Below are 57,671 nucleotides of genomic sequence, written 5' to 3' on the forward strand. Positions count from 1 at the left end.
GAGCGCTTGACTGGCAGTCAAGAGGTCGTCGGTTCGAGCCCGATCTTCTCCACATTAATAAGGAAGGCCTTCAACAATTTTGAGGGTCTTTTTTTAGTTTATGACATAATCGGACGAGAAACCAGCCTTTAGATTGACAGGTTTATACGAGTTTAGCCGAAGGGAGCGCGATTTTCTCCAAAGTATTAAACCTGAACACAACCTCAGGTGTTTTCGTTAGTAAGGTGAAATATTTATGAGAACGTGTATTAATTTTAGTTATGAAAGGTGTGATTATATTCAAAAACCAAAATAAATCATACACTTTAACGATTTTTTTAGTAGTTTCACAGACGAAATAGTTCGTTTAATCGAAAATAGCGCCTTTTAAAAAACCTACTATAGGCCTAAATTCGTTTATATTTGAACTAACCCCAAATATCATGAAACACTTTAGTAACCTACTTTTTGTGTGTTTTTCTGTTTTTGCAATTGGTCAAACAACCAATTTTAAAACCACACAACCATTCAGCAATCTATATCGGCATGCATTATTTGCTAATGCTGGCAATGAAAGTTTGCAGCTTGAAAATCTTGATAATGCTGCCTTAAAGTTTGAAACACTAACTTCCGAAAACCATAGTGTTGGTTTTACAACGGATTTTTATTGGGTCAAATTCAATATCGAAAACAATCAAAACGAAAAACAAATCTTTTATCTTGAAACAGCGCGACCTATTACTGATCTGGTAGAGCTTTATATTGTTGCTAAAAACGACACAATAATCCACCGAACTGGGGATCAAATTTCTTACAGTCAACGAAAAGTTAAACACCGTTCCTCTATTTTTAAAATCGAGCTAGAACCAAGCACAACGCAGCAGTATTTTATTCATTATAAGAGTGATGGCGAAACTTTAAACTTGCCATTAAATTTATATAGTGAAGACGATTTTTGGCAAATGAATTATAGTCAACAACTGTTTTTAGGGTTATTTTATGGTTTACTTTTTTTAGCTGGAATTATTTATTTGTTTTTCTTCACAAGCTTAAAAGAGAAAACATTTTTATACTATGGTATTTACGTGTTTTCTATTGCATTATTGCAAGGCGCATTAGACGGTTTTATTTTTCAGTATTTCTTCCCAAGTGGCGGATTTATAAACGATAGGGCAGTAATGATTGCAGCTTTGTTATCTAATTTCTTCCTATTAAAGTATTGTGAGTACTTTTTAAAGGTAGACCAAAAAGCTAAATTTTTTCGAAAGGCATATAAGGTTATTTATTGGGTTTTAGGAATTTTGGCTTTAATTGTCATGATGGGAGATCATATACGTTCAATCGCTTATCCTTTGAGTAATATAAACGGATTGATGAGTCTTATATTAATTCTCACCACTTTGGTTTATATGAGATACAAAAAGATAAAGGTAGATAAGTTTTTCTCTGTGGGTATTTTCTTTTTAGTAATTGGTTTACTAGGATTTGTAATGAATAATTTAAGTTTACTACCAAACAATTTTTATGTTCTTAACAGCGCTAAATTCGGTATTGGCTTAGAGGTGATATTTTTATCCCTGTCGATGACTAACTTAATAAGAGATCTAAGGCTAAAGAAAGAAGAGTCTCAAGCTATTGCTTTAAGGAAATCTCAGGAAATAAGCGATTTAAAAAGTTACTTCATGTCTAATATGAGCCATGAATTGCGCACTCCAATTAATGCTATAATGGGAATTGCTGAATCACAATTAATCGAAGAAAATCAAAACGAGAACACGAAAAACTTCGAAATCATAAAACATGCTTCTATAAGTTTACTAAGTAGTATCAATGATATTTTAGACTTTGAAAAAATTGAAAAGAAACAACTAAAACTGCGTCCCGACAATTTTGAGTTACCCTTGGCATTGCGACAAATTAGTGATAATTGGAAGGTTATGGCCGAGAATAAAGGTCTTAAATACCAATATGTTTCTAATTCTCGAAGCCTGCCGCATAAAGTTTATGGCGATTATGAACGATTTATTCAAATTGCAAACAATGTATTGAGCAATGCCGTAAAGTTTACACAAGCTGGAACTATTGAATTTAAAGCTGAAAGCATTATTGAATCTAACAATGTTTGTAAGTTAATTTTAAAGATTAAAGATACTGGTGTCGGAATGACACTCGATAAAAAAGATGGATTATTCGATAGTTTTAGCCAAATGAAACTAGACGACAAAAGAAGTTTTGGCGGTATTGGTCTAGGATTAACCATCGTAAAGCATTTGGTTGAACTTTTTGATGGTTCACTTATCATTGACAGTGAACATGGAAAAGGTACCGAGACAACTATTATTATTCCTTTAAAGGTTGTAGAATTCAACAACCCCGAAAAGGTTACAAACGTATCAAAACAGTTTCAAAACAAAAATGAGGTTAAAATTTTAATAGTTGAAGATAATGTTATGAACCAATTAATCATCAAAAAAATTGTTGGTGCCGTACCTAACTTTGAATGTAAAATCGCGGCTAATGGTAAGGAAGCAATAGGATTGCTGATGGAAGAATCCTTCGATATGGTCTTGATGGATTTACAGATGCCTGTTATGGATGGCTACGAAGCGACTACAATTATAAGAAAAGGGAATTTGGGCAATAACCTTAAGGACATCCCTATAATAGCTGTAACGGCCGACGCAACTGAGAAAGCCAGACAAAAAGTATTCGACTGTGGAATGTCTGATTACATGACAAAACCAGTCAAGAAAGAACTGCTTATTGAAAAGATAACTAAATTAAGCGATGCCAATTTAAAAATTGCCTAAGTTTCTTTTTCTACAAAGTCGACACTCGGATTAAAGATTTCAAGTATTAATTCTTGAAGTGAATTGAAATAATGATCTAAGGTATCTTCGGTTATCATTATATCTTTATTTGCGTAACCACCATTTTTATCCTTTTTGGAAAAATTTAAAACATAATCACCTTGTAAGTTTTTAAATGAAATAATGCCAGCAGTTATCGGAGGCCTAATTTGTTTGTTTTGATGGAGCATGAAAGCGTAAGTTAAAAGCTGAAATGACTTGCTGTATTTTTTGTAATCAGAAGTTAAATCCTCCCAGTTGACGATTTCGACATCGCGTTGTTCAACTTTTCCGCTTTTGTAGTCAATTATTCTTAGTGTATCATCGTAAATATCTATTCTATCTACGATTCCATTAAGAAAAACAGGAAAGTCTAATTCGGGGATGTCTATTTTAACACGCACTTTTTGTTCTAATGCAATAATTTTTATGGTATGATTACTTTTTAAGGTTTCTAGTTCTTTTTTCAAAAAGTTAAATACATAGCGTTTAGCGACTTCAAATATTATGAGATTTTTACCTTTAGTGAAATCACCTAAACGGTAGTAGTATTTAAAATGGCTATAAACAGCATCATCTACCTTTTTAATCATGTTTTTTATGTGTAGCGCTTCAAGTTGCATCCCAACGTATGGTAGGTAAAAATCTTCTAAGGTTTTATGAATTACGTTGCCAAGCGTGTTAGCCGCCACCGTTTCTTCAACCTCTTCAGTTTCTTTAATATTTAAAACTTTTGAATAATAAAAGTCAATCGGATTTCGAATATAATTGGTCAATGACGAAGGCGAAAATCCTTTTTCCGCTAATAATTTTAAATCAGTTATCAAACTGGCCGATTTTTTAACTCTTTTAAGTTCACGAACATCAAGGTCCGTTTTAGGAATGGACACTAGATTTTCAATATTGTGTATATTTTCTATTTGAAGTTGCTTAATAAACCTACTCGGCTCGCCGCCTATAAGTACATCGGCTTCAGTGTTATAAAGTATATAAACTTTTTTAGCGCGCTGTAGTAATCGGTAGAAGTGATAGGCATAAATCGCATCTTTTTCCTTGTAGGTTGGTAATCCATTTTCAATTTTAACATCAAAGGGAATAAATGAGTTATGCTGCTTCCCGGCTGGTAATATACCTTCATTTACCCCAGAAATAATGACATTTTCAAAGTCTAATAGTCTTGATTCTAACACGCCCATAATTTGTAAACCCCGAAGAGGTTCGCCACGGAAATCGATGGTCTCACTTTTTAATAGTTCTTTATACAAACCAAAAAGCGTTTGTATGTTAGTTACATAGTCGTTCTTACTAATAAGTTTTTTGAGTTCGTTAAATAAGGTGTAAAACTTATAAGCATTAGATATATCTAAGAGGTGTTGATTTCTATTGGTACTTAAACTGTTTTTAAGTTCAATGATGAGTTGAATACAATTATTAAGCGCTGTACTAGCTTTATCTTCCCATGACGAAAATAAGTTATTTACGAGTCTTTGGCTCTCGATCAAACCATTCTTTAAATGTTCAAAATCAATAAAAGTAATGTTATTTGTATTGATTTCTTGAATGTAAAGGTTCTTCTCTATCATGGCACTTTTTGAATAAAGTGATATAATTGCGGTATGGTTTAATAGCGCAATAATTTCCTTGTAATAGTATTTTTTTGATTTGGTTTGATGCAAGTTGAATAGAAGTTCAAAAAATGAACTTATGCTCACACTTTTTAGAGGCAAGCCCATTGTTATATTAATGTGCTCAATATTAGCGGGAATGGAATTAAGAATAGGCGTTAACTGATTTTCATCGCCTAGTACAACGGCAGTATTACTTAAATCACCATTATTAATTTTAAATTCATCTTTTAGAATGGCTCCAATTTGTTTTATTTGTCCAACATTTTTAATGGCACCAATAATTTTTATGTTCTTCTTCTTGGTATAATGGTCAGAAATCCAATTAAATGAATTTGATTTATAAAAGGGCCATTTTTGATGATATTCTCGCAAAAATAAACCCACATCATGAAGCGTATTGTTAAAAAAATACGCATCGACGTCCCAGAATATTTCAGCCCGATTTTGGATAGCAAGCTCTTGAAACACCACTTCCTCAGCCTTATTTAAGGCGTTAAAACCAACAAATATATGTGTCTTGTTGTTCGACGCTAAATAGCCTTCCAAATTGTTTATGGCTTCTCTGTATTGCAATCCTTGGTGGCCTTTGTTGTCTCTCAGTAATCTAGAATTGAAATTATTGTAATATGTAATTAATCGTTTCCAAAAGGATAGGTATTTGGTTGTGTTTTCAGTTTGATTGTGGTCTAATGACCAATGATCAATATCTTTTATAGCACTCAAATAGTCAAAAATGTGAGATGGCTCAATTAAATATCTATCAATCTCGATGAAATCATTGATAAGAAGTTGTGCCCAAGATGAAAACATATCAAATGATTCAATTTGGTCCTTGGGAGTTAACTTTAAATAAACCTCATAAAAAATGAATAGTGCTTCGATGTTATCTACAGTGTGAAGTTGTGAAAGTTCGCCAAAAAATGCTTCTGAAGATAGAATGTCAGGTGCAAAAAAAGTTTTATTGAGTTGAAGAGACAGTTCCTTTTTAAGAAAAAGGCCAGCGCGTTTGTTGGGTAGAATAAAAATTATGTCGTTGAAATCAACATCTTTTTTAATAAGGTGAGCTACAACTTCTGCAATGAATGTCTTCATTGTATAAAAATAAAAAACGCTCCGACAATCGGAGCGTTTTTTTCTTTATTATTTACTAATAATATTTATTCTTATTAGTTCGTCAAATTAATTTCAACACGTCTGTTAACCGCTCTTCCATCTTTTGTTTTATTTGAAGCTATTGGCTTATCTTCACCAAATCCTTCTGAGCTCAATCTGCTTGAGCCAACACCATTCTCAATTAAATATTTCATAACTGAAGCAGCTCTTTCTTTTGATAATTTAAGATTATTGGCATTACTACCAACACTGTCAGTATGACCTTCTACTCTAAATTTAGCAGTTGGATATTCGTTAAGAATAGCTATAATATCTTTAAGTACTTTTTCAGATTCAGGTTGAATAGAGGATTTACCAGTGTCAAAAAGAATTGTTTTAGCGTACTCATTAAGTGTTTTCTTAACATCTTCAGTCACCTCTGGGCAACCATTGTTAGAAGCAGGGCCAGCAACATCTGGGCATTGGTCGTCTTTATCAAGAACACCATCCCCGTCTCTATCTGGCCAAGGACATCCATTATTTTCTTTTGGACCAGCTTCGTTTGGACAGTCGTCATCACCGTCAGCAATGCCGTCGCCGTCAGCATCTGGACAACCATTTAAAGATTTTAATCCAGCAACAGTAGGACATTTATCATCTTTATCTGGAACACCATCACCGTCAGTATCTGGACAACCGTTAAATTCAGCTAGACCAGCTTCGTAAGGACAATCGTCTTCAGCATCTGGAATTCCATCACCATCTGAATCTGGACAACCATTAAACTGAACTAAACCAGGAACTTCTGGACAAGCATCTTCGTGATCGTAGATACCGTCACCATCTGTGTCTTTTCCTCCGAATTTGATAATAATTCCTGCTGTATGTTGAAAATGATTTAACAAATAATCTTCGAATGCATGTTTGTAAGTAGATTGAACATTCACACCGAAATTATCATTAAACCAGTATTTAATTCCAAGTCCACCATTCAAGGTGCCAGCACCAATTTCATCAACCCAAGTGTAACCACCACCTACGCCTAAATATGGATCTACCTTTGACCATTTTAAGGCCTCACCAAAACTGTATGAAACTAAACCATCAACAGCGAAGTATGTTAAATTATCTACTCTGTTAACTGATTCAAAACCATTCATGTCAACATTTGATCCAATTCGTGTAATTGTGTTCAACGAACCTCCAGCGGTGAAACTAAACCCATCACCTAAATAACGACCAACTGTTATAACGGTTGGCGCAGGTAAAATATTCCAATGGTCGTTGGCATTGAAGTATTCGTCAAAAAAGGCTCCTTGAGGAGCTGATTCACCGACAGGGTAAAAATCAACAGCGTTTGTTCCAATTCCGAAAGCCCATGGGTTGTTTTTATCCTGAGCATTAGCTATGCTGAAGCTCAATAAAAATAACATAGCGAACAATAATTTGCTAAGATGTTTCATATTCAAATAATTTAATTTTTAAGTGTTAATTGTAAGCAAAAGTAAGATGTTAAAATATATTAACAAAGACAAATATATAAAAATATTGAATAAACACTACAAAATAAGGAGTTTGTAGTGTTTTTATATAATTTCTAGTGCCTTTCCTACCTTAATAAACGCACTTATTGCCTTGTCTAAGTGGTCTTTTGTGTGTGCGGCAGAAAGTTGAACACGTATTCTAGCTTTGTCCTTTGGAACTACAGGAAAAAAGAATCCTATGACATAAACACCTTCATTAAGTAACATATTGGCCATGGTTTGTGAAAGTTTAGCATCGTAAAGCATCACGGGAACAATAGCCGAATCGCCATCGATAATGTCGAAACCGGCAGACTTTAATCCTTTTTTGAAATAATTTGTGTTCCACTCTAATTGGTCTCTTAAATCAGTATTTTCAGCAAGCATTTCGAACACTTTAATTGAAGCTCCAACAATTGCCGGTGCCAGTGAATTTGAAAACAAATATGGTCTTGAACGTTGACGTAAAATTTCAATAATTTCTTTTTTAGCCGTTGTGTAGCCACCCATTGCACCACCCATAGCTTTACCTAATGTACCAGTAATAATATCTACCCTATCCATGACCCCTTTTTCCTCAAGCGTACCACGACCGGTTTTGCCTATAAATCCAGTTGCATGACATTCGTCAATCATTACTAAAGCATCATACTTATCGGCTAAATCGCATATTTTGTCTAAGGGCGCTACCAAGCCATCCATAGAAAACACACCGTCGGTAACTATTAATTTAAACCTTGCGTTGCTAGCGTTGGCAGCAATTAGTTGTGCTTCCAAATCCGCCATATCGCTATTTTTATAACGAAATCTGGCAGCTTTACACAACCTTACACCATCAATAATCGAGGCGTGATTTAAAGAGTCAGAAATTATTGCATCTTCTGGACCTAAAAGCGGTTCAAAAACACCACCGTTGGCATCAAAGGCCGCTGCATATAAAATAGTGTCTTCTGTTCCGTAAAATTCGGCTATTTTTTGTTCCAAAGTTTTATGAATGTCTTGTGTACCACAGATAAATCTCACAGATGACATCCCAAAACCATGGGTGTCCATAACATCTTTTGCGGCTTGAATAACTTCAGGATGAGAAGATAAACCAAGGTAATTATTTGAACAAAAATTCAGAACTGTTTGTCCTGTGCTTAAAGTTATTTCAGCACCTTGTGCCGAAGTAATAATGCGTTCTTGTTTGTATAAACCGTCATTTTTTATGGTTTTTAATTCGTCTTGTAAATGCTGTTGTAGGCTTCCGTACATATGAATTTATTAAATTATTTTAGGGATTTAAAATAGACGACAAAGATAATAATACTATATAAAACCTTTACAAGGCTTAGTGCTTAATTTTAAATTAAAACTCAATTATTTCAACTTCCTCGTTCACATAAATTAGTAGTTTTGATGTAATTTCTATTCCAATATCTTTTAATGCCAAGCTATAATCATCTAATTGATTTTTATGCCTATCGCTTTTAATTCCAGTTTTGTAATCTATAAGAACGGCTTCGTTATTTGGTAAAATTACAATTCTGTCTGGTCTTAGTATTTTAGCATCGGCCGTAATTATTTCCTTTTCGTTGAATATGATGTTATTAACATGAAAATAGCGATGTAACTGTTGGTGAAAAACTATAGAATCTATGGTTTGTTTTAAAACTTCAATTTGACTGGATTCGATTGAACCAGAGTTTTCAAATGCTTCTAAAACCGTATCAATATCTTCTGAGGTTATAATATTCGACATTAATTCGTGAATTAGGTTTCCCTTTTCAATCGCATTTTTAATTGTGGTATCCCACAAAAATGAAGCATTATCAACGATACTTAGATTAAGTTCGTTTCGGCTAGTACTTATGAATTCCGGTTGTAGATTGGTGGTTGTAGATTTCTTCTGATTTTTCGGACTGGGATGTGTTCCGAATGAATAGCTTAATTTACTGTCTTGCCATAAACCTTCAGATTCCAAATAACCCATAAAATAACCGGCATAATTGGCAGTGCCTTTACTTAATTTTGAAATGATATATAATTTCCCAACAGCACGAGTTAATGCTACATAAAGAACATTAAGGCCATCTAAAGCCTGTTGATCTCGATGCTGATTGTATAAAACTTCACCAATGTCACCAAAGTCTTTTAATTCTGAATTTAAGTTCAGATAAGCAAAGTTAAAACCATTAAATTCTTCAGGGTTTATCGGAAACCAAACTTTTTCGCCCATGGTTTTATGAACATCGTTGTCGGCAAATGGATAAATCACAATTTCAAATTCTAAACCCTTAGCTTTATGAACGGTCATGACCTTAACAGCCTCTTGACCTTCGGGTGAAGCGATGGATAATTTGTCTTTTTTAGCTTCAAAATATTCTAAAAATTTCGACATATGAGCATTTTGCTTCTGCGAAAAAGTTAAAATTTCATCTAACAGAAACTGCAAATAAGCATTAGAACCTTTTATTAATGTGAATGTTTTAATCAATAGCTCAACTAATTCGTAAAGTGGAAGATGTATAAAATCGGCACTGTTAATCTGAAAACCGAAGTCACTTAACCCTTTCATAAATGCTTCCTGTGATTTTGATAGAAATAATTTATAAAAAGGATGTGGATCATCTATTTTTAAAGTATTTCCAAGATATTCTAAAACCTCAATTTTAGCTTCATGATTATCTGGATTAGTTATATAGGTTATGAAGTTAATCACGAAGCAAACTTCATGAGAGTTTTTTAATAATAAGCTTTCTGATGACACCACGGGAATGCCTTGCAGGTTTAAATATTCCGAAACCATAACGGCTTCTTTATTTTTTCTAACCAAAACACAAATGTCCGACAAGCGGTGTTTTCTTTCAATACAATCTTGAATTTTCACGTAGGTGTGTTGGACATACAATTCATTTACATCTTCATCATTATTAGAATCTATGAATGAAATTTCTACATAACCATCATTATCCGAATGACTTTTTTGATACGAATTCTTGAATAGTTTTGCATATACTGGATCGGCCAAAGCATTTACAGAAAGACCTTTAAAAAATGAGTTATTAAAATCAACTACGGTTTTATGACTTCTATAATTTACAGGAAGTTGCTCAACATTAGCAGCCAATTGAAATGGACTGACGCTTTTGTTATACAAGTCAATAAACTGTTCTGCCTTGCTGCCGCGCCAACGATAAATAGCTTGTTTTGCGTCACCGACCAAAAGAAGCGATCCCTTTTCTCCTGTTTTTTCTTGCGATAATGCATTGTCTATTAATGGAGTTAAGTTTTCCCATTGCAAAACCGAGGTGTCTTGAAATTCGTCAATACAATAATGTAGAAATTTCTCACCTAAACGTTCGTAGATATAAGGTGTTGGTTGGTTTTTTACTTCTTTGTGAATGACGCCGTTAAATTCAGAAATCAGCATTTTATTTTGAACTTCTTTTAAGCTATTAAGTTCGTTATTAATAGCATTTAGAACCGATAGTGGCGTAATATTTTTGTAAATGGCATTTAAAAATTTATAAACTATTATTTTTTCTTTGGAATCGTTAAATAATTGTACAATTGCAGGTTGAAGGCTGTCAAGAACAGACTTAATATTGTTATCTGTTTTTTGTGGATACAAGGAATCGGTTGCAATTTTGGCCTGCCATTGAGTGTCAAAGCTAGCAGGAAAGTCACTTTTCGATATTTTTTCAAAGTATTTCGGAATACTGCTTCTTGTAAAACTATTAGTGGGAATATTGTTGTTTTCAATGAAAGCAAAAAAGGAATCGGCAATAGCCACAATCGATTTTTCTAAGGATTTTTTTTGTTGAATAAGTTGTGTTTTTAGATTGCTAAAATCTAAGAGCGTTTTGTCCGCAATATGCTCAATATATGGAATGTCGTTTTCCGTTGTGAGTAACTCTGCAATGCGATAAAAGTCTAGAGAAACGTCGTAGCTTTTGTCTTCATCAGCTTTTTCAAGCGCAAAATTCACCAATGTTTTTGTTAGCAAATCGTTATCGCCAGCTTTTGCAATAAGACTATCAACAGCTTCAATAAGCATGGATTTTTGATCTAATTCAACTTCAAAATTCACCGACAATTTTAAATCATGTGCAAAGGTCCTTATAATTCTATGGTTAAACTTATCTATGGTTGATACTTCAAAAGCTGCATAGTTATGTATTATTTGTTGCAACAGTAATTTTGATTTTGTGTGAAGTGACTCTATGGACATATTGAGTTCCTCGCACAATACAGCACTCATATCATTAGGTGTTTTTAATATTTCTGAATCTCCAAACTCTATAAGATGTTTAAAAATTCGTTCTTTCATTTCACCAACCGCCTTATTAGTGAAGGTAAGGGCCAAAATATGTTTAAAAGGAAGCGGTTTTTGAGACAGAAATAATAATTTTAAATAGTGCTTAACCAAAGTGAAGGTTTTGCCACTTCCAGCAGAAGCATTATATATATAAAACCTAGACTTTTGATCCATCTATTTTTTTGCTACAATATAAAAACAATCAATGATTTGATAACTATTTATTATTTTTAATTGCCATTGGTATTAAGTAAATTTGTAACTTATCAAATATTAATTTAAAACAAATATATTATGTCATTTGAATTACCAAAATTAAAATATGCATACGACGCATTAGAACCACATATCGATGCCCGTACTATGGAAATACACCATTCTAAGCATCACGCAGGTTATGCCAATAATTTGAATAATGCTATTTCTGGAACCAATCTTGAAGGAAAATCTATTGAAGATATTCTAACCAATTTAGATATGTCAAACAGTGCTGTTAGAAATAATGGCGGCGGATTTTACAATCATTCCCTATTCTGGGAAATTATGAATCCTGAAGGAAAAGGCAGATTGTCTGGCGAACTTAAAGATGGAATTGAAGCTGCTTTCGGCTTATTTGATGATTTTAAAAGTAAATTTTCAAAAGCAGCAGCTACTCAATTTGGTTCAGGTTGGGCTTGGTTATGCGTGCACAAAGGCGGAAAAGTTGAGGTGTGTTCATCACCAAATCAAGATAACCCATTAATGCCCGGCGTTGGTTGTGGCGGAACTCCTATTCTTGGATTAGATGTATGGGAACATGCATACTACTTAAATTATCAAAACAGAAGACCAGATTACATTGAAGCATTTTTTAATGTAATTAATTGGAATGAAGTTGAAAGACGCTACGCTGCAGCTAAATAGTTGAAGTGTAATTTAAAAAATTTTAAGAGCGGACTTTATTGGTTCGCTTTTTTTATGCTGTAATGTATTGTAAATAATATGTTTTATTGGTTTTGTGCAGAGCTTCCCTCTTTCGCCGGAATTATATAATGACATAACTGCTTTCGCAGGTATTTAAATGAAAAAAGGTGAACGGATGTTCACCTTTTTTGCCCCAAATCTACCATAAACTTAACCTACTTATGTTATGGTGAGTCAAATATAGGTGGATGATTTTTTAATACTTAAAAATTTTGGATGAACTGCTTAGAAATTAGTCCAAAAGGGAAATATGTTAAAAAAATAAGTTAATCGGTAGATTATCAAGAGAATTATTTAGAGTCATCTTCTAAGGGTGGTAAATAAAAAAAGGTGAACGAGTGTTCACCTTTTTTTGCCCCAAATCTACCATGAACTTAACCTACTTATGTTATGGTGATGCTAAAATAATTTTAATTTAAGAAGAAGTATTAAATATTAGACGAAATGCATTTTTTTAAGTTAAAAGACACATTTTTTCGGATAAAGTACGCAATTTAAGTATTTTAGCTAGTAAGCTCGTTCTTTATTTCCTTCGTAAAAATTAATAAATGCTTTGTTTACTACTCGATTTCCGCCTACTGTAGGGTAATTACCTGTAAAATACCAATCGCCTAAGTTGTTTGGACAAGCTAAATGTAAATTTTCAACCGATTGAAATATTGTTTTCACTTCTGCTTTTATATCGTCATCGCAAATAAGTTCTGAGATTTTATCAGAAATTTCTTCGTCAGAAAATTCACTGTATAAATCTTTTACGAAGTTTTTGACGACGCTATCTTCTAGTTCGGTTTGAGCCTTACACTTGTGATATATTTCGTCTATAAGATGGTATTTGTCGTTTTCTTTAAGAAGTTCAAGCATGGCTCTAAAAGCAATTAAGCCTTCAAGATTGGCCATATCAATGCCATAACAATCAGGATATCTAATTTGCGGGGCAGACGAAACCACTACAATTTTTTTGGGATGCAGCCTGTCTAGCATTTTAATGATACTTTTTTTAAGCGTAGTACCTCTTACAATACTATCATCAATAATAACCAAATTGTCGGTTGGTTTGATAACGCCGTAAGTAACATCATATACGTGGGCAACCAAATCGTCACGACTGCTATCTTCCGTTATAAAGGTGCGCAGTTTGGCATCCTTGATGGCAATTTTTTCAATACGAGGCCTTTCGCTCAAAATTGAAGTTACTTTTTCTTCCGAAAGCGCTCGTTTTCCTTTAAGGATTGCTTTTGTTTTTTGGGCATTCAGAAAATCTTCAACCGATTCTATCATACCATAAAAAGATGTTTCAGCCGTATTCGGTATATAAGAAAACACAGTGTTTTTTGTGTCGTCATTAATGGCTTCAAGCACTTTTGGCATTAAAAGGCTTCCTAGTTTTTTACGTTCTTGATAAATTTCAGCATCACTTCCACGGGAAAAATAGATGCGTTCAAACGAACAAGCTTTGCGCTCTAATGGTTTGAGGACTTGATGAATTTTTGTCTTACCCGATTTTTTGGTAATTATTGCATGACCAGAAGGTAATTCGTGCACATCTTCAAAAGGCACATTAAATACGGTTTGAATAACTGGACGCTCAGAAGCTACCACAACAATTTCATCATCTTGATAATAAAATGCAGGTCTAATTCCGGCGGGATCTCGAAGCACAAAAGAATCACCATGACCAATTAAACCAGCCATGGCATAGCCGCCATCCCAGTTTTTAGAAGACCTTTTTAGAATTTTTGCGATATTCAGTCTCTTGGCAATCAGTGGCGAACATTCGTTTTTACTGTAACCTTCATTTTTGAGGTCTTTATAAATTTTAGCAACGGCATCATCTAAAAAATGCCCTATTTTTTCCATAATTGTAATGGTATCTGCCTTTTCTTTGGGATGCTGACCTAAATCCACTAGATTATTGAACAACTCAGTTACATTAGTCATATTAAAATTGCCAGCCACAATTAAATTACGATGCATCCAATTGTTTTGTCTTATAAAAGGATGCACGCTTTCCACGCTATTTTTACCAAAAGTACCATAACGCACATGTCCCAAAAGCACTTCGCCCACGTAAGGTATATAGCGTTTTTGGGCTGTTACATCATCCAAATACTCAGGATGATTTAGAAATTCTTGACTAATGCGCTGGTTAATTTGTGAAAACACATCTTGAATGGGTTGTTGCGCCACAGACCGTACGCGACTTATGTAACGTTCGCCAGGTCTTGTATTTAATTTAATGCTTGCAAAACCAGCGCCATCTTGACCACGATTGTGCTGCTTTTCCATCATTAAATACATTTTGTTTACACCATAAAATGCACTACCGTATTTTTGTTTGTAGAATTCTAAAGGTTTTAAAAGTCTTATAAGAGCAATGCCACATTCGTGTTTTAATTCGTCACTCATGATGTGAATAAATAATTGTTAGGTTTCGCAAAATCATTATCAATAAAAAACGCGCTTTAAAATGAGCGCGCATGTGTTTATGTTAATGCAATGTCAAATTGCGTTAAGTTTTTGAATTGCTTTAATCGTTTATAAATTTCATCTTGAGAAAGATGAATCATTCGCTCTGTGCCAAATTTTTCCACACAAAAAGATGCGAGTGTGGATCCATAGATAATGGCATTTTTCATGTTCTCAAATGAAATATCATCAGTATTGGCTAAATAACCGATAAAACCACCGGCAAAAGTATCGCCCGCGCCCGTTGGATCAAAAACTTCCTCTAATGGTAATGCTGGTGCGAAAAACACATGTCCCTTATGAAACAATAAAGCACCGTGTTCTCCTTTTTTAATGACCACGTATTTCGGCCCCATTTCGTGAATTTTTCTCGCTGCTACCACTAACGAATATTCTCCACTTAGTTGTCTCGCCTCTTCGTCGTTGATGGTGATGACATCTACTTTAGAAATCACTTTTTTTAAATCTTCTAAAGCGCAATCCATCCAAAAGTTCATAGTATCTAAAACTACTAATTTCGGTTTTTGTTGCATTTGCTCCAACACACTTAATTGCACCAATGGGTGTAAGTTGCCTAAAATCACGAATTCAGCATTCTTGAAACTATCAGGAACCACAGGATTAAAATCGGCCAAGACATTTAATTCGGTGGCAAGAGTGTCACGGGAATTCATATCATTGTGGTATTTACCACTCCAGAAAAAGGTTTTTCCCTCTTTAACAATTTCAAGACCGTCAATATTGATGTTTCTGCTCGAAAGTAAGTCTAAATATTCTTGTGGAAAATCGCCTCCAACCACTGATACAGCGGCTACGTCAATATTAAATTGAGAAGCGGCTAATCCTATAAAAGTAGCAGCGCCACCAAGTATTTTATCTGTTTTCCCGAAAGGGGTTTCAATGGCGTCGAATGCAACCGTGCCAACAATTACTAGTTTACTCAAAGTCTTTTAAATTTGTTGCAAAATTACATAAAAAATACGCCTTAAAAAAGTGAATAATTTTTGAAGTTAGGTCGCTGCTATTTCCTCCCAAAATCCGCTGGAATTTCTCCCCAAGCTTTAGTTTCCCATTTGGCAATAGAGTTATTGTAAGTGTTCGTTTTTAACCAATTTACTGCACGTTCAATCAAATCAAAAAGTTTTTCGTTTTTAGGATTGCGTTCTAACTTGGTGTTACAGGTCTTCTTTTTTACCCAACTAATAGCGGTCCTAGAATCGGTGTAAATAATGCGATCACTATTATGCTGTTTTAAATAGGCCAAGCCATGCACAATAGCTAAAAATTCTCCTATGTTGTTGGTGCCTTCTTCAAAAGGTCCTTGAATAAATAGCTGTTTCTTGGTTTTTGTATCCACACCGCGATATTCCATCACGCCTGGATTACCGCTTGAAGCAGCATCTACCGAAATAGAATTAAAATTTGGTTGCCCAATTCTGTCAAGTTGCAATTGGTTTAACCCGCTTTTAAATGCACCTTTTTTAGAAATGAAATCGTAGTAATTTCCTTTAAGCGCTTGTTTGGCAGTCTCAAACGCATCGAATGATTTATACTGTGCACCTTCAAAATTTTTAATTTGTGCCTTGCAATCATCCCAGGTTTCGAATACCCCAGTGTGATGACCCTTCCAAACGGTGTAATATTTTTTCTTTTTTTTGGACACGAATTGGCTAAATTTATGATGATTAATTTTTAGTTAGAGGCACATTTATGTTTCAAATATCAATTATAACTAGCTTTTATGAAATTCTGAATTTGAAACCACAGAATCTAATAATTGCTCCACCACCTTTGGGAAATGTAGCATTTCTAATTTGTGAATTTTAGCGGCAACATCTTCAGGTGTGTCGCTTGAATTCACAGCGCACTTCGCTTGAAAAATAATAGCACCTTCATCGTAATGTTCGTTTACGTAATGAGTCGTGATACCCGTTTCAGTTTCTTTATTTGCAACCACAGCTTGATGAACATGCATGCCATACATGCCTTTGCCGCCATATTTTGGCAAAAGCGCGGGATGTATATTTATAATTTTATTTGGAAAAAACGCAATTAAATTATCTGGAAATTTCCATAAAAATCCAGCCAACACAATAAGATCTGGGTTAAGGGAGATTAATAAACTTTCAACGTGAGTAGTATCGTAAAAACTTGTTCTATTAAACGATAACCCACTCACATTTAAATTTTTACATCTATCTAGAACTTTGGCATGTGGATTATTAGTTAGCACTGCAACAACACGTATATTTTGGGTGTTTTTGAAATATGTAATTAAATTTTCAGCATTAGAACCAGAACCAGATGCAAAAATTACAATTTGTTTCATGAGCACTTAAGAAATTATGAATTTGTTAAACAAAAAAAAGAATAATTATTAACAAATAGAGGGTAATTTGTAAATACTTAAATTTAATTTGATTAAATTACACTTACATTTTTAAAGCAAAAGTGATTAATACAAATAAGTTTTTTATTTTTGCGCTCTAATTAAACCTTAAAAAAATTAAAAGTTATGTCAGACATTGCATCAAGAGTAAAAGCGATTATCGTAGACAAATTAGGCGTTGACGAAAACGAAGTAGTAACAGAAGCTAGTTTCACCAACGACTTAGGTGCGGATTCATTGGACACTGTAGAGCTAATAATGGAATTTGAAAAAGAATTTGATATCCAAATCCCAGACGATCAGGCCGAAAATATCGCAACAGTAGGTCAGGCTATCTCCTATATAGAAGCAGCAAAATAAGAATTATTTCATGGAATTAAGGCGAGTTGTAGTAACAGGATTAGGCGCTTTAACACCCATTGGCAATACAATTCCTGAATACTGGGAAGCGCTCGTCAGTGGAAAAAGTGGCGCAGCTCCTATCACCTATTTTGATACTGAAAAGTTCAAAACCAAATTCGCTTGTGAACTTAAAAATTTCGAAGCTACCGATTTTCTAGACAGAAAAGAGGCTCGAAAAATGGATAGGTTTACGCAGTATGCTATGGTAGCTTCAGACGAAGCAATCGCAGATTCTAAACTTGATCTAGAGTTCATAAACAAATTGCGCGTTGGCGTTATTTGGGGTGCAGGTATTGGCGGACTTGAAACTTTTCAAGATGAGGTTTTAAACTTTGCAGCTGGTGACGGCACTCCAAGATTTAACCCTTTTTTCATTCCAAAAATGATAGCGGATATTGCGCCAGGAAACATTTCCATCAAACATGGCTTTATGGGTCCAAATTACACCACTGTTTCTGCTTGCGCATCTTCTGCAAATGCTATGATTGATGCTCTCAACTATATACGTTTAGGACATTGTGACGTAATAGTCACTGGAGGTAGTGAAGCGGCAGTAACCATTGCTGGTATGGGCGGTTTTAACGCTATGCATGCGTTATCCACTAGAAATGAATCTCCAGAAACAGCATCGAGACCATTTGACGCCACAAGAGATGGTTTTGTTTTGGGAGAAGGCGCTGGTGCTATAATTTTGGAGGACTATGAACACGCCAAAGCTAGAGGTGCTAAAATTTATGCGGAAGTGCTTGGTGGCGGAATGTCCTCAGACGCTTATCATATGACAGCACCCCATCCAGAAGGAATTGGTGTAATTGCTGTAATGCGCAATTGCTTAGAAAATGCAAACTTAAAGCCCGAAGATGTAGATCATATTAATACACACGGAACTTCAACGCCTTTAGGCGATGTAGCCGAATTAAAAGCTATTAAACAAGTTTTTGGTAGCCATGCAAAAAATATTAATATAAATTCTACCAAGTCCATGACTGGGCATTTACTTGGTGCGGCAGGTGCTATCGAAGCGATTGCCTCTATATTGGCAATGGAATACGGCATCGTACCACCAACCATAAATCATGAGGTGGTTGATGAAAATATCGATTCTGAACTCAACCTTACTTTAAACAAAGCTCAAAAGCGAGATGTTAAAGTTGCAATGAGCAATACTTTTGGCTTCGGAGGTCATAACGCTTGTGTACTTTTCAAAAAATTAGACTAAATTATTGAATGAACTTCATTCGTAACATATTAAATTCCCGTTCCAAAGGCAACGGGAATTTTTTTTTACAACTCGAAAAAGTTATAGGATTTAAAATCAATGATAAAACCTTATACGTAAAAGCGTTTACGCACCGCTCCATGAATTTAAAGGATGAAAAGGGCAATGCGATAAATTATGAGCGTTTAGAATTTGTTGGAGATGCCATGCTCGGTGCCGTTATTGCCTCGTATCTCTTTAGCGAAGCACCACAAGGAGATGAAGGCTATCTCACCAAAATGAGGTCAAAAATTGTGAGTCGCGAACATTTAAACGAGCTAGGCAAGGAGCTAAATCTTATTGACTTTGTTGAAAGTAAAATACCAAAATCAAATTTTGGAAATAACATTCACGGCAATTTGTTTGAATCGCTGGTCGGAGCTATTTTTTTAGACCGCGGTTATCGGTATTGCGAAAGATTTGTTTATGATAAGGTTATAAATCCACATGTAGATATTGAAACCTTAGAAGGTCGCGTTATTAGTTACAAAAGCTTACTTATTGAATGGTGCCAAAAGGAAAAGAAGACTTTTGATTACGATGTGTACGAAGATACAGGCAACGACAATCTAAAACACTTTTCAGTTAAACTATCCGTTAACGGTAAAGTAGTGACCAAAGCTAGAGCAACTTCAAAAAAGAAAGCAGAAGAAAAGGCTTCCAAAAGAGCGTTTTTCGTATTTCAAAATCAAATGTCGCGTGCATAACGTTTTGTCGTCATTAGCACTTTGACTATAACGTTTTCGTAGAAAAAGCTTGTTAACAATTCGATATATTTACATTAGTATAACCCTATTATACTATCTTTACGATGCTTAATGATGATATTATGGCATTGCACAAACTCATTGTTGATGACTTTTACGACACAGACTTCTCACTTATAGCGATTCATTGTCAAGTTGAGGATTATAGAATATCCTATTTACTTAACAAACATCTTGACATTAATTTAAAGCGAAAAGAAAAGGATCTTGACTTTAACTATTTTATGGCTTCATATCCAATTTTTGAATATGATTGCAAAGAGAGTTGCATCAAATGGCATTTAATCAGTAATGTATGTGTAACAGAAGTTGAAGGTTTACAAAGTTCAGGTTCGTTATTTGAACTTGAGCAAAAAACTATAAAAACACATTATTTAGTACCAGAAAAAAAGAAAGTCAATTATTTTTTAAAAATTGAAAATGACAATCAAGATTTTAATGAGCAATTAATCATTCAAGATTTACTAAAAATACCACAAGTTATAGCTTCTTATTCAGTGAATGCCGACGAACTTAAATCAAAAAACCACCTAATTTTTTAATTAATGTTACAACAGAAAAAAACCAAAATAGTTGCCACGCTAGGACCTGCAACCAGCACAAAAGAAGTACTTAAAGCAATGTTAGATGCAGGAACCAATGTTTTTAGAATTAATTTTTCGCATGCCGATTACAGCGATGTTCTTGAGAGAATAACGATGATTAGAGAACTCAATGATGAGTTTGGTTATAATGCCGCGATTTTAGCCGATTTACAAGGCCCAAAATTACGTGTCGGCGTTATGAAGGAAGATGTAGTTGTGAATGAAGGCGATGAAATTATATTCGCTACAGGCGAACGATTTGAAGGCACTAAAGACCGAGTTTACATGACCTACGCCACGTTCCCTCAGGATTGCAAACCAGGTGAGCGCGTATTACTAGATGATGGTAAACTAATTTTTGAAGTAGTGTCATCAGATAATAAAACGGAAGTTCTAGCTAGAGTAATTCAAGGTGGTCCTTTAAAATCCAAAAAAGGAGTTAACCTTCCTAATACCAATATATCACAGCCAGCTTTAACCGAAAAGGATGTTGAAGATGCGCTGTTCGCCATAAAACATAAAGTTGACTGGATTGCACTTTCTTTTGTGCGTCATGCGGAAGATTTAATGCAACTGGAAGAATTGATTAGAAATAACAGCGAATATAAAATTCCCATCATTGCAAAAATTGAAAAGCCAGAAGCAGTTGCTAATATCGATAAAATTGTGGCTTACTGCGACGGCTTGATGGTAGCTCGTGGTGATTTAGGTGTTGAAGTGCCTGCAGAAGAAGTGCCACTAATTCAGAAGCAATTAGTTTTGAGAGCCAAGCGCGCAAGAATACCTGTCATTATTGCGACCCAAATGATGGAAACTATGATAAGTAGTTTAACCCCAACCAGAGCAGAAGTAAATGACGTTGCCAACTCCGTTATGGATGGTGCCGATGCCGTGATGCTTTCTGGGGAAACTTCAGTAGGAAGTTATCCTGTGCAGGTCATTAAACAAATGGCAAATATTATAAGAAGTGTTGAAGATTCTACCTTAATTCAGGTACCTCAATCACCACCACACATAAGAACGAAGCGTTATATTACAAAATCCATCTGTTACCACGCTGCTAATATGGCAAACGAAATCAAGGCAAAAGCCATTTCAACATTGACCAATAGTGGTTATACGGCTTTTCAAATTTCGGCTTGGCGCCCTACAGCACATATCTTAGTATTTACGTCAAATAAGCGTATTCTAACACAGTTAAGTTTACTTTGGGGTGTTCACGCCTTTTATTATGATAAGTTCGTTAGCACCGATGAAACTATTGAAGATGTAAATGCAATTGCTTGTAAAAAAGGTTATCTTGAAGTTGGAGATATGCTAATAAGTCTTGCCGCTATGCCAATTCAAGATAAAGGAATGGTAAATACTTTGCGCGTTAGTGAAATTACTAGTTGTAGTTTTTAGAAGTATTAAAATTCTAGACTTAGTTGCGCGCTAACAGTTTCATCAGTTGGGTTGCTTGTAATTAGTGTATTGAGATTAGATACAGAAATACCCAGTAACCGTACCGAATTATTGATGTCATCGGCAAGTAATAAGTCCTCAACTATTGAAAAGATATGGGAGGCACTATTGATAAATTCAGTTGTGGTTTTACTTCTGGTTTGAACTGTAAAATCGCTGTATTTTATTTTAAGGGTGATGGTTCTACCAGAAAGCTTGCTTTTAGTCAAACGTTGAGACACTTCATTTGAAATAGACTTCAGTTTATCTAACATAAAGATTTCTGAAGTTAAGTTTTGCGAAAATGTGTGTTCTGCTGCTAAAGACTTCCTGAGTCTGTTTGGTTTAACTTCGCTGTAATCAATGCCTCTTGATAGTTCGAAAAAGCGCTTGCCTGATTTTCCGAAGTGTTCTTCTAAAAAAGTGAGCGACTGACGCTTTAAATCTTTACCTGTAAAAACACCTAGTTGGTACATGCGCTCCGCTGTTACCTTTCCGATGCCGTGAAATTTTCTTATATCTAAATTTTCGATAAATAAAGCCACCTCTTCTGGATTCACCGTTTTTTGACCGTTAGGCTTGTTGTAATCGCTGGCAATTTTAGCGACAAATTTATTGATTGAAATTCCTGCCGAAGCTGTAAGTTGCAAACTGTCGAATATTTGTTTTCTTATCTCGGTCGCAATGAGTGTCGCACTTGGGTTGCCTTTTTTGTTTTCGGTTACATCGAGATAAGCTTCGTCTAAGGACAAGGGTTCTATCAAATCGGTAAATTGATAAAAAATCGACTGTATATTTTTAGATATGGTTTTATACCTATCAAATCGCGGTTTAACAAAAATCAAACTAGGACAAAGCCTTTTGGCTTGAACGCCGCTCATGGCGCTTCTTACGCCAAATTTCCTCGCTTCATAGCTAGCAGCGGCAACAACACCGCGCTGCTCACTTCCGCCAACGGCAATTGGTTTATGTTTGAGTTCGGGAAAATCTAGTTGCTCTACCGACGCATAAAAGGCATCCATATCAATGTGAATAATTTTTCTGTGCAAACTAGCATCCGTCATTGCACAAATTTATAATATCTTTAGACTAATTATTTGACTTTATGAATAAAACAGCAATCATTTTAGGGGCAACAGGTTTAACAGGAAGTTTACTTCTTGACAATTTATTGAACAATGACGCATATGCAAAAGTGATTGTCTTTTCCAGATCAAAAATTGAAATTAGCCACCCTAAATTAGAAATCCTAATCATAGATTTGTTCAAGATTTCCGAGCATCAAGATGATTTTAAAGCGCAGGTAGTGTTTTGCTGTATTGGATCAACTAAAGCAAAAACACCAGACGAAAGTGTGTACAAAAGTATTGATTATGGCATTCCTGTTTCAGCTGCTAAATTGTGTAAGTTGAATAATATTCCAACATTTATTGTGGTGTCTTCGTTGGGAGCAAATCCAAAAAGCAATATGTTTTACAATAGAATAAAAGGTGAAATGGAACGGGATGTTTTAAACTTAAATATTGAAAACACTTTCATTTTACAACCATCATTAATCGATGGAAGAAGAGATGAACTTCGGATTTTTGAATGGCTATGGCAAAAAGCAATGCGTTTAATTAATGGTTTGTTGATTGGGAAGTTGAGAAAATATCGGTCAATTAAGGCTGAGACAATTTCCGATGCGATGGTTATTTTAGATTTAAACGGCTACAAAAATCAAATTATTGAAAGTCATCAGATAAAAGAATTAGTTAAAAATGCTTGAAATAGAACGCAAATTTTTAGTAAACTCTTTAGATTTTCTATTTGAAGCATCAAATTCCATGCGTATTGTTCAAGGTTTTTTGAATACGCATCCCGAGCGAACGGTTAGAATACGAATAAAGGGCGACAAAGGTTTTATTACAATTAAGGGAATCTCAAATAGCTCTGGAACCACACGAACTGAATGGGAGAAGGAAATTACCATTGAAGAGGCGGAAATACTATTAAAACTATGCGAACCAGGAATTATTGCTAAAATAAGACACGAGGTAACTATTGGAAATCACATCTTCGAGATAGATGTATTTGAAGAAGATAATAAAGGCCTGGTCATTGCTGAGATTGAATTAGGCTCAGAAGATGAGAATTTTGAAAAGCCAAAATGGCTGGGACAAGAAGTAACGGGAAACATAAAATATTATAATTCACAACTAAGTAAGAAACCTTATAACCAATGGTAAGAAAAATATTAATAGGCTTAATAATGATGCTATTGTTATTCACATCGTGCATGGATAATTATAACACAAGAACCATATAAATTTCAAGATGAGGAGCTGACTGCTACAGAAACCTCTCTACAAGGATTGAAAGTGGGACTTGATTCGTTAGGCTACCAAACCTTTAATTATGTTAGTCCCAAAACAAGTGACACAGTATTAATGCAACAGTATTTTATAGCCTTTTTAAAAACTGGACCTAATCGATCACAAAATAAATTAGAAGCTGATACTTTACAAATGTTACATCTTGAGCATTTACAACAAATGTACGATCTTGGCAATGCTGATATCTCTGGCCCTTTCGGAGATAATGGAGATATTAGAGGTGTTACGATTTACAATGTGCCAACGCTTCAAATGGCAGATAGTTTAGCGAATTCAGATCCAATGGTTAAGGCAGGATGGTTATCCATTGAAGTTCACCCATGGTGGGCAGGAAAAGGGTTCCTACTAAGATAAAAAAACCGCTGTCTATTGGGGAGTGCGACAGCGGTTTCTGACTAAATCTAAATTGACAACGTAGATTATAGCTTAATGAATTTATAATTTTGGGTGACGGAACCTATTGAAACTTTCATAAGGTAAGCACCGGAAGCTAAACTTGAAACGTCAATGGTATTGTTGGATAGATTGACCTTTGCATTCGTGACTGTTTTTCCTAATATATTGAAAATAATTATATTGTCTACACTTTGATTCGCATTAAACTCAATTCTATCTCTAGTTGGGTTTGGATAAAATGTAAAGGAGTTTAAATTATTATCAGAAACACTTAAAGTTCTATTTACCGAAAAGTTCCATTGGGTGCCTTCAGCGGTTAAGCAACTAATAGCCTCGTTAGAATCTATTTTAATAAACATTTTGTTAGCCGTGCCTGTAAACTGCAATCCTGCCAAATCACCATCGTTATTTCCTTGGTATATGACAGGAGCATTAACATTTTCACCATCATAAATAGTAATTGTATCGCAACAACTTTCTATTGTTCCTTGGTTAAAATTTACACTTAATGGAGTCCCATCAACCGAGTTAATCACCCAGCAAGTATTATCCAAATTGTCGTAGCAGTGGGTAATGGTTTCACTGCTGTTGGTATTATCAATGATTATAATTTGTCTGTTTTGAGTTATGGAAATATTATCTAGATAAACATAATAATCGCCACTTTCCCATGTTATGAAATAGCGTAGCATGAAGTTTGAACCTTCAGGAACCAACGCCCCATCCAACGTATAAATTTTTGTTGCACATTGTGTGGAAGGTACGTGGTTGCCATCATCAATAGAAGCGATGTCATTCCATGAATTACCATTATTAGTAGAAAATTGAATACTAATATTTCCCCAACCAGGCTGAGTAGCATTTAAAAATCCCCAGTTTATAACTTTATAGTCAAAACTGATTCTAATGTCCGTTCCGTCAGACTGTCCTACAAAATTGGGTGAAACCAATTCGCCTGTTGTTGAAATATTAGCCAAATTATCCCTAATGGAAGTACCATCGCAAGGTCTGCTAAAAGAGTCAAAAAAGAATCCGTTAGTACTCCATTCTACTTGGGAAATATTTGTGTAACCTTCAAAGTCTTCGAAATGCGAAATTTGGGCATTAAGTTGATGTATACCTATAAGCATAGATAGTAGTAGTGTAATTTTTTTCATCAGATTTGGGTTTTAATGAATTTTTACAATGCTAAAGTATTAAAAAAAACATACCGAATCCGCAAAAGACACAAAAAATCGATGAAATGCGCATATAATTTTGTTCGTAAAAGTATATAAAACGGATATAATATTATATATATTGTTTTATATCAATTAAATAAAGCCTTAATAGAAAGCAAGGCTAAAGTAATGTCCGATTATTGACTATAGGAAAAATCTGTCATAAACAGATTGAAGTTATTGGGTATTACAAATTTTCTGATTAATTTGACTGTTATAAAAAAGCCACCTCATTTCTGAAGTGGCATTTCTATAATCGAACAATATAAAAATATTCTTAATCCTTTGGATTGCCGTTAGTAATATTAAATTCAGATCTACGGTTGGCTTGATGGTCTTCTTCAGAACAATTGGCTCCACATTTAATTTTTAAGTCGCTTTCACCTTTACCAGTTCCTGAAATTCTATCTTCAGCTATACCTTTTGAAATCACATATTGAACTGTGGATTGAGCACGTCTATCTGAAAGTTTTTCGTTATAGGCAACAGAACCTCTAATATCAGTGTGAGATTCTACATGAATAACCATTTCTGGATACTTGTTCATGATTTGAACTAATTTATCCAACTCAAACGCAGCTTTTTCTGTGATATTTGATTTGTCAAAATCAAAGTAAATTGGTTCTAATGCTATTTTACCGAATGCGATTAAATCATCAATTGGTAATAAACTAATGGTTAGTGCTAATTCTTCCTCACTAGATGAAGGAACCGTAATTCTTTTACCAGAATAACCGTCGGCAATGGCGTCAATATCGTTGGCAGTTTCACATTCTATTAAATATTCAGTTATACCCTCGGCATTGGTTTCTTTAGATAACACTTTAATACCTTGTCCGTCAAATAATGATACAATAGCATTAGGGATTGGATTACCGGTTTGGTCGTCAACAACGCTCACCAATACTAAAACATCGCATAAGGGTTGTATTTTTTTAATGGCATAAATATCGTCGCTACCTTGACCACCTTCACGATTAGAAGACACAAAACCTGTTTCGGCATCCTCATCAATGGTAAAGGCAAAATCGTCGCCATTACTATTTACAGGAATTCCAACATTTCTAACATTGGTCATTCTGCCATCTATTTCTCTGGTGTAGAAAACATCTAAACCACCAAGACCTAAATGACCATTAGATGAAAAGTATAAAGTGCCATTGCTACTGATAAAAGGAAACATTTCTTGGCCTTCAGTATTGACCTTTTGACCCATATTTACAGGAGTTCCTATAGTGCCATCGTCATTAATTGGGGCCTTGTAAATATCAAAATTACCATAACCGCCAGGCATGTCGGATGCAAAATAAAGTGTTTTACCATCAGGACTTACTGATGGATTTTTTACAGAATAATTTTCACTGTTAATGTTTAAAGCTTCAATACGATCCCAATCGGAGCCTAATTTGGTAGCCTTATACAAATGAATTACGCCTGCCTTATTTTTTGTGATAGAATCTTTTACATAAATTTTCTCAAAAAAGCTTTCCCTACCAAAATACATGGCTTTACCGTCTGGAGAAAAAGACACCAAACCTTCGTGGTATTTCGTGTTGATTTTATCATTCATTTTGGTAGCTTCTTGATAACTACCATCGCTGTTTACACTGGCACTGTAGATATCTAAAAAAGGTTCTTTGTTCCAACCATAATTACGTCGGTCTTGATTTCTAGCAGTAGAGAAGTACAATTTCCCGTCGTGTAATGTCCCGCCAAAATCAGACGATTCTGAATTTATCTCCAAATTTTGAACGTTGAATTTTTTACCTCGCTCTAAAATATTTGGTAGATAATTAGGGTTTTCTCTAAAAGCAATAGCACGCGTGTCTCCAGGACGCATACTAGCAAATTTACTCATTTGTTGGTTAGACTGCTCGTATTTTCCATTAGCTTTTAACATCTCCGAATACTTGTAAACTAATTCTGGGCTTTCGGTGTTAGCCAAGGCTTTTACGTACCAGCGCTCCGCTTCAACAGTGTTAAAAACGTTGTAGTAACACTCTGCTAATTGGCTGTAAACATAAGTGTCACCTTTTCCGTTTTCTATAAGTTTATTGTACTGTTTAGCTGCTTCAACAAATTGTAAACGTTCAAAGAGTTTATCAGCTTTTTTGGTAGCATTATTTTGAGCTGTTAAACTCACCCCGCAAATTAGGGCTAAAAGTAAAAGTATAATATTAATTTTTTTCATGATTGTTTTAGCTTAACGGGTTAGAAGAATCTAGGTGAACGCGATACTTTTTTCGGGAAATTTAAATCGAATAGTAACATTACTTCATGAGAAGCAGGAGCATACCTTCTGATATCTGAAGTTACTGCATCGTAAGCGTAGCCGATTCTAACATCAGGTGTAATGGCGAAATTAATCAAACCAGAAAACGAATCGTCTAGTCTGTAAGAGGCTCCTAGCTCTAACTTGTCAAAGAATAAGAAGTTGGCATTAACATCAAAAGAAGTTGGTGCCTCAAATGCTGATTTAACTAAGAAAGAAGGTTTAAATTTTGTATTCGGATTTAATTGAAACACATAACCACCAGTAATGAAATAATGTGCTACTTCGGTTCCAAACTCAGTTCCGTTAGCATCTAGTTTTACCGAGCTAATGATATTAGGAACAGAAACCGAGAAATAATAATTATCGGTGTAATAAAATACACCAGCACCTATATTTGGCGTCGTACCAGTAATATTTTGAAAGAAAGGATCTCCTGGATCAATTAAATCTAAGTCACCCAACCCACGATCATGGAAGGTAGCACCAGCTTTAATACCAAAAGCCAATTTATGGGGACCACCAAGCTGTAAAGTATAGGAGAAATCGGCGTAAGCGTTGGTTTCATTTATCGGACCAATTTTATCGGATATTATTGAGAGCCCGACACCAACCTTTTCCCCAACGGGCATGTGACCGAAAAATGTTCCGGTTTTTGGCGCACCGCTTATTCCCGTCCATTGAGTTCTGTAGAGCGCACCAAAAGAAAGGCCATCTCTAGAACCGGCATAGGCAGGATTTAAAACATTCATATTATACATGTATTGCGTATACTGAGGGTCTTGCTGGCTAAAAGCTTCAGAAGCAAGAAGCAATACAAAAATGATATATAATTTTTTCATTATTAATATTTTGAATTAGTTAGTTAATTATCGGCTAATGTATACCCAAGCACTTCGTTTTTTTGCACCACCTTCATAAGTCATTGTATAGAAGTAGGTACCTACTGGAAGCTCTTCACCTTTGTTTGTTTGACCAAACCATTCATTTTGATAGTTATCTTTTGAATAAACTAATGTGCCGTTTCTATTAAAAATCTCAAGTCGGGTCACATCGTAACTGCTTAAATCAAAAGTGTCATTTAATCCGTCATTGTTAGGTGATATCCCTTCCGGAATAACGCAAGATTCAAGTTCAATTACAGTTTCGCTTACTGTAAACTCACAACCAGTATTATTGAAAGTAATATAAGCGGTGTAAGTTCCAGCGACTAACACAGGAATCAATAAGCCTGAGCCTTCGTTAAAAGGCGCGTTGTCTAATTCCCAGTCAACGGTCACGTCTGCTTCAGAATAGCCATCTGGGACTAACGAAATTTCAATAGGCACAGTTGCATTCGGGCAAACTTCATAATCAACCGCATCACTATTAAATGTTGCGAAAGGAATATCGCTCACAATTAAATCAAAATCTGTGATAGAATAACAATCTACGGCCACGTTGCTTTCAACTCTTGCAAAAATAGTTTGCGGTGTTGCGATATTTGTATATAGTGAAGTCAATGCATTAACTCCTGCGTCGGCATCTGCTTCGTTGAGATAATAAGTGACATTGAATACAGTACTATCCTGACCATCTAAAATGGCAGGGCTGTGAGACTCTAAATCGAACATCTCAAAGCCGTCACGAGACATATCATCGCATACTTCAAAGTCAACGCTAGTTGCGGTTGGAGTAGGGCCAGAAATAATTAACTCAAATTGAGTAATTGCTCTACAACCTAGGAAATTATCTGCTGCTGCATCAATATCTTCTACTCTAACATATATGGTTTGACCTGCGCTGTCAAATGGAGAAGTAATAGGGTTGATATTTTGATTGGCATCTGCCAGTGAGGTGTAGAACGTTACATTAAATAATGCAGGATCCTGACCATCTAAAATTGCCGGTATTTGGGAGTTTAAATCAAAATCTTCAATTCCGTTGCTACCAGGCTCTTCACAGGTAATGATATCGGCTGGCTGATTTGCAATTGCTTCACGGTAAATACGGACTTCTACAATTTGTGAGAACGCATCGGTATCGCATTGCTCATCGTATGCTTGAACTTGATAGTTGTCAGATTCTGTCACTACTAATGTTGAACCAGTTTCTCCTTCAATTACGAAACCATCTCTATACCAAATAAAGCTGTCTGCAAATGGAGAATTTACCCTTATGGTTACACTTTCAATCCCGCAAACTTCAGCAACTTCTGGAGTTGAAGGATCGTTATCTATGTCTACAAAAACCACTTCATCACTTTCAATAACGGCTTCTATATCAGCCGTTATGGTCCCAGAATCTCCAGCGCCCAAATTAGTTTGAGAGATACTAATCGTTCCTGGTTGGTTTGAGAAGTTGGTAACAAGCAAAATATAAATTTCACCAGTCTGTGCATTATTAATGGTAGCATTTTCGGTGGAGACAAATGAATAACTACAATCAACGATATTACCAAAAGGATAAAAGTTAGGATTGGTAGTGTTATTTGGACAATCTCCAGGTGTTGGACAACCGTTATCTAAACCGTTGCAAACGTCTTCTAGACTGCTAAATGGACCCCAAAGCACAAAATCAACATCTAAACCATTTCCACCTGCATCAGTTTGTGCGATTTCAATTTCAATTAAACCAGGATTTCCAATTTGAATTATATTCCAAGTTGGATTTGGAGCTGTAAATAAACACGCTATTCGGCCTGTATCTGGTATCCCAATTATATTAGAAGATACAAGAGCCTCACCATCAGTACAGAAATTTTCAGCATTTTCACAAATAATATTTGTTGGAGCACGACGTATACATAAATCGAAAGTCGTAGTTTCATCGACACTACCAAAAGAAAAGACACGTATATAATAAGTATTACCAACAACCAACTCAGGCGTTACGCTAGAAGTATTTGGTGAACAATAAAGCTCTGTTAATGTTCCGCAGTTTCCTTCATACAGCGCATGATCTAAATTGAAAGTGCCTCCAGCAATATTTAGTAAGGATATAATTTGTACTTCATTTTCAGCTGTAAACTCAAACCAAACATCGTCGTTAGGATCACCTGCGCAAGAACCAGCTGGCACACCCGATGGGGTTGCCGCTAAAATAGTCCCAGATGTCACTGTATCACAAGCATCATTAGTATTTACAACTGCTACTGTTGCACCATCACAATTGTCATTGGCTGGCGGACAAGCCAATAATTGAATTGGAGCGCTATTAATTACACAATTGACATCTTGGTCGTTACTAACGGTAAATATGATGTCAGTCAAAAAAGGATATGGTCCAAATTGGGTTATACCAGTTTCACTTACAGAAATAGGTGTAGAGCCTTGGTTATCTGAAATAGTTACTGAGACGGCATCACCTAAACTTGTAACGTTGACATCTACCAAAAACTGATCGCCATTATCGCAATCGTCAATTACTTGATATGTAGCTTGTGGATTGATACATGTGGCGCAGCTTACAGTGTAATTGATACCTAAACTTAGAGGCGCTCCAGAAGAAGCACAACTAACTGTAAAATCTGACTGGACAGCAAAAAATATAGTGTCTCCAGTTGATTGAAATGTTAATCCTGAAATATTGCCAGCATTGCCATAAGGATTAGCGGCATTTAAATTTGTTACGCCATCCGAATCTAAAATAATCAATTCATCCCAGTTGTTTTCAACTGCACCAGAATTGATGATTAGATTTAATGGAGAACCATCAGAGCTGGTATAGGAAAACACATTGGTGTCATTATTTTCATAACAATAAAACGCATTAAGGGGTCCTGTTGCACAATTTACAGTGTTCTCGATACAGAATTCTTGTGTTAAACTGTTACTATTGATGACACAATTGGTATCATCGTCATTAGCAAGCGTAATTACCACATCCGTTAAATTCGCATACGGACCGAATGTAAAAGTACCAGATGCGTTAGCAATTTGAGGCGTGCTGCCTTGGTTATCGGTTAAAGTTACACTTGATGCTGAACCGATTTCGGTTAAATCTACTTCAACAAAAAATTGTGGCGCATTTAAACAATCGCTTACCACTTGAAAATTAGCAACTGGATTGGTGCATGTGGCACATGCAACGGTATATTCAATTCCCGAATTCATTGGTGTGCTTCCGGAATCGCAGCTAAAAACGCCATCAGATTGAACCCAAAACGAAATAGTATCGCCCGATGATTGAAAAGTAAGTCCGGAAATATTTCCACCCGCTCCGTAAGGTGTGGCAGCGTTTAAATTGGTTACACCATCGGAATCAAGGACGATCAATTCATCCCATGTGTTTTCAACAAATCCCGAATTAATTGTTAAATTCAGTTGCGAACCATCCGTGCTAGTGTAAACAAAAACATTGGTATCGTTATCTACATAACAATAGGAAACTGTTAAAGGTCCGGCAGTACAATCAACTTGCGCATCCAAACAAAACTCTTGTGTTAAAGTTGGGCCGTTAATCACGCAATTAGCATCGTCGTCATTACTTACTGTAATGGCGACGTTGGTTGTATTAGCATAAGGACCAAACTGAAAAACACCAATGGTATCAACATTTAATGGGGGATTTCCTTGGTTGTCTGTTAGGGATAATGTGTTGGCAGAACCTAAACTAGTAACATCAACTTCCACAAAAAACTGTTCGCCGTTTATACAATCGCTCACTATGGCAAATGTTGCTTCGGGATCGGTACAAGTATTTTCAGTTATCGTTAAGTTGTAGGCTACAGATTGAGGCGTAGGCCAAGTTGAAATAACAATATAAATAGTATTTCCAGCTGTTACCGGTAAAATTATTTCTCTAACACTTGTTCCAGAATTTGCAATACCACTGGCACAAACCGCTCCTATATCTTCGCAGCTTTCATAAACAAATAAGCCCGACCACGTTCCCGAAGGAGTCATAGAAATCGTAATAGAAGTATCAATGTCTGGGGTATATGAATAAACCACATCGTCTCCGCCTAAATAAGAACTTGTAGTACCGCAGTTTGTACCTGGAGAACCGCCATAATTATCACCGTAATTGGAGGTATTGTCATCAGTGCTATATGGAAGTGTAGGCGGTACCAAAATTGGATTAGCACAGGTTTCACCTGGACCACTGATGCTATAAGTAAAAGGTCCTGACCATACACTGAAATCGCTACTACAATCAGCCCTGACATAGAACTGATAAGTTGCACCTTCTAGTAAGCCAGATAAATTCACAGATGTACTAGCAGTTACTGTGCCTGAATCCGATGTACCAGGAGCAGGATTTCCAGCCTCTTGATTAATATATTCCCATGAAGTTTCAGCTCCACCTGCAGTCCAAGTTAGCGTTGCATCAGTAACGTTTACAGTGGCATTTAAAGCCGCAGGTGCCGGACAAGCAACATCAAAAATATTGACAAGATCAAATGCTACTCCATTATCATTTACTGAACCATCCGAGCCAAAGGCAAATCTAATAATAACATTGCTTTGACCAGCGAGTCCCGTTAGGGCGTTACTGGCACTAACCCAGCCTCCAGACCCATTACTTGAACTATTTCTTCCAGTCCAACCAATTTGTTGACCGCCTGGATTTCCATTTATTGTAGTATCGTTGTACCAATTATTTGGATCATTAAAAGAACCAACATTTTGCCATGTGCTGCCACCATTAACAGACGATTGTAAAACCAGTCCATCCCAACTAAATTCTGCGTTCCACCAAATACTAAATTGGATACCTGGCGCACTAAGGTCTGTGAAATCGAATACAGGACTTTGCACAAACGAGTTTTCGTTATTGTTATAATTTCCAGTAAGATTAGTTACCCAAGCATTAGCACCTGATGCTGCACTATTGATAACAGTTCCAGCCGGAGTGCCTAACGCCCATGTGCCATTAGTTACATTATTTGCAACCCAACCACCATCTCCCGATTCAAAATCTTCGAGATATGGGAAGGACGAAATTTGAGCATTACCATACCAGCCGAAGCACATAAATAGTAATGTCATTAGAAAAGTAATTTTTTTCATTTGATATAATTAGTTTAGTTTGTAGATTGCTTAATTGTTAATATTAAGCAGCTTAGCATCCTCAGAAACTGAATTGAAAAATTTTTGAATAAAAACGACAATTTTGGGTTAGTTCTTAAGGAATTCCGAAGATAAAAAAAATGACAATTAACGCTATATTAACAGTGTTATAATAGATAAAACGCCTTAATAATCGACTAAAAGCGACTAAATAGAAATAAGCTTACAATTTTAAGTTTTTAAGTTCTTTTAAAAACCCATTTATCGATGAATGCATTTACTCAGTCGCTTTTTAATCGCTGCTAAATGTGTAACTTTGAGCTATAATTATTTATATGTTAGAAAAGAAAGATATCACTTTAGAAAAAGTGGTTTTGGTTGGTATCATAAATCAAATTCAAGACGAGGAAAAATCTAAGGAATACTTAGACGAACTAGAATTTTTAACTTTCACAGCTGGTGGTCAGGTGGTTAAAAGATATGTTCAAAAAATGGACATGCCCAACCCAAAAACTTTTATAGGAACAGGCAAAATTGAGGAGGTTAAACAATTTGTTTTAGATAATGAAATTGGCACTGTGATTTTCGATGACGAGCTGTCTCCGGCTCAAGAACGTAATATTAGTAAAATTCTCAATTGTAAAATTTTAGACCGAACCAATTTAATTTTAGACATCTTCGCGCAACGGGCGCAAACCAGTTACGCACGCACGCAAGTGGAACTGGCACAGTGCGAATATTTATTACCACGATTAAAAGGAATGTGGACCCACCTCGAGCGACAAAAAGGTGGTATAGGTATGCGTGGTCCTGGTGAAACAGAAATAGAAACCGATAGACGAATTGTAAGAGATAAAATTGCACTCCTAAAAGAAAAAATAAAAACCATTGATAAGCAAATGGCGGTGCAACGTGGTAATCGCGGTCAGTTAGTTAGAGTAGCCTTGGTTGGTTATACCAATGTTGGAAAATCTACTTTAATGAATGTCATAAGTAAGAGTGACGTATTTGCAGAAAATAAATTATTTGCCACGTTAGATACTACAGTCCGAAAGGTCGTTATCGGAAACTTACCTTTTCTAGTGAGCGATACAGTTGGATTTATAAGAAAATTGCCAACACAACTTATAGAATCTTTTAAAAGCACCTTAGACGAAGTGCGAGAAGCAGATTTGTTGCTTCATGTGGTTGATATTTCACATTCAAACTTTGAAGAGCATATCGAGTCCGTTAATAAAATCTTATCTGAAATTGATAGCAAAGATAAACCAACCATTATGGTTTTTAATAAAATAGATGCCTATCAACCAGAACACTACAATCCTGAAGATTTACAAATCGAAAGAACAAGTGCTCACTACAGCTTAAAAGAATGGCAAAAAACATGGATGAATCGAACGGAGAATAATGCTCTATTCATTTCTGCTTTGAACAAAGAAAACTTAAACGAATTTAGAAAACGTATTTATGATGAAGTACGCGCCATACATGTGCAACGATTTCCGTATAACAGTTTTTTATATCCAGATATTGAAGAGATTGATCTATAAAAAAAGCCTCACATGAGGCTTTTTTTATAGTATGTTTAGTCTTAAAACTTGTAACTTAAACCCAAAGTCCAAAAGGTTTGAAGATCGTTATCAATAGTATCAAAAGTTGCGTTTGCATTTCCTAAAGTATTAATTTCGTAGTTTAAGGCTTCTTGTTTACTATCTCTTAAACCAAAATCAAAACCTACCCCAAAATTTTTCCATAATGTATAAGAAAATGAATTGGTCCATGTTAAGTTTGAAAGATCAGCGCTTTTATAACTCTGAAACATGGACAGGTTAGATTTAAAATTCACCGCACCAATCGATCTAGTGTAATCTGCCATTATTTTAGCACCCAATGACGATTCGAAAATATCGCCTGAATCACTAAATACAAAATTGTAGTTTAAAGGATGAACCACCACGATTAGGTTGTCGATTGGCGTCCAAGTAAAACCAACACCAAGGTCTAAATAACCAGGATCATTGAAATTATTAATTATTGTAGTGCGATATTCCATCAAGGCAGAAGCAGCAATTTTACTGGTTATATTTCTACCGTATAATGAGGTAATGTTGAAAACATCGGTGGTTGGTTTAAAGCTGCCGCTATCATTTGGATTGTCCTTGTCGTCAAGTTTTACCCAGTTTAAATTGGTCGTCATGGCATTTCTCCAGAAAAATTTATCTTCAATTAAATTGGCGTAAGCATTAAATGTAAATCCGATATTTCCAGAAGCGTTATTAGGAGCACCTTGCGCATACCAGTTGCTAAATTCTGAAACACTGCCACCTATGGTTCCGAAAGCACCTAGGCGCCAACCGGGCATAGCGTCAATTTGGGCTTGAATAGCATTTACACGCGACTGAATCGCCGCAACAGAATCTTTTTTTTCTTGTTGAAGCGCTTTTAATTCATCCAAGGTTTGGGCATAACTCGTGCCGAAACAAGCAAAAGTCATCAATAAAATTAGTTTTTTCATAGAGTATCATGTTTAATGTCAAATATTTGGCAAAAATACTATAAGTTTGAAAAAAACCAATCTTTAGATTATTTTCTTTTGAATAATGGAACCGCAGAACAAGCTTCGCCATACATAATAGACTTTGCAACAGGCATTAGTTGTTGCGACAGCATAATGTAAGCACTTAAGGGAACAGGTTTTTTAGAACAGCCTTTTATGATGACAGGTACGTTTTCATATTCGGAAAGATCTATTATTTTAATAATGTCTTGATACAGAGAGGTTTCTAACTGCTCCAAACTACCAACAATCATTTGCTTGGCATAGGGTTGTAAATGGACCGACATGAGCATATAAGCCCAATCTGGAATAATGGCATCGTTTGAGCAATGTAAAGCGACAAAACAATCTTGATATTGTGACCAATCATGATTAGCGACAGCGAGTCTAAAATCTTTTTCTTTGAGTACAAATTCTTCATACAACCACGACTTTAAATCGATTAAAACTCTTTGACCTTTCGGATAAAAGTCTTCTAAATCAACTACTTTTAGTTTGCTATTTGCAACTCTATTTATAATTTCTTCAGCCATTTTGTTATAGCATACCCAATTCTAGTTTCGCTTCTTCACTCATTAAATCTTGCGACCAAGGCGGATCGAAAGTAATTTCAACCTCCGAAGATTTTACCTCGTTGATAGATCTTACTTTTTCTTCAACTTCCAATGGTAGGGTTTCGGCTACTGGACAGTTTGGGGATGTCAAAGTCATTAGTATTTTTACGTCGTAGTCTTCATTAACAAATACGTCGTAAATCAATCCTAATTCGTAAATATCTACAGGAATTTCTGGGTCATATATAGTTTTTAAAACTCTTACTATTTTTTCGCCCAAGGCGTTGGTATCTATTGTTGTTTCACTCATGATTAATTTAGTTGTGTTTGATATGCAATTGCATATAGTTTTAGCTGCTTTATCATACTTACCAAACCGTTAGCTCGTGTTGGCGATAAATGCTCTTTTAAACCAATTTCGTCAATAAAGTTGGTATTGGCATCTATAATTTCGGATGGATGGTGGTTTGAGAATGCGCGAATTAAAATGGCAATGATGCCTTTGGTAATTATGGCATCGCTATCGGCGGTGAAAACCAGTTTGTCGTCGTTCATTTCGGCATGCACCCAAACTTTACTCTGGCATCCCTTGATGATGTTATCGTCAGTTTTGTATTTTTCCTGAATTAACGGGAGAGACTTGCCGAGTTCTATCATATATTCATATCGCTGCATCCAGTCGTCAAACATTGAGAACTCGTCTATAATTTCATTTTGAATACTTTCTATAGTCATATCTCTTTTTTCACAAAGTTACAATATATCTCAGTGCTTCGAATGGTTTTCGTAAATGCTTAACATCTTATCAACCAAAGATTTTATTGCATCTGGCGGAAAACCCTCATCAAATGATGGTGTTGTATATGCTTCGGTTTTGGTTGCGATACTCAATGTGCAATGTGGCGCGCCATCATAAAGTCGTTTATCGGTTGGTGCTTGAAGATTTTCTAATGATTTTAAATTCATAGAATTGACAATTTCAATTAACTCGTTCCATTCCTTTGTGTTAATGGATAAGGTGTCTATTTTTTCACGATTAACATCGTTGGAGTGCTTCATTTTAGAGTTTTCAAATGTTATTGATTTAAAATAACCTCTTGAAAATGCTTCATAGGTTATTTTTAAATTTTCTGATACCTCCTTATTAGATGTAGGCAAAATTGTGCTTTTTTGCGTGCAATCTTTTGTGCTGATAACAATTAACAATACACTAATTAATATTTTCATTGGTTATTTTTATTCTTTACGATCTATATTCGATGCTTTTAAAATCACGTTTCCATCGCCGTCTTCAAGTAATAATACGTTTTCTGTTATTTTATAGGAGACAGTCTTTTCTAAAACAGTCAACATTTGGGTTTCTAGACCATTATCATCGCAAGCCATTTTTGTCGTACCAATGTTTTGAAATGATAACTTATTTTTATCGGTGATGATTTTACCAAAAATACGATTACAGCCAGTGCTACCGCTAACTTGATTTAAATCAGGAGATAAACTCAATAGCGGATCACGTTTAAAATCCCCTTTAAAACCAACAATTCCTACCACAAGCCACGAACCGTCTTCCAATGCTGTAGGCGTTGGTTTTTTCTCTAATACTTCAACAAGGCTGTATTTATATTTGGAATCATCAGCTGGAGGATTATTAACTTCTGTACGTTTAATTTTTATGATATAATCAGTGCCTTTATCGTGTTGGAATCCTTCAATGTCATCGTAAAAATTGATATAGTCTTCCTCTAAACTATATTTAATTTGAAGACATTCTTTTTCAATAACGCCAGGGCAGTTAATCGTTTTGCCACTTACGTACATGGTTTCGTTAACATCTTTGTTACAAGATAGAAATAAAAAAAGCAGACAAAAAGTGACACAAGATAGTTTCATGTTTTTTTATTTAAGTGTATACAAAAATACAATAAGCAACCGAAAAAGAACGAATACTAAAAAATGAAATTAAAAACTACGAAAGCATAGCCACCGCTCGCTTAAGAGCTTCAACAAAAAAGTCGATTTCTTCTTTGGTGTTGTAAAACGAGAATGATGCGCGTACCGTACCCGGAATGTTATAAAAGTCCATTATGGGTTGTGTACAGTGATGACCAGTACGGACCGCAATACCGAGTTTATCTAAAATGGTTCCAATATCGTATGGATGAACGTCGCCTACATTAAATGATATAACGGAAGTTTTATTTTTGGCCGTTCCGTAAATTTTTAAAGCATCGATGCTTAATAGTTTCTCGGTGGCGTAAGCGAGTAATTCTTGTTCGTAAATGGCAATGTTTTCAAAGCCAATACCGTTCATATAGTCTAAAGCCACACCAAAAGCTATGCCTCCCGAGATATTTGGGGTGCCTGCTTCAAATTTATGTGGTAAGCCCGCGTACGTAGTTTTTTCAAAAGTAACTTCTGCAATCATTTCACCGCCACCTTGATATGGCGGTAGTTTATTAAGCCATTCTTCTTTACCATAAAGCATTCCTATACCAGTTGGGCCACATATTTTATGCGCTCCACAAACGTAAAAGTCTGCATCTAAGTCCTGAACGTCTGGTTTTAAATGCGGACAAGCTTGAGCGCCGTCTATTAAAACTGCTGCGCCAACTTCGTGACTTTTTTCAATCATGTGTTTGATTGGGATGATACTTCCGAGAGCATTTGAAATATGAGTAACAGCTACGAGTTTGGGTTGTTTTTTAAGGAGTTTTTCAAATTCAGAAAGAATTAATTCTCCATAAGTATTCATAGGAATAACCTCTAAAATAGCTCCAGTGCGTTCACAAAGCATTTGCCACGGAACGATATTGCTGTGATGTTCTAAGGCTGAAACTAATAATACATCACCTTTTTTTAACATGGAAGCAAAACCATTGGCTATCATATTAATACCATGAGTAGTCCCCGATGTGAAAATAATTTCGTGAGGATGTTTGGCATTAAAATGAAGTTGAATTTTTCGTCTTGAAGCTTCATAGGCTTCAGTTGCTTCCTGACTTAATGTATGTACACCGCGATGAATGTTGGCATTATAATGTTGATAATAGTCAACAATAGCATCAATTACTACTTGTGGGGTTTGTGAAGTAGCAGCATTATCGAAATAAATTAATGGTTTTCCGTTTACATCGCGAGATAAAATAGGAAAATTATTTCTTATAGATTTAATATTAAAGTTACTATATGTTGAAGTTTCTGTTTGCATTACAAGTCAAATCCAAGGTTTACATTTAGTTTTTTGGCGATGAGTTTTGTGATACGTTGTTTAACTTCAGGGATTTTTACCGAACTTAGAATGTCGTTACTAAAAGCGTACATCAAAAGCGCACGAGCTTCTTTTTTTGGAATGCCACGCGACTGTAAATAAAACATTGCGCTTTCATCTAGTTGACCAATGGTACAACCGTGCGAACATTTTACATCGTCGGCAAAAATTTCAAGTTGCGGCTTGGTATTCATGGTGGCTTTGTCGCTCACTAGCAAATTGTTGTTCGATTGAAAAGCATTGGTTTTTTGCGCGTCTTTTTCAACCACAATTTTACCATTAAATACACCAGTAGCACTGTCGCCGATGATGCTTTTATAGTCTTGATGACTTTCGCAATTTGGTTCAATATGATGTACTAAAGTATTGTGATCTACATGTTGTTTATCTCCTATAACAGTAACCCCTTTAAGGTTAGAATTAACGCGTTGGCCGTTTTGATAAAAGTTTAAATTGTTTCTAGTCAGTTTGCCTCCAAATGAAAATGTGTGTACCGATGCGACACTTTCTTGTTTTTGGTTGATGTAGGTGTTATCAATTAACGAGGCCGTTTGTTTATCATTTTGGATTTTGTAATAATCAATAATAGCGCGTTTGTTGGTGAAAATTTCAGTGACACAGTTAGTTAAAACAGGGTTTTCTGTTAAGCTTTGGTGACGTTCAATAATCTCCAAATGTGAATTTTCGTCTACAATAATTAAATTTCTTGGTTGCAGCATTAAACCCGTTTCAGTACCTGTTGCGAAATGTAAAATTTGAATTGGTTTTTCAACCACCTTATTTTTAGGGATATGAATGTAGGCGCCTTCTTGAGAAAATGCTGTATTCAAGGCCGAAAGGCCCTCGTTTTTAGCGGCTTTATTAAAATAATTATCAATTACCATTCGGTATTTGGGTTTATTTAATGCGGCCGACATAAGGCATACGTCGATACCGTCGTGTGTGGTTTGCGACAAATAGGATGAATACTTACCGTCTACAAAAACAATCTTATAACTGTCAATATCATGGATAAAATATTGTTTTATATCGGCGTATTCAAGCCTTGGTTCGCCTTTTGGGAAAACGCTATAATCGTGCTTTAAAATACTGTTAAGTGAGGTGTATTTCCATGCTTCCATTTTTTTGGTAGGAAATCCGTCGTCCTCAAACTTTTTTATAGCTTCTACTCTTAAATCATGTACGTTTGAATCGATGTCTACATCAGACTCAAAAGCCATAAACGAGGCGAGAAGTTTATCTTTTAATTCCATTTAAATTTTATTTGGTGTGAACTATAAGTTTATAATTACACAATTGCTTCGTCTTTAATCCAGTCGTATCCTTTTGCTTCAAGTTCTTTGGCCAAATTTTTGTCGCCTGATTTAACAATTTTACCATCGTGAAGTACATGAACAAAATCTGGTACGATATAATCGAGTAAACGCTGGTAGTGTGTAATTACAATCACTGCGTTGTCTTTAGATTTTAGTTTGTTAACGCCGCTGGCAACAATACGCAAAGCATCAATATCTAATCCGGAATCAGTTTCATCAAGAATGGCTAGTTTAGGCTCTAACATTGCCAACTGAAAAATTTCATTTCGTTTTTTCTCGCCTCCAGAAAAACCTTCGTTAAGTGAGCGTGACAAGAATTTACGATCAATTTCTAGCATTTCAGCCTTTTCTTTTATCATCTTTAGCATTTCGTTGGCTGGCATATCATTTAAGCCATTAGCTTTGCGATTTGCGTTGATAGCTGTTTTAATGAAATTGGTAACAGACACACCTGGAATTTCAACTGGATATTGAAAACTAAGAAAAATACCTTTATGAGCGCGCTCTTCTGGATCTAATTCTTGTATATCTTCATTTTCAAAACGTATATCGCCTTTGGTAACTTCAAACTCATCTTTGCCAGCAATAACAGAGGCTAAGGTGCTTTTCCCTGAACCATTAGGTCCCATAATGGCGTGAACTTCACCCGGTTTAACGTCTAGATGTATACCTTTTAAAATGCCTTTGCCGTCAATACTAGCGTGTAAATTTTTTATATGTAACATGTTTAATTTCCTAATTTAATAACGTCGTTTGTATCTTCTTCTGGTTTTTCAACCTTAATAATTTCTTTAATTTCAACTCTATATGGCCAACCTTCTTCGTCATCGGGTTTTTCAAATTTTCTAACTCTTACGGTTACAGGAACCATATCGGTATTTGCAATTTTATAGGGCTTAACTTGTTTTTCTAATGCTTTCATTTGATTGTCTACCACTACCCCATAAATATCGTTAGTGGTTTTGAGTACAGCTGCATTATCAATAAAAATAAAGTCGCCTTTTATTGTAATAAGGCCGTCATCCTGGCTGTAAGATTTTGATGCGGATTCATTTTTATCAGCGTTGTTTTTGCAACCAACAATGCTTAAAAAGAAAAATCCTAAGAGGATTAATTGCTTCATAATTTAAATTTTAACCTACGGAACCTTCCAAACTTATCTCTAAAAGTTTTTGTGCTTCAACAGCAAATTCCATAGGAAGTTTGTTAAGTACTTCTTTGCTAAAACCATTCACGATAAGTGCAATAGCCTTTTCAGTATCAATACCGCGTTGGTTACAGTAAAAAATTTGGTCTTCACCAATTTTGCTGGTGGTGGCTTCGTGCTCGATTTTAGCCGTTTTATTTTTCGCTTCTATATATGGAAAGGTATGTGCCCCACAAGCGTTGCCCATTAGTAAACTATCACACTGCGAAAAATTTCGGGCATTATCAGCTCTGGAACTAATGTGTACCAATCCGCGGTAACTGTTTTGAGATTTTCCGGCAGAAATACCTTTTGAAATGATGGTTGACTTAGTATTTTTCCCTAAGTGAATCATTTTGGTTCCAGTGTCCGCCTGTTGGTAGTTATTGGTAACGGCTATGGAATAAAATTCACCTACAGAATTGTCGCCTTTTAAAATGCAAGATGGATATTTCCAAGTTATGGCACTTCCGGTTTCTACTTGGGTCCAAGAAATTTTGGCATTGGTTTCGCACAAGCCGCGTTTGGTTACAAAATTATAAACACCGCCTTTTCCTTCGCTATTTCCAGGATACCAGTTTTGAACGGTGGAGTATTTAATTTCAGCATTATCCAAAGCAATGAGTTCTACAACGGCAGCATGCAACTGATTTTCGTCTCTGCTGGGTGCGGTACAGCCTTCAAGATAACTAACATAACTACCTTTATCGGCAATTAAAAGTGTGCGTTCAAATTGTCCAGTTCCAGCTTGGTTGATTCGAAAATAAGTTGAAAGCTCCATAGGGCATCGGACGCCTTTTGGAATATAGCAAAAACTTCCATCGCTAAAAACGGCACTGTTAAGCGCTGCATAAAAATTGTCTTTTTTCGGAACAACAGTACCAATATATTTTTTGACCAATTCGGGATGTTCTTTTATGGCTTCGCTTATCGAACAAAAAATAATTCCTTTTTCAGCTAATGTTTTTTTAAAAGAGGTAGCAACTGATACGGAATCAATAACCACATCCATAGCAACTCCAGTTAATTTTTTTTGCTCGTCTATGGAAATCCCTAGCTTTTTAAAAGTTGCCAAAAGTTCTGGATCAACTTCATCTAAACTGTCGTATTTTGGTTTGCTGTTTGGTGCTGAATAATAAGATATGGCTTGAAAATCTGGTTTTTGGTAATGAATATTAGCCCATTCTGGTTCAACCATTTCTTTCCAGTTTTTGAAAGCATCTAAACGCCATTCCGTCATCCATTCTGGTTCTTCTTTCTTTAAAGAAATCGCTCTAACAATATCTTCATTTAAACCTATAGGGAATGTATCCGATGCAATATCGGTATAAAAACCATATTCGTATTCTTTGGTTTTTAACTCTTCTCTTAAATCGTCTTCTGTATATTTATTCATAGTAATTTTATAAGGAGAAAGATTCGCCGCATCCACATGTACGGTTGGCGTTTGGATTGTTAAATACAAATCCAGAGCCATTTAAACCACCGGAATATTCGAGCGTGGTGCCAATCAAGTAGAGGAAACTTTTCTTATCTACAATAATGCGAACGCCATTATCTTCAAAAAGCTTATCTTCTTCTTGAGACTTATTGTCAAATTTTAAATCATAAGACAAGCCAGAGCATCCGCCGCTTTTAACACCAACTCTTACAAAATCAGTTAGCGGATTAAAACCGTCTTCCTGCATAAGTTCTATAACCTTGCGTTTTGCTATTTCAGAAACTTTAATCATAAATTTAAAATAGATTAGTTCTAAATAATATGCAAATATACAATATATAGGTGCCTTTCCCACACGATGTAACATTAAATTAGCATATATCGAAATAAGAAAAAGTTATGCTTTAACAGATTTGTAAAAGCATATAAAATTAAAACATTAGCGTGGTACTATGATGATATTGAGTGTGGCGTGGGTTTTCGTTTTAAAATGAATAAATGCCTCAACAATATTTGTATTGTAAAATTTGAAGCAAAGTTATCATTTAAATTAGTGTAGAATTCTTCTGATGTTTTATGACCGCAGCAACTGCAAATAATTGCAGGTTTTGATGCATTGTTTTTGACCTTGAAAAAATTATGGCCAAAAATAGCACACGGCGCACTGTTGTGTGACGTTAGTTTCATAGGTTATGTTAGATTTAGGGATGGGAAAAGTACAAAAACAATACTTATTACGGGTTGAAATACCAATATTTTCGACGAAGTGCTTAAAAAATTAATATTTTTGCATTGTAGTTTTAATGAACCTAAGCTAACAGAATAATTTTAAAGTGGTTATTTTTGCACTATGACAGAAGATACAAACAATACAAGAACGCCATTAAGTGAACTGGGAGAGTTTACACTTATTAACCACTTAACTAGGAACTTTTTAAATAAGCGAAATACTTCCATTAAAGGAGTAGGAGACGATGCTGCCGTAATTGATCCATGCAATGAACAAGTTGTTTTGACTACGGACATATTGATTGAAGGAGTTCATTTTGATTTGAGCTATATGCCTCTAAAACATCTTGGTTATAAGGCTGTTGTCGTAAATCTGTCTGATGTTTGCGCAATGAATGCTATACCTACACAAGTAACAGTTTCTATTGCTGTTTCTAATAGATTTTCTGTGGAAGCTTTAGAAGATTTCTACGCTGGAATCAAAACGGCATGTGATATTTATGATGTGGACTTGGTAGGTGGTGATACCACGAGTTCTGTAACAGGATTGGTTATTTCTGTTACTGCTATTGGTATGATAAAGTCAGAAAATATAGTTTATCGAAACGGCGCTAAACCTAATGATTTGTTGGTAGTTACAGGCGATATCGGGGGTGCTTATATGGGTTTGCAAGTTTTAGAACGCGAAAAAGAGGTTTTTAAAGTCAATCCAAATAACCAGCCAGATTTATCCATGTATTCTTACATTATCGAAAGGCAGTTAAAGCCTGAAGCTAGAAAGGATATTGTGGAATTATTGAAGAATCTTAAAGTAAAACCAACATCTATGATTGATATCAGTGATGGACTATCTTCTGAAATCATTCATTTGTGTAAACAAAGCGAGGTCGGAGTTGAATTATATGAAAACAAAATTCCTTTAGACCCGCAAGTTATCTCAGTTTGTGAAGAATTTGATTTAGATAGCACAACAATCGCCTTAAGTGGAGGCGAAGATTACGAACTTTTAATGACAGTGTCGCAACAAGATTACGATAAAATTAAAGGTAATCCTAACTTAACAGTTATTGGTTTTATTACAGAAGCAGCTGCAGGGATGAATTTAATTACTAGAGCTGAAACAAAAATTGAATTAATTGCCAGAGGTTGGAAATCGTTTTAGATTAGCTACTTAAAGATACTTTTTTTGACTTTCTAATTTGATGGATACGCTCTAAAGTTTGATTGATCTCTTTGCGTTTATCGTTGAGCAGAATTATTTTACCATTACTTGAAGTGGTTGCTTGCTGACTGCAGTTTTTACACTTATACTCTTTAACATGATTAGTGACGTGTTTGGTAATAACTAATTTGTGGCCGTACAGTGCACAGTTGAGATGTTTCATTTCTTTAAAATTGCTATTAATAGAGGTCTTTAAAGATATGAAATACAAATGTTATGCAATATTTCTCAACTCATAAATCGATGAAGTGAACGATTTTTCCTTCAAGCGCAGTCTTTTACTATTGTAAACACGTTCTAAAACACGATTGATCTCTTGATATTTGGGCGTTAAAGCTGTTAAATTTCCTTTGCTATCGGTTGTTAGTTGATGGTTACAACACTTGCAAGTGTACTCTTTAACATGAGATGTTACATTTTTGCTTACCTCATATCTATGGCCAATAAGTTCACAAACAAACTTTAAGGCGCTTTGCTGAGTAGTAGGTTTTTTCATGTCCGTGGATTTTAAGAATGCTTAAATTTAGGAAAACATTCACAATTAAACGTCTAAAAGCTATAACTTTTCGACGAAAGAACTAATTATGTAAGAAAATTCTTTAATATTTTCTACATGACTCATGTGTCCACCCTCAAGTTCATGAAATTCGCCATTTAAATATGGTTTTAATACTGAAAGGTGTTTTTGATCAATAACCGTGTCATAAGTTCCTGTTACAATAAGGGTTTTTATTTTACCATCTGCAATCACATGTTTTAAATCGCTTCTTACTTTCATGCCTTCTAGCGCCGCGATAATTCCTTGAACACCGGTATTAAGTGCTTGATTTTGAATTTTATTAATTGATGGTTCCAATTTTTTATGGTTTTCAATCCAAAATAACTGTTTAATGGATTCCGCTATAAATGATGTTCTGTGTTTTTTAACTGCAGTAATAGCTCTGGTCCTATTTTGTTTCTTTTCTTCTGAATCTGCCGATGTTGTTGAATTAAGCAATCCAAGACCAATAATACTTTTAGGGAACTTGTTGGCCAAAGCCAAGCTTACATAACCACCCATTGAATGGCCAAAAACCACATAACGTCGCAATTTAAGATGATCTAAAACCGCCTTAACGGCTTCAGCCATGTCGTCCATAGTATGCACATAAGCTAACGAATCGGTTTTACCGTGCCCCAGTAAATCTATACATATAATTCTGTATGAAGGTTTTATTGTTGATATGAGTGTTTCCCACATTTCAAGATTTTCTAGAAATCCATGCAAAAAAACCAAAGCACGTCCTTTTCCTCTTTCTTTATAATGAATAGAAATGCCTTTGTAATTAATGAATTCAGAAATCACTGTAAAATTGATTAAGAGTTCATGATGTCTTCAATTTCGTCAACTTCAATTGGAATGTTTCTCATAAGGTTTAATGGTTCACCCGACGGCTGTACAACCAAGTCGTCTTCTAATCGTATCCCAAATCCTTCCTCAGGGATATAAATTCCTGGTTCTACAGTAAACACCATATTGGGCTCGATTGGTGAATGTAACAATCCATAGTCATGGGTATCTAAGCCAATATGATGGCTCGTGCCGTGCATAAAATATTTTTTGTAAGCTGGCCAATCGGGATTTTCATTTTGTACATCAGCTTTATCAAGCAAACCCAATCCAAGTAATTCGGAAGTCATTAATTTCCCTACTTCAACATGATAAGATTCCCAATAGGCTCCAGGAATCAAAAGTTTACTAGCTTCATTTTTCACTCTATTTACAGCATTGTATACTTCTTTTTGGCGCTTAGTAAATTTGCCGGAAACCGGAATTGTTCTAGTCATATCCGAGCTGTAATTGGCATATTCAGCACCCACATCAAGTAATATTAAATCACCTTTTTTGCATTGATTGTTGTTTTGAATGTAATGCAATACATTGGCATTATTGCCCGATGCAATAATAGGAGTATAAGCAAACCCTTTGGAGCGATTGCGCAAAAATTCGTGCATAAATTCGGCTTCAATTTCGTATTCCCAAACATTGGGTTTTACAAAATTTAAAATCCGTCGGAAACCTTTTTCGGTAATATCACAGGCTTGTTGCATCAGATCAATTTCTATGGCATCTTTTACGGATCTTAATTTCTGTAAAATGGGATTACTTTTTGCAACTTGATGTGCGGGATATTTGTTTTTTAACCATTTGGTAAAGCGATCCTCTCGGGTTTCGGTTTCTACATTAGCTCTGTAGTGTTCATTGGTATTGATATATACCGTTTCGCTTTGGGTCATTAATTCAAAAAGAATTTTTTCTAAATCTTGAAGCCAATACACTGTTGTTACGCCCGAAGTCTCAAAGGCTTTTTCTTTAGTGAGTTTTTCACCTTCCCAAACCGCAATATGCGCATTGGTTTCTTTAAGGAATAAAATTTCTCGATGTTTTTCTTTTGGACTATCAGGAAATATAACCAGTACACTTTCCTCTTGATCCACACCACTCAAGTAAAAAATATCGCGATGCTGTTGAAAAGGCATGGTGCTGTCAGCACCAATAGGGTAAATATCGTTAGAATTAAAAATAGCCAAGCTTTTAGGCTTCATTTGAGAAGCAAAATTTTGGCGGTTTTCTATAAAAAGTGAGTTGTTTATTTGAGAATATTTCATGATAAAAAAAGTTTTATTGGTATACAAATGTAAGGATGTTACCTATAATTACACTATTCTTTATATTTGACAACTTATATTTGATATAATATCATGAATTTATTAAAGTCTACTTTTTTTTCGATAATAGTTATGTCATTTTCATTGGCGTTTGCCCAAGAACTATTATACGAAGTTTCGATGCAGGAACAAATTGAAAACTCCCATGTAATTATTGAGGGCAAAGTAGTGTCAAAAGTCTCATATTGGAATTCTCAACAAACCAACATATTTACCGTTAATACTGTTGAGGTACACAAATTTTTTAAAGGAAATAGCGCCTCACAGGTTGAAATTATTACACCTGGAGGTACAGTTGGCTTAACAGCTGAAATGGTCATTCCTTCTTTAGAACTGGTACCAAACGACGAAGGTTTGTTTATGTTGCAAACTGCGGATCTAAACCTGCAAAGAAGCGAAACAAATACGCCTGTGTATGCTGCTTTTAGCGACACACAAGGATTTTATAAATATAACTATTCTAACAATTCTGCTGTTAATCCGTTTAATCAAATATTTGGTATTGATGATAATTTTTATCAAAACATTATTCATCAAACGCAAACCGCACCTGTAAAAATTACCAATTTTGACGTCAACGAGCAATTGGACGTTTTAAATCAAAACAGAGGAATTAATAACGTTTCAAGCATTTCACCAACAGTATCTGCAGCGGGAACGGGTTCAATATTAACTATTAATGGCGTAGGTTTTGCACCTGCCGGATTAACCGGTACCATATCATTTCCAGATGCTAACAATGGTGGCGCAACTTATTTTGAAACTTTAGAATCTCAGGTAATTAGTTGGACAGACACACAAATACAAGTGGAAATTCCTTCTCGTGCAGGAACCGGTCAGGTAAGAATCGATACGTTTATTGGTCCGGTATTTACATCGGTATTAACGATAGATTATGCCCAACTTAATGTGGTTTCTGATTTTACAGGCGTACCTAGGGCGTATCAAACACAACATGTTGACGAGAATTTTATTGGGGGAATGACCTGGCAAATGAACAATAATTTCAATAATAACGTTCCCGCGAGAGACTCATTTATCAGATCATTCGATACCTGGGTTTGTGAAACTGGTATAAATTGGATTTTAGGTAGCTCTACGGCCGTTGACGTAGCTGAATTCGATAATATTAATATTGTGCGCTTCGACGTTGGTGCCGAACTGCCAGCTGGTGTTTTAGGTAGAACCTCGTCTTATTGGAATGGTTGTGCCCAGGGCCCTGACGTAAATTGGTTTGTTGCAGAGCTCGATATTGTCTATAATGATGGAATTAATTGGAATTTTGGTCCAGGATTTCCATCTCCGGGTCAAATTGACTTTGAGTCAGTTTCTGTTCATGAACTTGGGCATGCACATCAACTAGGCCACGTTATCGATAATAGTAAAATTATGTTTTGGTCTGCTGGACCAGGATCTGCAAATAGAATCTTGTCTGATGAAGATATTGCAGGAGCAAATGACGTTCAAAGCCGAAGCACTTCTAATCCTGTTTGTGGATTGGAAGTTATGACAAATACCAGCTCCAGTTGTTTTTTAAGTGTTTCAGATGAATTCGTGGCTGAAAGTATTTACTTGTTTCCCAATCCAACCAAAGATGTTCTCAATATTACATTGCGTAGCGGTATTACTCTGAATAATATCCAAATTTATGATTTAAGCGGTAAATTAGTATTAAAGCATACTGTTAAAAAAGAACAATTAAGCAACAATATTCAATTGTTTGTTTCGAATTTCAGCAGTGGCATGTACTTTGTTGAACTAAACAGAGGGTCTACAAAAACTGTAAAAAAATTATTGATAGAATAATTTCTGACTTATTTATATAATAAATGAGCTAATTTTTTAAAGGCAGCTTTTTTTAACCTTACCTTAGTTTTGGCCTACACAAAGAAATGCGTATTTTCATGCTATTAAAAACCATCCCACATGAAACGCATTTTATTATTCCTCTTTTTAAACTTTTTACTTCTAAATTTTCACTTTTCTCAACCAGCACCAACAGATGCAAAAGACCTTGTAAATGCCTTAAAATCTCTCGAAGATTTACAAAACAATTCTTTAGTAAAACAAGTTGAATTTAAAAATATAGGCCCAACCATAATGAGTGGTCGCGTTACAGATTTGGCTGTAAATCCCAATAATCCTTCGGAATTCTACGTGGCATATGCCTCAGGAGGTCTTTGGCATACCACTAATAACGGCACCAGTTTCACACCAATATTAGACAATAGCAATACCCAAAATGTCGGCGATATCGCTGTGCATTGGCCAAGCAGAACAATATGGGTCGGCACAGGAGAAAATAATGCCTCTCGATCATCGTATGCAGGTATCGGGCTTTTAAAATCGACAGATAATGGAGAAAATTGGGAATTTATGGGATTGGCAGATTCGCATCATATAGGCCGCATTCTTATTAATCCAAGCGATGTAAATGAAGTGGTTGTTGGCGTTACGGGCCATTTATACTCACCTAACAAAGAACGCGGAATTTATAAAACCTCCGACGGCGGAAACAACTGGAAACAAACCTTGTTTGTCGATGATCTTAGCGGCATCATTGATATGCAACATAGTCCAGATAATTTTAATGTCATGTTCGCAACGGCTTGGACAAAAGACCGCAAGGCATGGAATTTTGAGGGCAGTGGCAATAATTCGGCTATTTTTAAAAGTACCGATGCAGGAAATACTTGGTTTAAAATCTCGACACCCGAAAGTGGATTTCCAACCGGTAACGGTGTCGGAAGAATAGGCTTAGCGGTTTATAATGACGATGTAATTTATACAATTCACGACAATCAATTTCGCAGGCCTTCAGTTGTAGCACAAAAGGAAAATGACGAACTAACCAAAGAAGATTTTAAAACAATATCCGTAGAAGCATTTTTGAACCTCGACGATAAGCGACTAAATAATTATTTAAAATCGAATGGTTTTCAAGAAAAATACCGCGCCGAAAATGTAAAACATTTGGTTAGAAATGGTAACGTCAAACCGATTGATTTATCTAAATATCTAGAAGACGCCAACTCATTGTTATTTGATACCGAAGTTATTGGTGCCGAAGTTTACAAAAGTACCGATGGTGGAAAAACTTGGCGCAAAACACACACTGATTATTTAGATGGTATTTATTATAGTTATGGTTATTACTTTGGTCATATTTACGTGTCTCCAGCCAATCAAGATCATATTTATATATATGGAGTTCCCATTTTAAAATCTAAAGATGGCGGTAAGTCTTTTGAAAGCATGGATGCGGAAAATGTGCATGTCGATCATCATGCGCTTTGGATAAATCCTAAAAATCCAAATCATATCATAAACGGTAACGATGGCGGCGTTAATATAACTTATGATGACGGTAAGAATTGGATTAAAAACAATTCAGAAGCTGTTGGTCAATATTATTATATAAATGTTGACAATCAAAAACCATATCAAGTTTATGGAGGTTTACAAGACAATGGTGTTTGGGTTGGACCACATAATGCAAGAAATGATTTTAGATGGCAACAAACAGGCGAGTATCCTTGGAAATCGATTATGGGTGGTGATGGAATGCAGGTTCAAATTGATGAAAGAAATCCATCAATAGTTTATACTGGATTTCAGTTTGGAAACTATTTCAGATTAGATCGTGATAAAGGCACACAAACTTACATTCAACCTAAACATGAATTGGGCGAGAATCCTTATCGATTTAACTGGCAAACCCCAATTCTGTTGTCAAAACACAATCAAGATATTCTGTATTTCGGTGGCAATAAATTAATGCGTTCCATGAATCAAGGTAACAACTGGGAAGCTATAAGCCCCGATTTAACAAAAGGTGGACAAAAAGGAAATGTGGCCTATGGCACCATCACAAGTATCAGCGAAAGTCCGTTTCAATTTGGACTCATTTATACAGGTAGCGATGATGGATTGGTTTATATTACCAAAAACTCAGGAAGCTCATGGGATTTAATCACAAAAAACTTACCTAAGGATTTATGGGTGAGTCGCGTTATTGCCTCTCAACATAAAAAAGAACGCGTATTTGTAACTTTGAACGGTTACCGCTGGGATGATTTTAAAACCTATGTTTATATAAGCGATGATTATGGCATAACTTGGAAATCAATCTCGAGCAACATTGCAACATCACCAGTTAACGTGATAAAGGAAGACCCAGTAAATGCCGATATACTTTATTTAGGAACCGATAATGCCGCCTATGTGTCTTTGAACCTTGGCGAAAGTTGGGAGCTTTTTTCTAAAGGTATCCCTAAAGTAGCTGTGCACGATTTGGTGATACAACCAGAAGCAAAACACTTACTTTTAGGAACGCACGGTCGCAGTATTTACAAAGCCGATATAGCGCCAATTCAAAAGTACAACAGCAATTTTTTAAGTACATCAACCACAATTTTCGAACTGGACCCTGTACGGTTTTCCCCACGTTGGGGCAGCAAGCGCCATGCTTGGTCTAATGCATTTGAACCCAAAATAAAGGTGGGATTTTTTAGTAATACCAAGGAAATCAAAAGTATTTCAGTAATGGCTGAAGATGGCACTATTTTAAAAACAGAAACTTTTGACGCAGCTAAAGGATTTAATTATTGGACTTATAATTTATCCGTTGGTCAAAATGCTGAAAAATTAGAATTAAAACCTGCTGCTAACGCAACTCTTTATCTGTCACAAGGAATGTACAGCATACAAATAGGCGATTCAAAAACAAGCTTGGAGGTGAAATAATCTAAAGCAAGGCTATGTTTCTCTAATCCGCATTGTTTTTATCAATTATAAATAAATAATAAAAATAAAGTCTTATTGTAAAAAATTACTTTGAGACGTATCTTTGTCAACAAATAATTAAATAATAGAACCCGATGAGTGGAATTTTGAATTCAACAGTAGGTAGAAAATTCGCCATGGCAATTTCTGCCTTTTTTCTAATGGTGTTTTTACTTCAACATTTTGCGATAAATATTACTTCAACCTTTAGTTCACAAACCTTTAATGAAATTTCGCATTTCATGGGGACAAATCCGTTGGTTCAGTACGCTTTACAGCCAGTTTTAATTTTTGGAGTTATTTTTCACTTTGTCATGGGATTTGTTTTGGAATATAGAAACAACAAAGCAAGACCAGTAAAATATGCCGTTAACAACGGAAACGATAATTCAACATGGGTTTCAAGAAATATGTTGTTAAGCGGATTGGTAATTTTAGCCTTTATGGTACTGCATTTTATCGATTTTTGGATTCCTGAAATCAATACCAAATACATTCAAGGTGATATGAGTGGCTTATTATCCGATGGTGAAGGCTATCGCTATTACGAAGAATTGGTTCACAAATTTGAAAGCCCTATAAGAACAGCGGCATACAGCATAGCTTTTATTTTATTGTCTATGCATTTAGTTCACGGATTTAATTCGGCCTTTCAGTCGGTTGGAGCCAATAACAAATATACAAGAGGTTTAAAAGGCTTCGGAAAATTATACGCCATAGGAATTCCACTTGGATTTATTTTCATTGCACTTTTCCACCATTTTAATCATTAAAAACAGCATTATGTCAATATTAGATTCAAAAGTACCTGAAGGACCACTTGCTGAAAAGTGGAAAAATCATAAAAGCAATATCAACCTTGTAAGCCCGGCTAATAAGCGTAACATCGATATCATAGTCGTTGGAACTGGTTTGGCTGGCGGTTCAGCTGCGGCAACCTTGGCAGAGCTAGGATATAACGTAAAAGCATTTTGCTTTCAAGATTCTGCTAGACGTGCGCATTCCATTGCAGCACAAGGTGGCATTAATGCCGCTAAAAACTATCAAGGCGACGGCGATTCAACTTACCGATTATTTTATGATACCGTTAAGGGTGGCGACTACCGTTCACGCGAATCAAACGTACATCGTTTGGCTGAGGTGTCTACCAATATTATTGACCAATGTGTGGCTCAAGGAGTTCCTTTTGCAAGAGAATACGGCGGCTTGCTAGACAACCGTTCGTTTGGAGGTGTATTGGTTTCAAGAACTTTCTATGCCAAAGGACAAACGGGTCAGCAATTATTATTAGGCGCTTACTCTGCCATGAACCGTCAAATTGGTCGTGGTAAAATTAAAATGTATGCACGCCACGAAATGCTAGATGTGGTTATTGTAGATGGAAAAGCACGTGGCATCATTGCTAGAAATTTAGTAACCGGTGAAATTGAACGTCATTCAGCACATGCCATTGTATTAGGAACAGGTGGCTATGGTAACTTATTCTACTTGTCTACTTATGCCATGGGAAGCAATGTAACGGCTGCTTGGAAAGCTCATAAACGAGGTGCCTTTTTTGCCAATCCTTGCTTTACGCAAATTCACCCAACTTGTATTCCAGTTTCTGGCGATCACCAGTCTAAATTAACGTTGATGTCTGAATCTTTGAGAAACGATGGTCGTATTTGGGTCCCTAAGAATATGGAAGATGCAAAAGCAATTAGAGAAGGCAAATTAAAACCAGTCGATTTACCAGAAGATAAAAGAGATTATTATCTAGAAAGAAGATATCCTGCTTTTGGAAATTTAGTGCCAAGAGACGTGGCCTCAAGAGCAGCGAAAGAACGTTGCGATTCTGGTTTTGGCGTGAATAAAACAGGCGAAGCTGTATTTTTAGATTTTGCCGCGGCAATTCAACGTTACGGAAAAGAACAAGCCCACGTTAAAGGGTTAGATGAAAACGATTTAACCTTAGTTACCAAACTAGGAAAAGAGGTCGTTGCGAGTAAATATGGGAACTTATTCCAGATGTATGAAAAAATTGTAGACCAAAACCCATACGAAACACCAATGATGATTTACCCTGCGGTGCATTACACCATGGGCGGACTTTGGGTAGATTATAATTTGATGACCACTGTTCCTGGCTTGTATGCCATTGGTGAAGCTAACTTCTCCGATCATGGCGCAAACCGTTTGGGCGCTTCTGCCTTAATGCAAGGTTTGGCAGATGGTTATTTTGTATTGCCTTATACCATTGGAGATTATTTAGCTAATGATATTAGAACAGGAAAAATTCCAACAGATTCGCCAGAATTTGAGGCATCAGAAACCTATGTTGGCGAAAACCTCAATAAATTAATTAACAACAAAGGCACGAAGTCTGTAGATTATTTCCATAAGAAATTAGGTAAAATCATGTGGAACAAATGCGGTATGGCGCGCAATAGAGAGCATTTACAAGAAGCGATTGAAGAAATTAAACAAGTAAGAGAAGAATTCTGGAAGGACGTTTTTGTACCAGGAGCCGAAAATGAATATAACGAAGAATTAGCGAAAGCTGGTCGTGTAGCCGATTTCTTAGAATTAGGTGAACTATTCGCCAAAGACGCTTTAGAAAGAGAAGAGTCTTGTGGTGGACATTTTAGAGAAGAACACCAAACAGAAAATGGAGAAGCCTTAAGAAGACCAGAGTATCAGTATGTGTCCGCTTGGGAATACAAAGGCCAACCTAGCCAAGCGATACACCATAAAGAAGACTTAGTTTACGAAAATATAGAAGTAAAAGAAAGAAGCTATAAATAAGTATGAAAAAAATAACTTTACTTTTAGTAGCGCTTTTGTTTTCAACTATTTCCCAAGCTCAAGTCTTGAAAAAGCCTTCAGAAGGCAAGGCTTTGGTATATATCATGAGAAGTAACACTGGTGATGGGCTTAATTTTAGAGTATACGATAAAGAAATTTTTCTTGGGGCATTACCACCAAGAGCTTATTTTACTTATGAATGTGATCCTGGTGAGCATTTGTTTTGGGCAGCATCGGAAAACAGAGATTATGTTGAGGCAACTTTAGAAGCTGGTAAAACTTATGTCATAGATTTAAGATCTAAAATAGGTGTTTTCATTGCTGCGGTTGGCGTAGAGCCTTATTCTCCTGACAATCAAAAACACGTGAAACGCGTTCAAAAAGTTATAAATAAGCATATAAATGCTAATGTTGTTGATCAAAATAGATCAGAAGAAAAAATTGAAAATATAGAGAAGGCCATGAATGCCTATAACAACATAAAAGATAATAAATATTCAAAAATAAAGCGGCTTACAGCCACTATGAATTTTAATAACGAATAAAAAAATAGCACACTAGATATGAAACTTACGTTGAAAATCTGGCGTCAAAAAAACGCCAATGAAAAAGGAAAAATGGTTACGTATGATATAAAAGAGGTATCGCCAGATATGTCATTTCTTGAAATGTTAGATGTACTTAACCAAGATTTAATTGAAAAAGGACAAGAGCCGGTTGCTTTCGATCATGATTGTCGCGAGGGAATTTGCGGAAGTTGTTCCATGTTCGTGAACGGTAGAGCACACGGCCCAGATTCTAGAATCACCGTTTGCCAATTGCACATGCGAAGCTTTAAGGACGGCGATACCATACATATTGAACCATGGCGCGCAACTGCGTTTCCAGTAATTAAAGACTTGATTGTTGACCGTTCGTCTTTCGATCGTATTCAGCAAGCTGGTGGATTTATTTCAGTTAATACCTCTGGAAACACCATCGATGCCAACGCAATTCCTATAGACAAACACGATGCCGACAAAGCATTTGATGCCGCAACTTGTATTGGTTGTGGTGCTTGTGTAGCGAGTTGTAAAAACTCTAGCGCCATGCTATTTGTGTCGGCTAAAGTTTCGCAATATGCGTTGCTACCGCAAGGAAAAGTAGAAGCTACAGACCGCGTGTTAAATATGGTGAAACAAATGGACGCCGAAGGTTTTGGTAACTGTACCAATACTG

47 protein-coding genes (1 of these 47 running past the window's edge) are annotated in these 57,671 nt (G+C 35.7%); 18 read left to right on the forward strand and 29 right to left on the reverse strand.

Annotated elements, in window-relative coordinates:
• The first annotated feature begins 422 nt into the window (after positions 1-422).
• Entirely contained in the window at positions 423-2,789 is a 2,367-nt protein-coding gene (locus V7Z48_RS03375; protein ID WP_334111983.1) for a 7TM diverse intracellular signaling domain-containing protein, read from the forward strand.
• Here the strand turns inward: V7Z48_RS03375 and V7Z48_RS03380 are convergent.
• The 4 genes from V7Z48_RS03380 to V7Z48_RS03395 form a co-directional block, all read right to left on the reverse strand.
• Positions 2,786-5,548 carry a PD-(D/E)XK nuclease family protein gene (locus tag V7Z48_RS03380; RefSeq protein ID WP_334111984.1) on the reverse strand — a complete coding sequence of 921 codons (2,763 nt, stop codon included), beginning with the start codon at positions 5,546-5,548 and terminating at the stop codon, positions 2,786-2,788. The genes V7Z48_RS03375 and V7Z48_RS03380 overlap by 4 nt on opposite strands.
• Before the next feature lie 74 nt (positions 5,549-5,622).
• Entirely contained in the window at positions 5,623-7,011 is a 1,389-nt protein-coding gene (locus tag V7Z48_RS03385; protein ID WP_334111985.1) for an OmpA family protein, read from the reverse strand.
• Between the two features lie 123 nt (positions 7,012-7,134).
• Positions 7,135-8,328, reverse strand: coding sequence for a glycine C-acetyltransferase (gene kbl / locus V7Z48_RS03390; protein WP_334111986.1), 1,194 nt, complete (start codon positions 8,326-8,328; stop codon positions 7,135-7,137).
• 94 nt (positions 8,329-8,422) lie between these two features.
• On the reverse strand, positions 8,423-11,548 hold the full coding sequence (locus V7Z48_RS03395) for a UvrD-helicase domain-containing protein (protein ID WP_334111987.1): 3,126 nt from the start codon (positions 11,546-11,548) through the stop codon (positions 8,423-8,425).
• Positions 11,549-11,668: 120 nt separating this feature from the next.
• Here V7Z48_RS03395 and V7Z48_RS03400 point away from each other — a divergent pair, with 120 nt between their 5' ends.
• Entirely contained in the window at positions 11,669-12,277 is a 609-nt protein-coding gene (locus V7Z48_RS03400) for a superoxide dismutase (protein ID WP_334111988.1), read from the forward strand.
• Between the two features lie 567 nt (positions 12,278-12,844).
• On the opposite strand, the gene V7Z48_RS03405 is transcribed toward V7Z48_RS03400, so the two are convergent.
• The 4 genes from V7Z48_RS03405 to purN form a co-directional block, all read right to left on the reverse strand.
• Positions 12,845-14,743, reverse strand: coding sequence for an amidophosphoribosyltransferase (locus V7Z48_RS03405; RefSeq protein WP_334111989.1), 1,899 nt, complete (start codon positions 14,741-14,743; stop codon positions 12,845-12,847).
• 77 nt (positions 14,744-14,820) lie between these two features.
• Positions 14,821-15,747 carry a PfkB family carbohydrate kinase gene (locus V7Z48_RS03410; protein ID WP_334111990.1) on the reverse strand — a complete coding sequence of 309 codons (927 nt, stop codon included), beginning with the start codon at positions 15,745-15,747 and terminating at the stop codon, positions 14,821-14,823.
• A 77-nt stretch (positions 15,748-15,824) separates the two neighbouring features.
• Positions 15,825-16,466 (reverse strand): ribonuclease H family protein, encoded by a 642-nt coding sequence (locus V7Z48_RS03415; RefSeq protein ID WP_334111991.1) that lies wholly within the window; start codon positions 16,464-16,466, stop codon positions 15,825-15,827.
• 69 nt (positions 16,467-16,535) lie between these two features.
• A complete protein-coding gene (purN, locus tag V7Z48_RS03420; RefSeq protein WP_334111992.1) occupies positions 16,536-17,132 on the reverse strand; it encodes a phosphoribosylglycinamide formyltransferase in 597 nt (198 codons plus the stop codon).
• A gap of 186 nt (positions 17,133-17,318) precedes the next feature.
• On the opposite strand from purN, the gene V7Z48_RS03425 reads away from it, so the two are divergent.
• The 5 genes from V7Z48_RS03425 to pyk all read left to right on the forward strand — a co-directional run bounded on the left by V7Z48_RS03425 (position 17,319) and on the right by pyk (position 21,607).
• A complete protein-coding gene (locus tag V7Z48_RS03425; protein ID WP_007647141.1) occupies positions 17,319-17,552 on the forward strand; it encodes an acyl carrier protein in 234 nt (77 codons plus the stop codon).
• A 10-nt stretch (positions 17,553-17,562) separates the two neighbouring features.
• On the forward strand, positions 17,563-18,813 hold the full coding sequence (gene fabF, locus V7Z48_RS03430; RefSeq protein WP_334111993.1) for a beta-ketoacyl-ACP synthase II: 1,251 nt from the start codon (positions 17,563-17,565) through the stop codon (positions 18,811-18,813).
• Positions 18,814-18,821: 8 nt separating this feature from the next.
• Positions 18,822-19,559, forward strand: coding sequence for a ribonuclease III (gene rnc / locus V7Z48_RS03435; RefSeq protein WP_334111994.1), 738 nt, complete (start codon positions 18,822-18,824; stop codon positions 19,557-19,559).
• Positions 19,560-19,681: 122 nt separating this feature from the next.
• A complete protein-coding gene (locus V7Z48_RS03440) occupies positions 19,682-20,161 on the forward strand; it encodes an IPExxxVDY family protein (RefSeq protein ID WP_334111995.1) in 480 nt (159 codons plus the stop codon).
• A gap of 3 nt (positions 20,162-20,164) precedes the next feature.
• The gene (pyk, locus tag V7Z48_RS03445; protein ID WP_334111996.1) at positions 20,165-21,607 is read left to right on the forward strand and encodes a pyruvate kinase; all 1,443 of its coding nucleotides are present in this window, start codon (positions 20,165-20,167) and stop codon (positions 21,605-21,607) included.
• Positions 21,608-21,612: 5 nt separating this feature from the next.
• Here the strand turns inward: pyk and dinB are convergent, their stop codons facing one another.
• Positions 21,613-22,710, reverse strand: a complete 1,098-nt coding sequence (gene dinB / locus V7Z48_RS03450) for a DNA polymerase IV (RefSeq protein ID WP_334111997.1) — start codon at positions 22,708-22,710, stop codon at positions 21,613-21,615.
• Between the two features lie 41 nt (positions 22,711-22,751).
• Between dinB and V7Z48_RS03455 the strand changes: the two genes are divergently transcribed.
• The 3 genes from V7Z48_RS03455 to V7Z48_RS03465 are packed head-to-tail and all read left to right on the forward strand — an operon-like array spanning position 22,752 to position 24,375.
• Positions 22,752-23,414, forward strand: coding sequence for an NAD(P)H-binding protein (locus tag V7Z48_RS03455; protein WP_334111998.1), 663 nt, complete (start codon positions 22,752-22,754; stop codon positions 23,412-23,414).
• The gene (locus V7Z48_RS03460; RefSeq protein WP_334111999.1) at positions 23,407-23,874 is read left to right on the forward strand and encodes a CYTH domain-containing protein; all 468 of its coding nucleotides are present in this window, start codon (positions 23,407-23,409) and stop codon (positions 23,872-23,874) included. Before V7Z48_RS03455 ends, V7Z48_RS03460 begins: the two co-directional genes overlap by 8 nt.
• A gap of 54 nt (positions 23,875-23,928) precedes the next feature.
• The gene (locus V7Z48_RS03465) at positions 23,929-24,375 is read left to right on the forward strand and encodes a YciI family protein (RefSeq protein ID WP_428849748.1); all 447 of its coding nucleotides are present in this window, start codon (positions 23,929-23,931) and stop codon (positions 24,373-24,375) included.
• A 65-nt stretch (positions 24,376-24,440) separates the two neighbouring features.
• On the opposite strand, the gene V7Z48_RS03470 is transcribed toward V7Z48_RS03465, so the two are convergent.
• The 4 genes from V7Z48_RS03470 to V7Z48_RS03485 all read right to left on the reverse strand — a co-directional run bounded on the left by V7Z48_RS03470 (position 24,441) and on the right by V7Z48_RS03485 (position 33,902).
• Entirely contained in the window at positions 24,441-25,574 is a 1,134-nt protein-coding gene (locus V7Z48_RS03470) for a T9SS type A sorting domain-containing protein (RefSeq protein WP_334112000.1), read from the reverse strand.
• A gap of 340 nt (positions 25,575-25,914) precedes the next feature.
• On the reverse strand, positions 25,915-27,828 hold the full coding sequence (locus V7Z48_RS03475; RefSeq protein ID WP_334112001.1) for an OmpA family protein: 1,914 nt from the start codon (positions 27,826-27,828) through the stop codon (positions 25,915-25,917).
• Between the two features lie 20 nt (positions 27,829-27,848).
• Positions 27,849-28,751 (reverse strand): PorP/SprF family type IX secretion system membrane protein, encoded by a 903-nt coding sequence (locus V7Z48_RS03480; protein WP_334112002.1) that lies wholly within the window; start codon positions 28,749-28,751, stop codon positions 27,849-27,851.
• Between the two features lie 27 nt (positions 28,752-28,778).
• On the reverse strand, positions 28,779-33,902 hold the full coding sequence (locus V7Z48_RS03485; RefSeq protein WP_334112003.1) for a gliding motility-associated C-terminal domain-containing protein: 5,124 nt from the start codon (positions 33,900-33,902) through the stop codon (positions 28,779-28,781).
• A 335-nt stretch (positions 33,903-34,237) separates the two neighbouring features.
• On the opposite strand from V7Z48_RS03485, the gene hflX reads away from it, so the two are divergent.
• A complete protein-coding gene (gene hflX / locus V7Z48_RS03490) occupies positions 34,238-35,452 on the forward strand; it encodes a GTPase HflX (protein WP_334112004.1) in 1,215 nt (404 codons plus the stop codon).
• 41 nt (positions 35,453-35,493) lie between these two features.
• Here hflX and V7Z48_RS03495 read toward each other — a convergent pair whose 3' ends face one another.
• The 12 genes from V7Z48_RS03495 to V7Z48_RS03550 form a co-directional block, all read right to left on the reverse strand.
• Complete coding sequence (locus V7Z48_RS03495) at positions 35,494-36,417, reverse strand: DUF3078 domain-containing protein (RefSeq protein ID WP_334112005.1); 924 nt, start codon at positions 36,415-36,417, stop codon at positions 35,494-35,496.
• A 68-nt stretch (positions 36,418-36,485) separates the two neighbouring features.
• Entirely contained in the window at positions 36,486-36,992 is a 507-nt protein-coding gene (locus V7Z48_RS03500; RefSeq protein ID WP_334112006.1) for a DUF2480 family protein, read from the reverse strand.
• A gap of 4 nt (positions 36,993-36,996) precedes the next feature.
• Positions 36,997-37,323: a DUF59 domain-containing protein gene (locus V7Z48_RS03505; RefSeq protein ID WP_334112007.1), complete on the reverse strand. Its 327-nt coding sequence runs from the start codon at positions 37,321-37,323 to the stop codon at positions 36,997-36,999.
• 2 nt (positions 37,324-37,325) lie between these two features.
• The gene (locus tag V7Z48_RS03510) at positions 37,326-37,748 is read right to left on the reverse strand and encodes a SufE family protein (protein ID WP_334112008.1); all 423 of its coding nucleotides are present in this window, start codon (positions 37,746-37,748) and stop codon (positions 37,326-37,328) included.
• Positions 37,749-37,778: 30 nt separating this feature from the next.
• Entirely contained in the window at positions 37,779-38,240 is a 462-nt protein-coding gene (locus tag V7Z48_RS03515) for a hypothetical protein (protein WP_334112009.1), read from the reverse strand.
• A 9-nt stretch (positions 38,241-38,249) separates the two neighbouring features.
• Positions 38,250-38,903 (reverse strand): DUF4377 domain-containing protein, encoded by a 654-nt coding sequence (locus V7Z48_RS03520; protein ID WP_334112010.1) that lies wholly within the window; start codon positions 38,901-38,903, stop codon positions 38,250-38,252.
• Between the two features lie 76 nt (positions 38,904-38,979).
• A complete protein-coding gene (locus V7Z48_RS03525; protein ID WP_334112011.1) occupies positions 38,980-40,221 on the reverse strand; it encodes an aminotransferase class V-fold PLP-dependent enzyme in 1,242 nt (413 codons plus the stop codon).
• The gene (gene sufD / locus V7Z48_RS03530; protein ID WP_334112012.1) at positions 40,221-41,534 is read right to left on the reverse strand and encodes a Fe-S cluster assembly protein SufD; all 1,314 of its coding nucleotides are present in this window, start codon (positions 41,532-41,534) and stop codon (positions 40,221-40,223) included. Before sufD ends, V7Z48_RS03525 begins: the two co-directional genes overlap by 1 nt.
• A gap of 35 nt (positions 41,535-41,569) precedes the next feature.
• Complete coding sequence (sufC, locus tag V7Z48_RS03535; protein ID WP_334112013.1) at positions 41,570-42,322, reverse strand: Fe-S cluster assembly ATPase SufC; 753 nt, start codon at positions 42,320-42,322, stop codon at positions 41,570-41,572.
• A gap of 2 nt (positions 42,323-42,324) precedes the next feature.
• A complete protein-coding gene (locus V7Z48_RS03540) occupies positions 42,325-42,720 on the reverse strand; it encodes a hypothetical protein (RefSeq protein WP_334112014.1) in 396 nt (131 codons plus the stop codon).
• A gap of 10 nt (positions 42,721-42,730) precedes the next feature.
• Positions 42,731-44,179: a Fe-S cluster assembly protein SufB gene (sufB, locus tag V7Z48_RS03545; protein WP_334112015.1), complete on the reverse strand. Its 1,449-nt coding sequence runs from the start codon at positions 44,177-44,179 to the stop codon at positions 42,731-42,733.
• Between the two features lie 7 nt (positions 44,180-44,186).
• Entirely contained in the window at positions 44,187-44,516 is a 330-nt protein-coding gene (locus V7Z48_RS03550; protein ID WP_334112016.1) for a HesB/IscA family protein, read from the reverse strand.
• Positions 44,517-45,074: 558 nt separating this feature from the next.
• On the opposite strand from V7Z48_RS03550, the gene thiL reads away from it, so the two are divergent.
• Positions 45,075-46,115, forward strand: coding sequence for a thiamine-phosphate kinase (gene thiL / locus V7Z48_RS03555; protein WP_334112017.1), 1,041 nt, complete (start codon positions 45,075-45,077; stop codon positions 46,113-46,115).
• Between the two features lies 1 nt (position 46,116).
• On the opposite strand, the gene V7Z48_RS03560 is transcribed toward thiL, so the two are convergent.
• Genes V7Z48_RS03560 through V7Z48_RS03575 form a run of 4 tightly spaced genes read right to left on the reverse strand, consistent with a single transcriptional unit; the run spans position 46,117 to position 48,824 of the window.
• On the reverse strand, positions 46,117-46,338 hold the full coding sequence (locus V7Z48_RS03560; protein ID WP_334112018.1) for a hypothetical protein: 222 nt from the start codon (positions 46,336-46,338) through the stop codon (positions 46,117-46,119).
• Between the two features lie 51 nt (positions 46,339-46,389).
• The gene (locus tag V7Z48_RS03565; protein ID WP_334112019.1) at positions 46,390-46,671 is read right to left on the reverse strand and encodes a hypothetical protein; all 282 of its coding nucleotides are present in this window, start codon (positions 46,669-46,671) and stop codon (positions 46,390-46,392) included.
• A gap of 60 nt (positions 46,672-46,731) precedes the next feature.
• Positions 46,732-47,520 carry an alpha/beta fold hydrolase gene (locus V7Z48_RS03570; protein ID WP_334112020.1) on the reverse strand — a complete coding sequence of 263 codons (789 nt, stop codon included), beginning with the start codon at positions 47,518-47,520 and terminating at the stop codon, positions 46,732-46,734.
• Between the two features lie 11 nt (positions 47,521-47,531).
• A complete protein-coding gene (locus V7Z48_RS03575; protein WP_334112021.1) occupies positions 47,532-48,824 on the reverse strand; it encodes an aminopeptidase P family protein in 1,293 nt (430 codons plus the stop codon).
• Between the two features lie 132 nt (positions 48,825-48,956).
• Here V7Z48_RS03575 and V7Z48_RS03580 point away from each other — a divergent pair, with 132 nt between their 5' ends.
• The 6 genes from V7Z48_RS03580 to V7Z48_RS03605 all read left to right on the forward strand — a co-directional run.
• Positions 48,957-50,690, forward strand: a complete 1,734-nt coding sequence (locus V7Z48_RS03580) for a T9SS type A sorting domain-containing protein (protein WP_334112022.1) — start codon at positions 48,957-48,959, stop codon at positions 50,688-50,690.
• 120 nt (positions 50,691-50,810) lie between these two features.
• Entirely contained in the window at positions 50,811-53,630 is a 2,820-nt protein-coding gene (locus tag V7Z48_RS03585) for a WD40/YVTN/BNR-like repeat-containing protein (RefSeq protein WP_334112023.1), read from the forward strand.
• Between the two features lie 134 nt (positions 53,631-53,764).
• Complete coding sequence (locus V7Z48_RS03590) at positions 53,765-54,442, forward strand: succinate dehydrogenase cytochrome b subunit (protein ID WP_334112024.1); 678 nt, start codon at positions 53,765-53,767, stop codon at positions 54,440-54,442.
• A gap of 10 nt (positions 54,443-54,452) precedes the next feature.
• A complete protein-coding gene (locus V7Z48_RS03595) occupies positions 54,453-56,453 on the forward strand; it encodes a fumarate reductase/succinate dehydrogenase flavoprotein subunit (RefSeq protein ID WP_334112025.1) in 2,001 nt (666 codons plus the stop codon).
• 2 nt (positions 56,454-56,455) lie between these two features.
• A complete protein-coding gene (locus tag V7Z48_RS03600) occupies positions 56,456-56,998 on the forward strand; it encodes a hypothetical protein (protein ID WP_334112026.1) in 543 nt (180 codons plus the stop codon).
• A gap of 18 nt (positions 56,999-57,016) precedes the next feature.
• Positions 57,017-57,671, forward strand: the 5' portion of a protein-coding gene (locus V7Z48_RS03605; RefSeq protein ID WP_334112027.1) for a succinate dehydrogenase/fumarate reductase iron-sulfur subunit. It continues 92 nt past the right edge of the window; 655 of the gene's 747 nt are visible here — the first part of the coding sequence; the start codon lies at positions 57,017-57,019; its stop codon lies beyond the right edge, outside the window.

It is taken from the genome of Paucihalobacter sp., assembly GCF_036825875.1.
Lineage (GTDB): Bacteria > Bacteroidota > Bacteroidia > Flavobacteriales > Flavobacteriaceae > Paucihalobacter.

Excerpts from the sequence above, each read along its gene's own strand:
- thiL (WP_334112017.1), top strand. The coding sequence starts at position 45,075 with ATGACAGAAGATACAAACAATACAAGAACGCCATTAAGTGAACTGGGA.
- V7Z48_RS03580 (WP_334112022.1), top strand. The coding sequence starts at position 48,957 with ATGTCATTTTCATTGGCGTTTGCCCAAGAACTATTATACGAAGTTTCG.
- V7Z48_RS03440 (WP_334111995.1), top strand. The coding sequence starts at position 19,682 with ATGGCATTGCACAAACTCATTGTTGATGACTTTTACGACACAGACTTC.
- sufC (WP_334112013.1), bottom strand. The coding sequence starts at position 42,322 with ATGTTACATATAAAAAATTTACACGCTAGTATTGACGGCAAAGGCATT.
- V7Z48_RS03485 (WP_334112003.1), bottom strand. The coding sequence starts at position 33,902 with ATGAAAAAAATTACTTTTCTAATGACATTACTATTTATGTGCTTCGGC.
- V7Z48_RS03595 (WP_334112025.1), top strand. The coding sequence starts at position 54,453 with ATGTCAATATTAGATTCAAAAGTACCTGAAGGACCACTTGCTGAAAAG.
- V7Z48_RS03455 (WP_334111998.1), top strand. The coding sequence starts at position 22,752 with ATGAATAAAACAGCAATCATTTTAGGGGCAACAGGTTTAACAGGAAGT.
- V7Z48_RS03560 (WP_334112018.1), bottom strand. The coding sequence starts at position 46,338 with ATGAAACATCTCAACTGTGCACTGTACGGCCACAAATTAGTTATTACC.
- V7Z48_RS03515 (WP_334112009.1), bottom strand. The coding sequence starts at position 38,240 with ATGAAAATATTAATTAGTGTATTGTTAATTGTTATCAGCACAAAAGAT.
- V7Z48_RS03460 (WP_334111999.1), top strand. The coding sequence starts at position 23,407 with ATGCTTGAAATAGAACGCAAATTTTTAGTAAACTCTTTAGATTTTCTA.
- V7Z48_RS03600 (WP_334112026.1), top strand. The coding sequence starts at position 56,456 with ATGAAAAAAATAACTTTACTTTTAGTAGCGCTTTTGTTTTCAACTATT.
- fabF (WP_334111993.1), top strand. The coding sequence starts at position 17,563 with ATGGAATTAAGGCGAGTTGTAGTAACAGGATTAGGCGCTTTAACACCC.
- purN (WP_334111992.1), bottom strand. The coding sequence starts at position 17,132 with ATGAAACAAATTGTAATTTTTGCATCTGGTTCTGGTTCTAATGCTGAA.
- V7Z48_RS03480 (WP_334112002.1), bottom strand. The coding sequence starts at position 28,751 with ATGAAAAAATTATATATCATTTTTGTATTGCTTCTTGCTTCTGAAGCT.
- sufB (WP_334112015.1), bottom strand. The coding sequence starts at position 44,179 with ATGAATAAATATACAGAAGACGATTTAAGAGAAGAGTTAAAAACCAAA.
- V7Z48_RS03500 (WP_334112006.1), bottom strand. The coding sequence starts at position 36,992 with ATGGCTGAAGAAATTATAAATAGAGTTGCAAATAGCAAACTAAAAGTA.
- sufD (WP_334112012.1), bottom strand. The coding sequence starts at position 41,534 with ATGGAATTAAAAGATAAACTTCTCGCCTCGTTTATGGCTTTTGAGTCT.
- V7Z48_RS03425 (WP_007647141.1), top strand. The coding sequence starts at position 17,319 with ATGTCAGACATTGCATCAAGAGTAAAAGCGATTATCGTAGACAAATTA.
- V7Z48_RS03505 (WP_334112007.1), bottom strand. The coding sequence starts at position 37,323 with ATGAGTGAAACAACAATAGATACCAACGCCTTGGGCGAAAAAATAGTA.
- V7Z48_RS03395 (WP_334111987.1), bottom strand. The coding sequence starts at position 11,548 with ATGGATCAAAAGTCTAGGTTTTATATATATAATGCTTCTGCTGGAAGT.
- kbl (WP_334111986.1), bottom strand. The coding sequence starts at position 8,328 with ATGTACGGAAGCCTACAACAGCATTTACAAGACGAATTAAAAACCATA.
- V7Z48_RS03550 (WP_334112016.1), bottom strand. The coding sequence starts at position 44,516 with ATGATTAAAGTTTCTGAAATAGCAAAACGCAAGGTTATAGAACTTATG.
- V7Z48_RS03520 (WP_334112010.1), bottom strand. The coding sequence starts at position 38,903 with ATGAAACTATCTTGTGTCACTTTTTGTCTGCTTTTTTTATTTCTATCT.
- rnc (WP_334111994.1), top strand. The coding sequence starts at position 18,822 with ATGAACTTCATTCGTAACATATTAAATTCCCGTTCCAAAGGCAACGGG.
- V7Z48_RS03495 (WP_334112005.1), bottom strand. The coding sequence starts at position 36,417 with ATGAAAAAACTAATTTTATTGATGACTTTTGCTTGTTTCGGCACGAGT.
- V7Z48_RS03385 (WP_334111985.1), bottom strand. The coding sequence starts at position 7,011 with ATGAAACATCTTAGCAAATTATTGTTCGCTATGTTATTTTTATTGAGC.
- V7Z48_RS03380 (WP_334111984.1), bottom strand. The coding sequence starts at position 5,548 with ATGAAGACATTCATTGCAGAAGTTGTAGCTCACCTTATTAAAAAAGAT.
- V7Z48_RS03590 (WP_334112024.1), top strand. The coding sequence starts at position 53,765 with ATGAGTGGAATTTTGAATTCAACAGTAGGTAGAAAATTCGCCATGGCA.
- V7Z48_RS03575 (WP_334112021.1), bottom strand. The coding sequence starts at position 48,824 with ATGAAATATTCTCAAATAAACAACTCACTTTTTATAGAAAACCGCCAA.
- V7Z48_RS03470 (WP_334112000.1), bottom strand. The coding sequence starts at position 25,574 with ATGAAAAAAATTACACTACTACTATCTATGCTTATAGGTATACATCAA.
- dinB (WP_334111997.1), bottom strand. The coding sequence starts at position 22,710 with ATGACGGATGCTAGTTTGCACAGAAAAATTATTCACATTGATATGGAT.
- V7Z48_RS03475 (WP_334112001.1), bottom strand. The coding sequence starts at position 27,828 with ATGAAAAAAATTAATATTATACTTTTACTTTTAGCCCTAATTTGCGGG.
- V7Z48_RS03565 (WP_334112019.1), bottom strand. The coding sequence starts at position 46,671 with ATGAAAAAACCTACTACTCAGCAAAGCGCCTTAAAGTTTGTTTGTGAA.
- hflX (WP_334112004.1), top strand. The coding sequence starts at position 34,238 with ATGTTAGAAAAGAAAGATATCACTTTAGAAAAAGTGGTTTTGGTTGGT.
- pyk (WP_334111996.1), top strand. The coding sequence starts at position 20,165 with ATGTTACAACAGAAAAAAACCAAAATAGTTGCCACGCTAGGACCTGCA.
- V7Z48_RS03540 (WP_334112014.1), bottom strand. The coding sequence starts at position 42,720 with ATGAAGCAATTAATCCTCTTAGGATTTTTCTTTTTAAGCATTGTTGGT.
- V7Z48_RS03510 (WP_334112008.1), bottom strand. The coding sequence starts at position 37,748 with ATGACTATAGAAAGTATTCAAAATGAAATTATAGACGAGTTCTCAATG.
- V7Z48_RS03405 (WP_334111989.1), bottom strand. The coding sequence starts at position 14,743 with ATGAGTGACGAATTAAAACACGAATGTGGCATTGCTCTTATAAGACTT.
- V7Z48_RS03585 (WP_334112023.1), top strand. The coding sequence starts at position 50,811 with ATGAAACGCATTTTATTATTCCTCTTTTTAAACTTTTTACTTCTAAAT.
- V7Z48_RS03525 (WP_334112011.1), bottom strand. The coding sequence starts at position 40,221 with ATGCAAACAGAAACTTCAACATATAGTAACTTTAATATTAAATCTATA.
- V7Z48_RS03375 (WP_334111983.1), top strand. The coding sequence starts at position 423 with ATGAAACACTTTAGTAACCTACTTTTTGTGTGTTTTTCTGTTTTTGCA.
- V7Z48_RS03400 (WP_334111988.1), top strand. The coding sequence starts at position 11,669 with ATGTCATTTGAATTACCAAAATTAAAATATGCATACGACGCATTAGAA.